This window comes from Rhodococcus sp. ARC_M12, assembly GCF_022810385.1.
Lineage (GTDB): Bacteria > Actinomycetota > Actinomycetes > Mycobacteriales > Mycobacteriaceae > Rhodococcoides > Rhodococcoides navarretei.
The window spans coordinates 115,344-172,563 of record NZ_JALGQI010000014.1 but is presented as its reverse complement, the minus strand read 5'-3'; the positions used below and the strand labels follow the sequence as shown (position 1 = coordinate 172,563).

The window sequence follows — 57,220 nt, the reverse complement described above, 5'->3', positions numbered from 1 at the left end:
TGCCGGCACTGTCCATCTCGGTGCGGACGACAACGGTCTCGTGCACTGGGCGGCAGATCTCACCACTGGCGTACTCCCCGAGAGCCCGTTCATGCTGTTCGGCCAGATGACCACCGCCGATCGCAGCAGGTCGCCGGAGGGCACCGAAAGCGCCTGGGCCTACACGCATCTCCCGCGGGGCGTCGTCGACGATGCCTCGGCAGACATCGTGGCGGGCCGAGTGGACGACGTCCTCGATGCGCACGCACCGGGCTTTCTCGATTCGGTCGTGGGCCGGGTCGTGCAACGCCCGAGCGATCTGCACGGTGCAGATGCCAATCTGCACGGTGGTGCGGTGAACGGCGGGACCGCGCAATTGCAGCAGCAGTTGATATTTCGCCCGACGCCTGGCCTGGGCCGGTCGGAAACCCCGGTGGAAGGGCTGTTTCTGGGATCGGCATCGGCGCACCCGGGTGGCGGAGTGCACGGTGCAGCCGGCCTCAATGCTGCCCGGGCCGCGCTCGGCCAACGAGGTGCGCGCGGCTGGGTGAAGAAAAAGATCACCGGTTCCCTCATCGATGTGCTGACCCGGTAGCGCCGTTACCGAACCGTGACCTTGTGTTACCAGTTCGAGATTCAACGACGGAGCCTTCCGCAATGACGCACTGGCATCGTTGACTGCACAACAACTCAGCGTCTCGCAGCCGGCGGTCACCGACCGGAACGAGCGCTTCGGGAAGAGGTAGACAGATGTTGACGAGCACCGCAACCATGGAACGCTCCATTCGCGACGACGAGGGCGTGTTCCGACTCGAGACGACAACTCGACCGAACGGCCACAACACACTGCGTGCCTTCGGCGAACTGGACATGTCCACTCGCGCCGAATTCGTGCACAGTCTCGACCTTCTGGCCTCCGTATCGACTCGGGTCTCGGTCGATCTGTCGGAGGTGTCGTTCATCTACTCCGGCGTCGCCAATGCAATCATCGACGCCACGTACGTGCATCCGGACAAGATCCGAGTACTTGCCCCCGCACGATCGGTGCGCATGGTGTTGGACGTGCTGGGCGCGGGCGAGCTGTTCGTCGATTCCTCTCGGTCGTGAATCCGACTCGATAACAGGTAACGTCGAACGCATGTCAGAGGAGCCGACCGGAGGACCGTTCGAGATCGTGTCGGCCGAGCACGAGGCCACCACCGTGCTGACCGTTCGAGGCGAACTCGATCTCGACACCATCCCGGAGCTGTCGGCCACTGCCTTCCCTGCGGCCGACACGGCCAGGGGCGGACTCGTGGTCGATCTGACCGACGTGAGCTTTCTGTCGTCGAGCGCGATCACGGTGCTGGTGCGGGTATGCGACCGCATGCCGGACGCGTCGCGCATGGCGCTGGTGGCAGTCAACGGCGTCGTCACTCGACCCGTTCAGCTGAGTGGAATCGACCGGGTGATGGCCACGTTCACAACGGTGCCGGATGCGGTTGCTCACGTGCAGTCGGCGACCGTCGACGACGAGGCCGCTCGATGAACGGCCGATACCCGTCCGGGCTGTGCTCATGAGCGGGGTCACTCCCACGCCGTCGAATCGGCGTTGGACGCACACCGCTCCCGCTGAGTCGACCGTAGCGACGGTTGTTCGCCGACGGTTGCACAGTTGGGCTCTCGAACTGGGGGTGAGCGACTCCTTGGTCGACGACATCGTGCTCGGAGTCTACGAGGCACTCGCCAACGTCGTCGAGCACGCCTACCGCTCGGCACCGGAGCCCGGAACGATGACCATCACCGCCGCGTACGAACACGAGACACTGACCGTCACGGTCTCCGACACCGGAACATGGCGGCCACCGACACCGACGACCAACCGCAGCCACGGTCTGCAACTCGCTGCTGCGGTGGCCGACGATCTCGTCGTCGACCACCGGCCGGGGTTCGGCACCATCGTGACTGCAACGTGGATGAACCCGGTCTCCGCCGGCCGTTCGAGATCTGCCACCCGCTCGTCATGACCGAAGGGAGTGCCCATGTCTGCCACCGCCGCTGAACTACTCGACACGGCACCGTGTGGCGTGTTCTCGGTCGACGTCGCCACCGCACGGATCCTGTACGCCAATGCGGCCGCCGCGCGGATCACTGCACGCAGTCGTGACGCTCTCGTCGGAACAGCGGTCACCGATTTGTTCACGATCGAGTTCGAGCCGGTACTGACGGCGCTGATGGACGTTGCGTCGGGCTCACCGGACGACTCTCCGATCGGGGCCTCCGCGAAGTTGACCATCTCCGCCGAACGCAACTCCGCAATTGCCGTGTCGATACTCGCCAACAGTGTCCGCACGTCCGCGGGGGCCATGACGGTGACGATGACGCTGCACAACGAGACCGAGCGTCACGTGCGCGAAAAGGATCTGATCGACGCCCGCGACAATGCCGAGGCCGCGCAGGACACCGCCGAGGCCGCACTGGACAGATCACAGGACGCACTCGGCGCCTCGGAACAAGCACGCAAGCAGGCAGAGGCGGAGAAAACGCAGGTGCAGATTCTTGCGTCGACCCTGCAACGCACCCTGCTGCCCCCGATCCTGTCCGCTCCGACAGGCATGAACGTCGCGGCCCACTATCACCCCGCATCGATCGACGAGGTCGGTGGCGACTTCTACGACGTGTTCCCACTCGACAAGGACACATGGGGATTCTTCCTCGGCGACGTCAGCGGCAAGGGCGCGGGAGCCGCCGCCGTCACCTCGCTGACCCGATACACCCTGCGCGCAGCCGCAGTGTTCGACCGCAATCCGATCTCCGTGCTGGAAAACCTCAACACCGTTCTGCACCACGAGTTTCACGGCGACGACCCGCGATTCTGCACGGTGGTGTTCGGCACCATCTCGCCCGGACCCGACGGCGCAGAGGTTCACCTCGCCAGCGGCGGGCACCCGCCTGCGCTGCGCGTCACTCGCGACGCGGTCGTGGACTTCGTCGACACCACCGGTGGCCAGTTGGTCGGAGCATTGGCCGAACCGCATTTCGCGTCTGCATCGGTGACGCTGCGACCCGGTGACGTCATGGCCTTCTACACCGACGGGTTGACCGAGGCGATCGTCGGACCCGGGCGGACGCGCTTCGACGACGACGGTGGCCTCGAATCTTTCGCTGCCGGAAAGGGTCCGACGACGGCACCGAAGATCGTCGACGACCTCACGTCGCTCTTGGCCTCCTTCGGGGACGGCCTGCAGGACGACGTCGCACTGCTCGCCTTCGAGGTCCCTCTTCCTGACTGAAGCTCGGCCGAGGCGTGATTATCGCACCAGGCCTCGATCATCGAGAGAGTATTCCGGACAGGAAGACCCTCAGAACAACGTCGGCGACCTCCTCCGGGGGCTCGGCAGACCGCGTCACAGATCTGATCACCACGTTGTTGGCGAGTATCGTTGCCAATTCGAGTGCAGACGCATCGGTGGCGAAATCACCTCGGCGCTGCCCGCTTTCGATGACCGGAATGAGCGCTGACGGCACCGGAAGATGTTCCCTGATGGTGGTGACGGTACCGGGCTCGTGAAACTGCTCGAAGCTCAGCGCCAGCAACATTCCCGAGCTCATCGCCCGATTACTCGCCACGAACTCCGCCAGCCGGTTCACCGTACGGGTAAGGGCGACAACCGGTTCCACTTCGAGACGAGCATCTGCGCGACCCAGTCGGAGGACCCGCTCGAACTCGGGTGTCAGCGCGGCAACGATGATGTCGACTTTGCTGGGAAACAATCGTTTGAGATCGGTGACGCTCAGAGAGGAGGCCGACGCGATGTCGGCAAGAGTGACCGAGAAATAGCCGTGTTCCGAGAACAGCGCCTCGGTGGCCGCGATGACATCGGATTCGATATCGACCCTGGAAAGATCGAGGGATTCGAGTGATGGCGGAGCATCGACCTGCTGCGCGGTGCCCTGCCATCGATCCGAGTGCACCGGGTCCACCGCCCAGTCCAGCAACGAGTCGACTACCTCGGACACCCGTGCCGCGGAGATCGTTCCCGGGCTGAGCGTCTCCCGGAAGGCAAGCCCGTCGAGCAGAGCGACGAAAACCGTGGACAGGTCGGCCACCGTCAAAGGCCTTTTCACCGAACCGCCGCGAGCACGAAGTCGGTTGCGGATTGTGCTCTCGGCGGCGCGATCCATGGCATCGAATTCCGGTGCCAGCGACGATCGGGCCCCGGCATGATCGGAGGCGATCATGCCGCCGATCATCCTTCTCCGCATCAAGCCCGACGTCAGGTGCTCGAAATAGACCGCGAGTTCGACGGAAGGCTGCTCGCCGGATTCATCGGGCGGTGAGTACTGCAACGACACGTGTGTGAGTAGATCCTCCACGAACGCTTCCTTGCCGCCGCGCTCCTCGGCGCGGGAGGAGCCGGGATACACGTTGTGGAAAGTCTGATGCGACAGTCCCGCCTCGTCCACGATCGCGGCAATGGACAACGATTTGGCCAGCACCGACATATCGAGGTCGGCCAGCAAACGCAGCCCCGCCCCGAGCAGTTGTTCACGTGGTGTGGATTTCGTGCTCAACGACAGCCGCCTACGAATGTGTGACCTTGTGGACATCGAACCATAGCAACCGGATTTGCCCGGCCATGAGTTTTACAACTCTATAAAAAACGACCGATAACCCGCTACAAAACCGTGCTCGAGCTCGAACTCGGTGGTGTTGTTTCATGTTTTCCGCCGTGGTCGGATGATCGAAACACCCAACACGGACAGCGGGGGCGAATGTGATGCGAACGATGGATTCGGGTGTTACCACCACACCGATCCAGCCCATACCCGTTCCGACGGCTCAGTCCTCGCAGCGCTTTGCACCACGCCGCAGCGCATCGACCATGAGGTCTCGGACCGTCTCGACTCCCAGCACCGACAGATCCCGGTCACACGGCGAGACGTCCGACTTCGCCGATCCGGGCCTCACCGCGCGCGAGATCGCAGTCCTGGGTGCGTGGTTGCGCTGCGACTCCAAGCAGGAAGTGTGTGCGGTTCTGCACATTGCGCTCGGCACAGTCAACACCCACCTGACTCGAATTCGCGCGAAGTATTCCACTGTCGGGCGAGCGGCACCCACCAAAGCGTCTCTCGTGGCCCGCGCACTGCAAGACGGCTTGGTCACCCTCGACGATCTCTGACCGATAGCCGTCTCCAACCTCCTGGTCAGGCTCGTTTCACCCACGGGTCCGCACGACGCCACAGGGTCGGCAATTCGAGGTCGATCCCGTCTCGTCGCGCGCAGACGTTCAGCACATCGATGGAAGCAGACATGTCGTCGAAGGCGTATGGAAGTGCCTGCAATGGTTCGTCCAGGGGTCGAAAGAAGTTGTCCCAGTGCGTCAATACCACGCTTCGGGCGTGGACCGCCCGGACCGTCTCCTGCCAGTACTGCTCGACGAACACGCGCGGTCGGCGGCCGAGTTGGCCGATCGACAGGTAAACCACGTCGGCAGGGCGACCGCGGAGCATGCCGACCCGAAAACCGGCGCTGCTGTGCACGAGTGCGGTTCGGCCGCTGGGCAGGTGTTCGATGTGCATCGACCAGGCCTCGCCGCATCGGTACTCCCGCACACGTGCGGGCTGGCTCAGCGGTCGGTCGATCGTTCCGTGCGCTCGATCCGGATACGAATGAACCGATTCCACGAACGTGACGGCGAAGTTTCCCTGGACCGCTGTCGCACCGTTCTCGACCACGACGATGCGGTCGTCGGGTAGATCCGAACCCCGCCCGATGAAGCCGGTCGAGGTCCCGCCGACCAGATCTGCACCGGTGCGCAGCGCTACCGCCGCAGAGTCCAGTGCGTGATCGTAGTGCGAGTGGGCACACAGAACGGCGTCGAGCGTGGTGATTCCGGCTCGATGGAGGGCAGCGTCGATCCGGTGCATGTCCGACCGCAGCGGTAGTGCAAGGGTTTTCGGGAGCGACGGTCGCGAGAAGAAGCCGTCGGTGAGGATCGCCGATTCGCCGTCGTCGAACAGTAGTGTGCTGACACCGAGGAACGACACCGTCACCGGCGACCGGGGACTCGCCGACGCAGTGGTGGCAATCTCCGTCGCACCCGGCAGCCCGGGACGACCGAGGCGGAGGACCACCGTCACGCTTGCGCTGCGAGCGCGCGTCCGGCCTGTCGGCCACCGAAGATGCACCCACCCAGGAACGTTCCTTCCAGTGAGCGGTATCCGTGCACTCCACCACCGCCGAATCCGGCGATCTCACCGGCCGCCCACAGTCCCTCGATCGCCTGTCCGTCGCCGTCGAGGACGCGCCCCTGCAGGTCGGTTTGAATGCCGCCCAGGGTCTTTCGCGTGATGATATTCAGGCGCACGGCAATCAACGGACCCGACTTGGGGTCGAGGATCTTGTGGGGTGACGCGGTACGCGCGATCCGCTCTCCGCGCGAACGACGCGAGTTGTGGATAGCAGAGATCTGTAGATCCTTGGTGAAGGGGTTGTCGACCTCACGGTCGCGGGCCTCGATCTGTCGCCGCAGATCGGCGAGGTCGATCAGGTCCTCACCGGCAATCTTGTTCATTCCCTGGACGAGGTCGCCGAGGGAGTCGGCGACGACGAAATCCTCGCCGTTCTTCTTGAACGCCTCGACCGGTTCGCTGGCACCGGGCAACACCCGGCTGAGAACGAGCTTGAGGTTCTTGCCGGTGATGTCCGGATTCTGTTCCGATCCCGAGAGCGCGAACTCCTTTTCGATGATCTTCTGGGTGAGGACGAACCAGGAGTACTCGAATCCGCTGTCCTGGATGGCTTTCAACGTTCCGAGAGTGTCGAATCCCGGGAAATTGGGAACCGGGAAGCGTCGACCACGCGCGTCGAACCACATGGACGAGGGACCGGGAATGATTCGGATTCCGTGGTTCTTCCAGATCGGATCCCAGTTCTTGATGCCCTCGGTGTAGTGCCACATGCGGTCCTTGTTGACCAGACGGCCCCCGACTTTCTCGGTGATGCCGAGCATCCGGCCGTCGACGTGTTCGGGAACTCCCGAGATCAGCGACTTCGGAGCTGATCCCAACCGGGCCGGCCAGTTCTCCCGCACCAGATCGTGATTGGCACCGATGCCTCCAGCGGTGACGAGCACGGCCCCGGCGCGCAGCTCGAACTCCCCCACCTCGACGCGAGTACTACCTGTACCGCGCTCTGCTGCACTGGCTTCGAGGACAGCGCCGCGGACGCCTTCGACCGCACCTGCACTGACGACGAACTCGTCCACCCGGTGCCGAAAACCGAAGCGTACCAATCCCTTGTCGGCCGCCTCGCGCACGCGCCGCTCGAACGGTGCGACAACGCCGGGGCCGGTCCCCCAGGTGAGGTGGAAACGCGGCACAGAATTGCCGTGGCCCTCGGCGAGGTATCCACCGCGTTCGGCCCATCCGACGATGGGAACCCAGCGCATCCCCTGTGCATGCAGCCACGAGCGCTTCTCCCCCGCTGCGAAGTCGAGGTACGCGCGCGCCCACTGGTGACCCCAGTAGTCCTCGCCTGCGGGATCGTCGATGCCGCGGTCGAATGTCGCGGTGCCGAGCCAGTCTTGCCAGGCCAGTTCTGCAGAGTCCTTGATACCCATGCGTCGCTGCTCCGGGGTATCGACCATGAACAAACCGCCGAGCGACCAGAACGCCTGACCACCCAGGTTCTGTTCGGGCTCCTGGTCGAGGAGGAGGACCCGTTTTCCGGCGTCGGCCAATTCGGCGGTTGCCACCAGACCTGCCAGGCCGGCACCCACCACGATCACGTCTGCGTCCATTGGCCCCACTCTTCTGTTCGACTCGGCTGTCTCCCTCGACTGTGCTGTCGTGAGCACCGTAACTCAAGGAAATCTGCACCAATGATGAATCGGTCTATCAGCAACTGACAAACTGTGACACGATGCCGCGATGTACCCAGCCCGAGCCGCGGTGGTCGCCGAGATCGAAGGGGAGCTGGTCGCCGTCGTGGCGTCGGCAGTGCAGGCCGTTCGCGACGCAATCCCGGTGTACCGCAACCTGCACGGGCCTCAACTGGCCGATGTGGAGGCAATCGCGTATTGGTCGTTGCGACGCCTGATGACGTTGTGGGCGGGCGGCGACTCGACCATCGACGAGCGAGATCACAGTAGATTCCGCGCAATCGGTGCCGCGCGCGCCGCCGACGGGCGGCCGTTGGCCGACGTGCTCCGAGCGTACCGAGTCGCGTCGAGCGTGTTCGTTCGGCACGTGACCACCGAGTATCTCGACGCACTCGAACCGCCGGACATCGCTGAACTCAGCCTGGGAGTGCTCGACGCCATCGATGCGATATCCGAGGAGATCATCGGCGCGTATATCGTTGCCCGCGAACAGCTCACATCCAATCGTGCACAGGCGCATGCGCTCTTGCTCGACGACCTCGTGGCAGGCAGGCAGAATTCGCCCGGCGCGCTGGCCGATCGCGTCCGCGAACTGGACCTCGAGCTGCCTACTCACCCGAATGTGCTGGTGGTCGAGCCGATGGACGCAGGCAGGTCACTGACCGACGACACCGTCGAATCTCTGGTTCTCGCACTGGGACTCACCCCACCCGACCGCACTGCGCAGTCGACTCGACGAAGTCATCTGTGCACTCGGCGTGATCAGCGCGCAATCCTGTTGTTGCCCAATGCCATCGAGCGCACCGAGGTCGAGGCCGCCTGCAACGAGATGATGCTGCGCGGGTGCCTGGTAGTGCGATCGACCATTGTCGGTGTAGGACGTGCGTGGAGACTTGCTTCGGAGGCGCTGGACACGGCACCGGACCACGCGTTCGACGACCGTGCCGTGCTCGACAGTGGCGACGGCCAGTTGCTGGCACTGTTGACCGCACGGTCCACCGCGGACACGAGCGAGGTGGTGCGCACCGTTCTCGGCTCGCTCACCGAGTCGGCGAACAAGCATATCCTCGACGGGCTTTCGGCCTTCATCGCCACCGGCACCGCCACGGCCGCCGCGGCACAGTTGCATGTGCATCCGCAGACTCTGCGCTACCGACTGCGCCGAGCCCAGGAACTGACCGGCCGAGATCCGCGATCTGCGTGGCATCGACTCGCATTGGACACCGCGATTCAACTGCGGCAACTCGGTTGATCCGGTTCGGCGGCCATCGCTGCGGCGCACGAATGTCCGACGATCCAAGCGGTGGCATGCTGGAGACACCGACAACGAGACCGTCGAACAATGGGCACCCATGCATGAATCTTTGCGCGGTCTCGTCCACCTGAATGGGACAGTGATCGAGCGATTCAGTTGATGTTCCACGACTCGACAGCATCGAGACGCTTGCCGTCGGAATCGTACGTGTAGAAGCCCTCACCGTCCCCGAGGCCGGTCTTTCCCGCGTCGATACCCTTCTGCAGTAGATCGGCGAACTTGACCTGATCCTCGCCGCCGTGTGCGCGCGCGATGTGTGCTGCGACGTTGAAGCCGACCGTGTCGTATATCTGGAACGGACCGGCGGGCGCCCCGGTGGCTATGCGCCACACGTTGTCGATGTCCGCCGGATTGGCAACCCCGCCGACGTAGAGGTTGGCTCCTGCTTGCAGCAGCGGAATCAAAAGACTGTTCAACACGTATCCCGGAACTTCCTTTCGGACCGGAACGGGAACGAGACCGATCTCCGAAGCGAAGCTCAATACGGTATCGAAATAAACGGGATCTGTTGCAGCAGTTGCCATCACCTCACCTGTGTTATACCGCCACACGAGATTGGCGAAGTGCAATGCAAGAAACTTTTCCGGCCGCCCGGTAGCCTCCGCAAAACTGCTGGGCAGTAGCGACGACGAGTTGGTCACGAAGATGGTTTTCGGCGGGGCGGACGCGCCGATATCCGACCAGACACTTTTCTTCAGCTCGAGATCCTCCGGAACTGCTTCGATCACCAGGTCGGCGTCCGAAACGGCCTCCGCGACGCTGGTGGTGGTCGTGATGGATTCGATGGCCTCGTCGAAGCGCGCCTCGTCGAAGGTCTTCAGGTCACGCTTGTAGTATCCGCGCATCCATTCCCAGCGATCCGGCAGTTTGGCCAGCAATTCGTCGGAAATGTCGTATCCCACAACGGTTTTTCCGTGGTACGCAGCCTGCATCATGATCTGTGAACCGAGCACTCCAGTTCCGAATACGGTCACTTTCTCAACATCGGTCATGGACAACACACTTCCCATTCATCGAGTCACCGGTTTTCCTGCTCTTCAAGTTCTACCGTTGACCATGGAACCACCGTCTCGGGGGTCCGACAGCGGCTCGATTCGCTGAACGACTGGTCGAGTTTCCCCGAGGAGCTGTCACGCAGCGGTGTCACCGATACTGTCGGTTGTATCTGCATCCGGTGGCGCTTGGCCGCCGTCCGTGCTGGGTTTTCGGTACCACCGGGGAACCGATGCAGTGAACAGACAGCACCGCACCGACGACGAAAGCCGAACACCGTGGCCTTGTGGTCCGACCGCCTACTCCCCCGACTGATCGACGTCGTGCTCGACGGGTCCTACGTGCACCGCCTGCGGACCCGCGCCCTCTCCGGGCTCAGCGGCGACGTCGTGGAGATCGGGTTCGGCTCCGGCACCAACGTTCCGGTGTACCCGAGTGCGGTGACGTCCGTCGCCGCCGTCGAGCCGTCTCTCGGCGCGCGGCATCTGGCAGCCGACCGCATTGCTGCGTCATCGATTCCGATCCATTTCGTGGGACTCGACGGACAGTCGCTTCCGCTGCCCGACAACAGCTGCGACGCCGCGGTCAGCACGTTCACGCTGTGTACTGTGCCAGACCCCGCTCGTGCACTGCGTGAGATCGGACGCGTGCTTCGTCCTGGCGGCAAGTTGTTCTTCCTCGAGCACGGTCTGTCCCCGGACCCACGCGTTGCCGCGTGGCAGCGTCGCCTCGACGGCATCGAGCAACGCGTCGCCGGCGGATGCCACCTCGTTCGCAACGTCCCCGAATTGGTGACGGACGCCGGCTTCACGATGGAGATATTGGACACCGACCGGCTACCCGGGCCACGACTGCTGCGCCCGTGGGGACATCTGTCGCTCGGGGTCGCCGCCGCAGACCGGTAAGTCGCTGCGAGAGTGGTTTCTGCTCCATCGGATCGTCGGCTGACGCATACTCGATCGATGGCTGTAGATCCCCGTGGAAGAGACCTCAAGCGCTATCTGGAAGAAGACCCCGGTGGTCCTGTGGTGATGCTCAACCTGCTGCGGTTCGCCGACGGTGGCCGCGATTCATACGCAGAATATGCGAAAGCACTGGACGAGACGTTCCTTCCGCGCTATGGCGCGACGGTGCTGTATGCGGGCGACGGTTCGACGGCGTTGGTAGCCGACGACGGTCAGGCCTGGGATGCGGTCCTGCTGGTGCAGTACCCCTCGCGCACGGCATTCAGCGAGATGGTGGCCGATCCGGAATATCAGACGGTGACGGCACTGCGGACCGGCGCGTTGACGGAGGCGGTTCTACAGGCCACCGTTCCGTGGGCATGAATCTCGGTCCACCGGCCGGACGTTCGCTTGCTCATTCTGTCGTGAGCAACCGCTTACGGAACAGATCGAGTACCTGATCCAGCGCCTGCCGTGTCGGCTCCCCCGGCTCGTCGATCAGTCCTTCGGTGACGACCGAATGCGGTGGTCCGAATGCTTCCGGGTTGAAGGAGGAATCGGGTAGTTCCACCGAGACGAATGCGTCGCCGAGCTGCTCGCGCAGCCATTGGAATCGTGCAGGCGGACACATCTTGTCGCCTTCGAAACGCATCCCCAGGACCGTGAGCTCGCCTGCCGCACAACGACTTTTCACCTTGTCCAGGTCGCCCTGGGTGATGTCGATCGATCGACTGCGGGACTTCGATGCCGCGAACGGAAGTGACGGCTGCGAGAGAACCGGTGCGATCAGTCGATCGTCCGCCGCCATGGCGAGCGCGAACCCGCCGGTGAAGCACATTCCGATGGCTCCGACGCCTGGTCCGCCGCAGCGCTCATGCTCCTGCGCTGCCAGTGCGCGCAGCCACACCACGACCCGTGACGATTTCCCGGTGGCCAGGATGGTGAACTCGCGACTGATGCACGCCGGCACCATGGCGCGGGACATGGTGGCAACGGTGCCGAGCGCTCCCAGTGGCGCGGCCAGCGGATCCTTGCCGTCGACTCCGAACAGGTGCGGAACGACGGCCGTACAACCGATTCCGGCGACGGTTCTCGCGAAGTCCGCGACCCTCGGAGTGATGCCCGGCATTTCCGACATCACGATCACAGCCGGTCCGGTTCCGATGCGATACACGGGCGCTGTCCGCCCGTCCGCGGTGAACTCGGTTCGCTCGAAGTCGGCCAGCGTGTCATCGGTCATGGGAGTGCGTCCTTCTGCCGGAGGTCCACCGCGCCGAGCCGACGCATACCGTCAAAGCTAGATCATCGGATGTACTACGGCGAGAACACCGCAGTACCGCCCCTCACCGCGCACCAGAGGGTACAGCGGCCCGAACGAGACGCCGGTGATGCGGATGATCACGAAGCGGCCGAGTCCGCGATGATCGTCACGCCCAGTACGACGAACAGCGTTGCGCCGGCCGCCACTCCGGCCAGACTCGCAGCCGGCGCACCTGCCCGACGACCGATCACACTTGCCGCGACGTCGAGGACATCGATCGCGATGCCGGCCTCCACGGCTGCTTTGCGAACGTCCGCGGATGGGTGGTGCAGCGCCATTCCCAGCGCGAGATCGCGGACTCCGAACAGGCGCGTCGCCACCCCCGCACTTCCGACTTGATGCATGGGTCCGAGGCCGAAGGCACGCCACGAATGTGCGGGACTCGCCCACGAGATCAGTCCGGCGGTCGATCGCAGAACCGACAGTGCGAGCAAGGGAGTCGAACGTGTACGCATGACGTCTCCTTCGAGTTGTAGTGGTCACTACAAGAGAAGGTACCTGTAGTGACCACTACGATCAAGATGTGGTCAAGAAACATTCACGCGAAGAGATACTGTCCGTGGCACTGGAGGCCGCCCTGGAAGACGGCCTGAGCCGCTTGACCTTCGGCAGACTCGCATCGCGTTTGAAGATCAGCGATCGCATGGTCGTCTACTACTTCCCGACGAAGGACGAGCTCGTCACGTCCGTTCTGTCGGTAGTCGGAGATCGACTGCAACACGTGTTGGCCGCGGCGTTCTCGGTGCCGATGAACGACCACCGCTCACTCGTCGCGACGGCGTGGCCGGTGGTGGCGCAGCCTGAGTGCGATCCGCTGTTCGGGCTCTACTTCGAGGCCATCGGACAAGCAACAGCAGGAATCGAGCCCTACAAATCCGTGGCCTCGCACTTGGTGGAGGGCTGGATCGAATGGCTCGGCGGCTTCGTCGTCGGGGACCAGGACAACCGACGCAGAGAGGCTGCCGCTGCCGTGGCTGTGCTCGACGGCCTTCTGCTCATGCGTCTGCTGGGAGGCAGTGACCTCGCCGACACGGCATCGACGTCACTGCTCGATCACCGATAGATCCACTGGGGCAGAGCGGGTTCAGGACGCCACCGGTTCTTCGATCGGCGTCTGGAACGACCACAGGTGCCCCTCCGGATCACGAACGCCGTACTCCCTGACGCCGTAGGGCATGTCGGCGGGCGCATAGTCGATCGCTGCCCCGGTTGCGGCCACTCGAGCGTGATGGGCGTCGACGTCGTCGATCAGGACCGCGAGCGAGGCGGTGACCATGCCGTTGGTCAGGGGAGAAACCATTCGATGTTCAGGAGCCTCGCGGTGCAACCAGACAACACCGTCACCGGCGTGAACCTCTCCGTGGACTGCTCGGTCACCGTCGTATTCGATCGGTCCCGGAGCCAGCCCCAGCACGTCGACGAGGTAGGAGTGGGCCGCTGCGATGTCGCGGTAGACCAACAACGTGGTCCGACCGGTCACCGCCGGCTCTTCGGTCGACAGGCACGAGAGTAGATCCAACAGCGCGTCGTCGCCGAGAAGAGCACCGTGCAGTAGTCGGTCCTCGACCGCACGAACCCGTTCGCGCACCCGAGCAAGGTCCGCCATCCGACGGTCCAGGTCTGCCAGATGTTGCCGAGTCAGGTGCTGGAAATCCGCCGCGTCCGGATCGACATCGGCAAGCGGAGTTCCCAATTCGCGAAGCAGTCGAATACGGTACAGCCGATCGATATCTCCTCCGTCGTACCTACGCCTACCCCCTCCGTCTCGGTCCGGGGCGAGCAAACCCAGTTCTTCGTAGTACCGCAACGTGCGTTCGGTGACGCCGGTTCGACGCGCGACGTCACCGATTCCCCAGGTGATCGGACCTTTGCTGTTCATGAACCAGACGGTAGAACCTCACGTCGCGTCAGGAGCAAGATCGGCCGAGGTCGAATCAGACGTCCTCGAGTCGAATTCCCTTGGTTTCCTTCATGAAGAAGCAGGCGACACCGGTCAAGGCGGCCAGGAACATGATGTACACGCCGAACACCCAGCCCAGATCGAGGCCGAGGAAGAGTTGGTTGAGATAGGGCGCTGTTCCACCGAACACCGCTACCGAGAACGAGTACGCGAATCCGATTGCCTGCGTGCGGAGTCGGGTGGGAAAACTCTCCGACAACGTCGACGACAGAATCGAAGCCGGGACGGCGATGACGAGCAGGGCAACTGTCGACGGGAGCAGCAACGTCCACCACTGCGTCGAGATCATCATCGTCAGAGGGATCTGCAGAACGAACATCAACACGGCGAAGGCAGCCAGCATCGGCCGGCGACCGATCGAGTCCGAGAGACGACCGAAGAACGGCAGCGACACCAACGCAATCAGCTGCGCGATGACGAGCATCCAGTACGCGGTATCGGGATTCATCCCGCGCTGCGTGATGGCGAATGTCGACACGTACGAGGTCCAGGTGTAATGCGCCGCTGTGATTCCCGACGTCATGCCGATCATCAACACGATTGCCTTCACAACCGTCTTTCGTGCGATCGGTGCCTGTTTCACCTTGTTCTGCTCCGAATCGAAGACGTCGCTCTCGTCCATGTTCTTGCGCAGGTACAACGCGAACAGTGCCAGAACTGCACCGAGCAGGAACGGGATACGCCAACCCCATTGACCGACAGCCGATTCGGACAGTGTCGAGGTGATGACGCCACCGACGGTGTATGCCAGTGCCGAGCCGCCGAAGATCGCAACGAATGCGACGCTTCCCCACATCCCACGTCGGTTCGGTGGCGCGATCTCGCCGACGTACGAGTAGGCCGTCGCCGACTCGCCGCCGTGGGCGAAACCTTGCATGACGCGTGCGAGCAGCAGCAGCACCGACGCCCAGGCCCCGATCGCACCGTAGGTGGGCATGATGCCGATCAGCAGGCTTCCGGCGGCCATCATCAACATGGTGGTGACGAGGACGAACTTGCGCCCCTTCTTGTCTGCGATCCGTCCGAACACGATGCCGCCGAGCGGCCGCATCAGGAATCCGACGGCGAACACCGCCAACGTGGACAGTAGGGCCGAGACCGGATCGGTCTGGCTGAACATCGCCGCGGCGATGAACGGTGCGAACACCGCGTAGGCGCTCCACTCGTACCACTCGAGTACGTTGCCGATCGTGCTGGCGAACAACGACTTCTTCCGCGAGGAGATGTCCGGTGTCGAGCGTGTGTCGCGGGGTGATCCGACGGTCATGAGGTACCACTTTCGCTCGAGTGAGTCAGTGCTGAAACAGGTTTGAGTGCTGCGCGACGAATTTTCCCGGTCTGTGTCTTGGGCAGCTCGTCGATGATGTGTATTTCTTTCGGACGCTTGTAGGCAGCGAGCCGATCGCGCGCGAAGGCCATCAGCTCGTCGGTGGTCACGGCCGAACCACTGCGGACCGACACGTACGCGACCACCGACTCCCCTTGATAGGTGTCGGGACGACCGACCACGGCGGCTTCGAATACCGTCGGGTGTTCGTAGAGGGCGTCCTCGACCTCTCGGGGCCAGACCTTGTATCCGGAGACGTTGATCTGGTCCTTCAGCCGGTCGACGAGATAGACCCATCCCTGTTCGTCGATGACCGCTACGTCCCCGGTGTGCAGGCGACCTTCGGGCATCGTCGACGCCGACGCCTCCGGGTTCTTCCAGTATCCCGAGACCACCTGTGGCCCGGACACTTCCAACTCGCCGGCAACTCCCGGATCGGTGGGTCGCCCGGTGGGGTCGAGTGTGCGCAGCCGCACGCGAGGAAGCGGCAGTCCGACGGACAGCGATCCGCTCGACGTGTCCACGGGTGCCCGGAGTCCGGGCGGCACCGCGATCACACCGGCGGTGGTCTCGGTCATTCCGTACGCATTGTGGATGTAGCACCCGAACTTCGCCTCGAACGCGGAGACGGTGGCCGGAGGAATGGGCGCGCCGCCCGAGTACAGCGCCTTCACCGAGGCAAAATGCGCGCGGTCAGCGCCCGGGCTCTCGGAGATCGCGTTGAACACGGTGATGGACCCGATGGTGTACGTGACCCGATGCTCGACGAAAGCGTCCAACGTGACGCCCGCATGGAAGCGGTGAGCGAACACGAGCACGCAGTCTCGCACCATAGCCACAGCGGCATCGAGCATGGCCCCGGTGATGTGGAACAGCGGCGCGACGGCGAACACAACGTCCCCGTCCTCCGTACCCGCACGCTCACCGAAGTCCGAGGCCGTCGCGAACGCGTTGGCGTGCGAGATCCGAGCCCCCTTGGGCGGCCCCGTGGTTCCGGAGGTGTAGGCCAACAGCGCCAGATCGTCCGGCTGCGGTGCGAATTCGTCCATCACGCGACCTCGGTAGGCCTCGACGAGACCGAGCAGGTCGTTCTCGGGCGTCGGCGTGATGCGCGTCGTCGCGGTGAACACACGCGGATCGTCGCGAGTCTGCAGATCCAGTCCGCTGGTGCTCACGAAGAACCGAATCGTACTGCCCTGCAACGAGGTTTCGAGCGCCTCGAGATCAGCCTCGTCGCACACGAGGGCGACGGGCTCCGCGTCGTCGAGCAGGTGCCGTAGTTCTCTGTTGCGGTACATCGGATTCAGGATCAGAGCCACAGCGCCGATCTTCCACAGCGCCAAGAACGTCAGGGCGTAATGGGGAACGTTCTGTAGATAGATCCCGACGCGGTCGCCACGAGTGACTCCGCGGTCCGCGAACGCGGCGGCGAGAGCGTCCGAGGCCTCGTCGACCTCGCGGGCAGAGAGAACGGCGTCGAAGTACGCCAACGCGGGCCGATCGGGCGACCGGCGCACCCGGGCGCGCCAGGCATCGAGGATGGTGAGGGGCATCGAGGACTCTTTCGATCGAACATTGACCTGACCGAGATCGACCGACCGAGCACTCGCTCGGTCAACGCTTCGAGTGTTACGGATCACAACGAAAGTGTCAACCGGGTGCTTCCGGGACCACACCCGTCGCCCGGCCATCTACGGTAAGCGCATGACCGCGACCGGCACCTGGCGAACGTACGAGGGCTCGAACCTCTCCCCTGCCTTGGCGTCGGCGTTGAACAAGTTTGTCGAGCAGGGCTATCACGGAACGTCGGTACGGCAGATCGCGGCCGGAGCCGGCCTGTCCGTTCCCGGTCTCTACCACCACTTTCCGTCGAAGCAGGCTCTGCTGGTCGGCATCATGGACGCGTCGATGGACGAGCTGTTGGAACGAACCCGATCGGCAGAGGCCGGTGCCGGCTCGTCGCCGAGTGACCGTTTCGACGCCGTCGTCGAAGCCTTGCTGCTGTTCCACATTCACAGGCGCGACGCTGCCTTCGTGTGCTCGACGGAAATCCGCAGCCTCGATCCTGCGAATCGCGCCGCCTACATCTCCAAACGCGACGAGGAACAGCGACTGCTCGACGCGATCGTCGCCGCCGGTGTCGATGCAGGCCTGTTCGACACTCCACACCCGAGAGACGCCAGTCGAGCCGTCACGACGATGTGCATCGGCGTCGCCACGTGGTATCGCCCCGAGGGGCCGCTGCCTCCGAGCGAGCTGGTGGCGGTCTACCTCGACATTGCCCGCCGTACGGTCGGTGCTGCGACCGGCGGGCAGGAGTAGCTGCTCCGGAATCCTTGACCCGATCGAGCGATTGTGTCAACCTTCCAGAGACCGAGCGAGTGTTCGGTCGGTACCGGACAGGGAGCATATCGTGGCCATCGATCTGACGTACGACCCCGACATCGAGAAGCTGATCGATCGGACGCGCACGTTCACTCGCGAGTACGTACTCCCCATCGAAGACCGGTTCCTGGGCAACATCGCCGACGCCGGCGGCGACGAGCTGCGCATCGAGATGCAGGCAGCCGCTCGAGATGCCGGCGTGTTCGCGCCGCATGCGCCGGTCCAGTACGGAGGCCACGGGCTCTCGATGAGCGACCGCGCGCCTGTGTTCGAGGAAGCCGGCTACTCACTGTTCGGTCCGATCGCCCTCAACCTCGGCGCGCCGGACGAGGGCAACGTCCACATGCTCGCTCACATCGCGTCTGCAGCGCAGAAGGAGCAGTTTCTCGCTCCCCTCGCTCGCGGTGACCAACGATCGGCCTTCGCGATGACCGAGCCGGCACCGGGTGCGGGCTCGGATCCCGCTGCCCTCACCACTGCCGCCGTCCGGGTCGACGGTGGCTGGAAGATCAACGGGCACAAGTGGTTCATCACCGGTGCCGACGGTGCGGGGTTCTTCATCATCATGGCTCGGACATCCGGCAAGCCCGGCGACCGAGGCGGTGCCACGATGTTCCTGGCACCCGCCGACACCGCGGGCATCGCCGTCGGCCGCCACATCGGCACTCTCGACAAAGCGATGATCGGTGGACATTGCGAGGTGTTCTTCGAGAACGTGTTCGTCCCCGACGAGAACGTCCTGGGCGCCGTCGACGAGGGCTTCGCCTACGCACAGGTGCGCCTGGGGCCCGCTCGCATGACACATGTGATGCGCTGGCTCGGAGCCTCCAGACGGGCCCACGACATCGCCGTCGCTCAGGTGGCTCAGCGTGAAGGGTTCGGCGGAAAGCTCGGAGATCTCGGCATGGTGCAGAAGATGGTCGCGGACAACGAGATCGACATCGCAGCAACGCGGGCACTGCTGACCGTTGCCTGCTTCGAGTTGGATCGAGGCGGGCACGCGAGCAACGAGACGTCCATCGCCAAGACGTTCGCCGCCGAGGCCATCTTCCGAATCGTCGACCGCAGCATCCAGATGTGCGGGGGTCTCGGGGTTTCCGACGATCTTCCGTTGGCCAGGCTTTCGCGTGAGGTACGTCCGTTCCGCGTCTACGACGGCCCGTCCGAGGTGCACCGGTGGGCCATCGCCAAGCGAACGATCGGTGCAGCCAAGCGCGCAGCGCGGGAGGCACAGTCGTGAGCGAATTGCCGGGCATGAATCGTGATGCGCTGGAACGGTTCCTGCGAGAGAACGGGATCGAGGTCGACGGCACGTTGCTCGTCGAAATGATCAGCGGCGGGCGATCGAACCTCACCTACAAGGCGTACGACGACACCTCCACCTGGGTCGTCCGTCGACCTCCCACCAGTGGGCTCACGCCCTCCGCACACGACATGGCCCGCGAGTGGGCCGTCACCGACGCACTCGCATCCACCGATGTACCGGTCGCGCGGACCGTCGCATTCGACCGTGACGGTTCCGCACTGGGCGCGCCCATGACCGTCGTGGAGTTCGTTCCGGGGCGAGTCGTCCGCACGCGCGAGGACCTCGACGATCTGACGGATACGCAGGTCGCGGGCAACGCCGCCGAGTTGGTCCGCGTACTCGCCGCACTTCATGCCGTCGATCCCGCGTCGGTGGGTCTCGAGAAGTTCGGCCGCCCCGACGGTTTCGTCACCCGTCAGGTCGCCACGTGGGCTCGGCAGTGGCAGACGGTGAAGACTCGTGAGCTACCCGACGTCGACCGACTGCACCGTGCGCTCGAAGCTGCGGTGCCCACCCGCTCGGCCGCGTCCATCGTGCACGGCGACTATCGCGTCGACAACACCATCCTCGACGCAGAGGATCCCAGTTCTGTTGCAGCGGTGGTGGACTGGGAGATGTCCACGCTCGGCGATCCGTTGACCGATGTGGCACTGATGTGTGTGTACCGGCAACCCGTGTTCGACGCCGTTCTCGGTGCCGATGCCGCGTGGACGAGCGACCGGTATCCCTCGGCAGCGGATCTGGTGCAGCAGTACGCCGTTCGATCGGGACGCGACGTGGACAACTGGGGCTTCTACCTGGCGTTGGCCAATTTCAAGCTCGGGGTGATCGGCGAGGGCATCACCCATCGAGCACTGTCGGGCTCCGATACCGGTGCCGGAGCCCGCAATGCCGCCGACGCGACGCAGGAGTTCATCGCAGCCGGGCTCAGAGCGCTCTCGGGATCGGACGGGTGATGTTGCGTCAGGCAGGCTCCCGCATCACGCCGATGTGGCGCACGGTTCCGGAAAGCCCCGGGAGCTCCTTCGGTTCGGACCATCCGAGCAGGTCCGTGCTGTCGGAGTAGAAGTACTTCTGGTTGGTGTAGTCGTCGTAGTACAGCCGCCAGGTGCCGTCGGGCAACTGAACGACTGCAGGTCCTTCCTTCAAGGGGCCGAAGTCACGGAAGGTGGGGTCCAGAACGTACGGACCACCCAAAGACGGTGCGATCCAATGCTCGATGACCTTCTCGCTCTCGCCCTTAGTGAACGCATGGTAGAGCGCCCCTGCCTTCACCACCGTGGTATCGATGTGGTCGTTGATGATCCCCGTCAGCGGAACCGGCGGGCTCCATTGCGTCAGACCGGGATCGGTGGCCGTCATGAGGTACGGCACGAACCCTCCGCCGGTGGACAACGACACGATGATGCTCACGCGGTCGCCCTCGATGAACCACTCGGGTGCCCACGCCTTGGTGGTGAACGGCGACAGTGACGGAAGTTCCGAGGAGCCTGCCGAGCCGGTTCCTGGTCCAGTACCGGGCAGGAGTAGGCAGCAATACGGGATCGGAAGGTTCTGCACGAATGTCCAATTGACGCGATCGGCGCTCCGCGCAAACCCGATCTCGGCCCCGCCGCCGTTCGTGTAGGTCACGTAGTACATACCGTCCGCAGCTCTGAAGATACTCGCGTCACGGACCACCCCGGTTGGCGGTCGATAGGCCCCGCTCTGCACGGCGGTGAAGTCCGTGCCGTCGGTGGATTCGTAGACATCCATGTCACGGTCACTGTCGTTGCTGAACGCCACCATCGTGTACTGCCACGCGGAGGGTGCTGCGGCACCGGTTCCTGCAGCGGAGAACAACAGTCCGGCGACAGCGACGATCACCATGGGTACGGCGAGGAACTTACGACCGGTCGGTATCACCGAGACAGTATGTACGACCCATCAGCATCATGCGTCACTTCGACATCGGGACGAACCAATCGTTATTCGAGTCGTCACGGGTTCACGAGGTACTGACCCAGTGGCTTGGCCTGGTACATCTCGTGATCGGCATCGTCGAGTATGTCCAGCGCACTACGGGTGTCACCGCAGTCGACGGTGACACCGCCGATGCTCGCGGTCACCGTCAACACTCGTCCTGCGGTCTCGATGGGTGTCGTCAGTTCGGCGCGCAGGTCGTCGGCCTCGGTACCGACGCAACGGGAGACGACCGCCACGAACTCGTCACCGCCTATCCGGCCCACGAAGGCTTCGGCCGGGAGGGCTCGCGTCAGACGGTCTGCGACCACACCGAGAACTGCGTCGCCGACGGTATGTCCGTGCAGGTCGTTGATGGTCTTGAAGTTGTCGAGGTCGATGAACAACACGGCGATGGAGTCCTCGCGCGCGGGCCTTGCCAGTTCTTCGTCCAGGCGCGCCAGGATCAGCGGCCTGTTCGGCAGACCGGTCAGGTCGTCGTGCGTCGCCGCGTGTTCGAGCTGCATGCTCATCCGGTATGTCTCGGTGACGTCGACGAACGTCGCGACGATCGAGGGTTCCGGATCGCCCCCGTTCAACATGGTCGCCGTCAACGACAGCCAGAAGTTGCGGCCGTCCCGGCGGCGTTCGATTCCGATCACCGCTTGGCAGGGCTGTCCGGTTTTCCTGGTGATGGCAACAGGATGCTCGAGCGGGTGAATCGGCCCTTCGTCGGTGCCGTACACCCGGAACGGAAGCACCGACGCCTGACCCGCCGTCGCCACCCCGACCCGGATGTCGAGAATCGTCTTCGCTGCGAGGTTCGCCGACTCGATGCGTCCGGCGTGATCGAGCACGACCACGCCCGCCTCCAGCGATTCCACGACCGCTGTGAAGTGTTCCTCGGCTCTGCGTACCGCACTCTGGTCGGCGCAGACCAACACGTAGCCGTCGGGCATCTGGGCCGCCGACACCATCACCGCCAGCGTCGATCCGTCCGCGTGCCGATGCGACTCGTACTGCCGACCGCCGACAGCGAGGATCGCCGCCGGATCGCAGGGCACTCCCACCGCATACGAGACGTGGCGACCGAGTACATCCGCGGCCGGTCGTCCGTAGACCGACTCGGCAGCAGGATTCCAGGTCGACACCAAACCGTCGGGGGAAACCCCGACGATGGCATCGCTGACGTGCTGGACCAGTGCGGCTTGCTTCTGCAGCGCCTTCTGCGCCGCTTTGTGTTCGGTGAGGTCTCGCAGTATGACCTGGTACGCCGGCTCGCCGTTCCACACCGTGCGCACCGAGACCGCTTCCATCGTCAGCGTCGTCCCGTCCAGGGCCAGCACCGTCGCCTCCGATGCGGCGCTGGCGCTGCCGTGTGCGTCGAGGGCGGCGATCCGTTCGAGCATCGGGCCCACCGACTCGGCGGCGATGAACTCGGTGATCGGATGTCCGATGACGTCGGCGGCATCCTCGGCGCGCAGATACTGCATCCCGGCGGGGTTGAGATACACCAGAACGCCTCGTCGATGGACACCGATCGCGTCCGGTGAATGCTCGATCAGAACCCGGTAGCGGTCGGCAAGTCCTGGCGACGCGGAACGTGATTCAGGGTCGCCGACGCCTTCGCGCTCCCCTGGGGCCATGATCGGTCCTCACGTTCGTAGACAGACGGTCGACACTCGATTGAACCACTTACGACCGTGCCGTTGGCGAGCTGTGTCCGTTTCAGTCCGTATGTCCGTTTGTCGACTGGACCTGATGACGGTTTGCGGGGCTAAATCGAGGCGCGAGCCGAATCCGGTTCGTATACCTCGACAAGAAACGGATTTCGACGATGAGCTCTCACGGCACCGACATCACCGGGATCGGCGCACTGTCCGGCTACGGCTGGGGTGCGTCCGCCCTGTGGGACGGCCTCGCAACGGGCAAGGCAGCGGCCAGCCTGCACCACGACCACACCCGACCGGGACAGAATCCGGTGTGGCTCGCGAAGGTCCCCGACGGCGGGGACCGGAGCGACGGCACCAGCCGCTTCGGCCGGGCACTTCGCGCGGCAGCACGCGAGGCCGTCGACGACGCGATGGCGCGGGGCTGGCAGCCGGGTCGGCGGGTGGGTCTGATCCATGCCGTCGTCCTGGGTGAAGTGGACGAGTGGCGCAACTTCTATCTGCGCGACGGCGGAGAACGCCGTGTACGCGACTACCTGACACTGATGCCGTCCACTCCGGTGTCTCTGCTGATGCAGGAATACGGCTTTCACGGCCCGGCCATGAACGTCTCGGCGATGTGCGCGTCGGGCAATGCAGGTCTGCTCACCGCCAAGATGTGGCTCGATACCGGATTCGTCGACGACGTCGTGTTCGTGGCCACGGACCTGTCTCTCACTCCGGAGAACATCGACCACTTCGTGAAGCTCGGAGTCGGTGTGGTGGACGTGGAACCTCAGGAGGGCTGCCGACCGTTCCAGGAAGGCAGTCGTGGATTCGGAATGGGCGAAGCAGCAACTGCTTTCGTACTCACCAACCGTAGCGATGCTGCATACGCGCGGGTATTGGGCGGATCGATGACGCACGACGCGTTTCATGCGACCTCGATCGACCCTTCACTCACTCGAGTACGGGCCTGTTTCGAGGAGGCGTTGGCCGACGCCGACGTCGTTCCCGAGCAGGTGCGCTACCTCAACGCTCACGGCCCCGGCACCGCGCAGTGTGATGCAGCGGAGACGGCGATGTTGGAGACGGTACTTCGGTCCAACGCGCAGGTGTACTCGGTGAAGCCGTTGACGGGACATTGCCAGGGGGCCGCGTCGGCAATCGAAACCGCGTCGGCGGTCATGGGATTCGAACGTGGACTCGTGCCTGCGGCCCCGCAGGTCTCGGATGGTCATCACCTACTGCTCGACGGATTCACCAGAGCGGAGCCAGGATTGACGGTGAAGTCGTCATTGGGAATGGGAGGACACAACTCGGTGGTGGTGTTGGCTCCTGCGTGACGTGCGTTTCTCACACCTCGGTGGCAGCACCGCAAATTCCGCATTCTTCGAATTCGACGCGCTTCCAGCGGGCGACGGGCAGGAAGAACAGCGTGAATTGCTGGTACTGCTTCATCCGCACCCACTGAGTGGTGTTGTGGCACCGCGGGCAGTTTCGCGTAGCGCCCGAGCCGACGTGTTTGCGCTTGCTGCCGAAACCGAAGAGTAGGAACATCACTCCAGCATAGGTGGCCCGACCTTCGCTGGGCTCGGTGCAGCACGGCCGCCCCCGCACACTTCGCAGCGAGGGCGGCCGTGGTCGCGGTGGTGTCAGCTCGCGATCATGCCGTGTGGATCGATGACGAATTTCTGCGCGACACCGCTGTCGAACTCACGGTAGCCCCGTGGCGCGTCGTCGAGCGAGATCACGGTTGCGTTGACCGCCTTCGCGATCGAAACCCGATCCGAGAGAATGGCATTCATCAGTTCACGGTGGTAGCTCATCACCGGGCACTGACCGGTGGCGAACGAGAGCGACTTCGCCCAACCGGTGCCCAGGCTGAGCGACAGAGCACCACGCTGGGCAGCTTCGTCGACACCGCCGGGATCTCCGGTGACATACAACCCGGGAATGCCGATGCCACCGCCCGCAGTGGTGATGTCCATCAGCGAGTTGAGCACCGTGGCCGGTGCCTCGCGGGACGAGTCTCCGCCGTGGCCGCGGGCCTCGAACCCCACGGCATCCACCGCGGCGTCGACCTCGGGAACACCGAGAATCTGTTCGATCTGATCCTGCGGCGCACCCTTGCCCACGTCGACGGTCTCGCAACCGAACGTGCGCGCCTGGGCCAACCTGTCGGCGTTCATGTCACCGACGATCACCACCGACGCTCCCAGCAATTGCGCGCCGACGGCGGCGGCGAGGCCGACCGGTCCCGCACCCGCGATGTACACCGTCGCACCAGGTTTGACACCAGCGGTCACCGCTCCGTGGAAACCGGTGGGAAAGATGTCGGACAGCATGGTCAGATCAAGAATCTTCTCCAGTGCCTGGTCACGATCGGGAAATCTCAGCAGATTGAAGTCCGCGTAGGGAGCCATGACGTACTCGGCCTGGCCTCCGACCCAACCGCCCATGTCCACGTAGCCGAACGCCGAGCCCGGTCGATCGGGGTTGACGTTGAGACAGATGCCGGTCTTGCGTTCCTTGCAGTTTCGACACCGCCCGCATGCGATGTTGAACGGAACGGAGCAGATGTCTCCGACCTTCAGAAACTCGACATCCCGTCCGACCTCGACGATCTCGCCGGTGATCTCGTGGCCGAGCACCAGACCCTCGGGAGCGGTCGTACGCCCACGAACCATGTGCTGATCGCTACCGCAGATGTTGGTCGAGACGACCTTCAGAATCACACCGTGCTCGCACTTACGACCGACGTTCGCCGGGTTCACTCCGGGACCGTCGGTCAATTCGAGGCCCGGAAAGGCGATGTCCTGAACCTCCACCTTGCCCGGTCCGGCGTACGTCACTGCGCGGTTGTCTGCCATGAGTTCTCCTCTTCGTCGAGTGAGCTGGGTGACCAGCGGGCCGGGATCATCGATCCGATCTGCGCCTGTGGCCCGCATCACACCAGTATGCACAGTTTTGCATATGCGCGTCTGCGCAGAACCAGGAATAAGCGCTACTTGACTCACCCGATGTTAGCGCTCACACTGTGTTGCACACGTCACAGTGGGTGACAACACGAAGGAGTTCTGCATGCCGGTTGACCGCTACACGGTAGGAGTCGACTTCGGCACCCTCTCCGGCCGGGCCGTCGTGGTCCGCGTGTCCGACGGTGCCGAAATAGCCTCTGCCGTACACGAATACCGACACGCCGTGCTCGAGGAGACGCTGCCCGACGGCACGGTGCGTTTGCCCGACGCGTGGGCTCTGCAGGTGCCCGACGACTATCGCGACGTCCTGCGTCGTGCGGTTCCGGCCGCACTGGCCGCCGCAGGCATCGCACCCGAGCAGGTGGTCGGAATCGGTACCGACTTCACCGCATGCACCATGGTGCCCACATACGCGGACGGCACCCCGTTGAGCGAGGACCCTCGGTTCGTCGATCGACCACATGCGTACGTCAAACTGTGGAAACACCATGCGGCGCAGGGCCAGGCAGATCGCATCAACGAACTGGCCGCCAGTCGCGGCGAGAGTTGGCTCCCCCGCTACGGCGGCTTGATCTCGTCGGAATGGGAATTTGCCAAGGCCTTGCAGATTCACGAGGAAGACGCCGAGATATACCAGGCCATGGACAGATGGGTCGAGGCGGCCGACTGGATCGTCTGGCAGCTGTGTGGACGCTACGTGCGCAACGCCTGCACCGCCGGCTACAAGGGCATCTACCAGGACGGTCACTATCCCTCGGTGGACTTTCTCACCGAACTGGCACCGGGCTTCGGCTCGTTCGTCGCAGACAAGCTCGATCAGCCGATGGGCGAGTTGGGTTCACGGGCAGGCTCCTTGACCGCCGAGGCCGCGCAATGGACCGGGCTACCCGAGGGCATCGCCGTGGCGGTCGGCAACGTCGACGCGCATGTGACTGCACCCGCCGCGGGCGCTGTGGAACCAGGCCGGATGGTCGCCATCATGGGGACCTCGACGTGCCACGTCATGAGTTCGACGGTCCTGAAGGACGTTCCAGGTATGTGCGGGGTCGTCGACGGCGGCATCATCGCCGGATCCTTCGGCTACGAAGCGGGACAGAGCGGCGTCGGCGACATCTTCGGTTGGTTCACCCGCACCGGAGTTCCTGCGTCCTACAGCGAGGCGGCATCCGCGGCAGGTGAGTCGATACACGAGTATCTGACGCGACTGGCGGAGACGCAGTACGTGGGCGAACACGGCCTCGTCGCGCTCGACTGGCACAGCGGCAACAGGTCGATCCTGGTCGATCACGAGCTGTCCGGTCTGGTCATCGGCTCGACGCTCGCGACGCGGCCCGAGGACACCTACCGCGCTCTGCTGGAGGCGACGGCATTCGGCACCCGCGTCATCGTCGAGACGTTCCGCAACAGCGGCGTTCCCGTCGAGGAGTTCGTCGTGGCGGGAGGTCTGGCCCGCAACCCGTTGCTCATGCAGATCTACGCGGACGTCCTGCGAATGCCGTTGTCCGTCATCGCATCTGCACAGGGCCCGGCGCTGGGATCTGCCATCCATGCCGCGGTGGCCGCCGGCTGCTATCCCGACGTGCCGGTCGCGTCGAAATCGATGGGCAAGGTCCGGCGCAATGCCTTCGTACCGGACGAGCACCGATCGAAGACCTACGACTCGCTCTACGAGATCTACCTGGAACTGCACGACCGCTTCGGTCGGGACGTACCGACGATGCGCCGGCTGCGATCACTCCGGCGCGCTGCCCTGACCAGGAAGGTGGATGCGAAATGACGGTTGTCGAGGAAGTCCGCGAGGTCGTCGAAGAGATACGCAAGGATGTGTGCGCCTTGCACTCCGAGCTGGTGCGGTACGGCCTGGTGGTGTGGACGGCCGGCAACGTCTCGGCGCGGGTTCCCGGGCGGGACCTGCTGGTCATCAAGCCCAGTGGCGTCTCCTACGACGACCTCACGCCCGGCAACATGGTGGTGTGCGATCTGTACGGCAAGGTGGTCGACGGTGACCATGCACCGTCCTCCGACACCGAGGCGCAAGCCTATGTCTACCGGCACCTCGAGCACGTCGGCGGTGTGGTGCACACACATTCGCCGTACGCCGTTGCGTGGGCGGCCCGCGGCGAACCCATTCCCGTGGTCACCACGATGTGCGCGGACGAGTTCGGCGGGGACATTCCGGTCGGTCCCTTCGCGACGATCGGCGACGACTCGATCGGCCGGGGGATAGTCGACACCCTCGCGGACAGTCGATCTCCGGCAGTGTTGATGCAGAACCACGGAGTGTTCGCAGTAGGACCCACCGCTCGATCGGCGGTGAAGGCGGCGGTCATGTGCGAGGACGTCGCGCGATCGGTACATCTGTCCTACCAACTGGGACAACCACTTCGCATTCCGAACTCGAAGGTCGACGCACTGTACGACCGCTACCAGAACGTCTACGGCCAGCGCTGACCGGCGCACCACGTTGTTTCACGGAAGGTACATTCTCCATGTCCGAAGTATGGTTTCTCACCGGCAGCCAAAGCCTGTACGGCCCCGAAACCCTCGAGCAGGTAGCCATCCAGTCTCGCGAGATCGCCGACAAACTCGATGCGGCACTTCCGGTCTCGGTGGTCTGGAAGCCGGTTCTGCTCGACGCGTCGTCCATCCTGCGCTGCATGCGCGAGGCGAACGCCGCCGACGAATGCGTGGGTGTGGTGACGTGGATGCACACCTTCTCCCCCGCCAAGATGTGGATTGCCGGGCTCGACGCGTTGGACGTCCCGCTGCTGCATCTGCACACGCAGGCCGGAATGTCGTTGCCGTGGTCGACGATCGACATGGAGTTCATGAATCTCAACCAGGCCGCCCACGGCGACCGCGAGTTCGGACACGTCGAATCTAGGGTGGGTGTTCTGCGCACGATCGTGGCGGGCCACGTCGACAATCCTGCGGTCCTGCAGCGTGCGGAGCAGTGGGTGCGAGCGGCTCTCGGTCGCGCGGAGCTCAGGTCGCTGTGCCTGGCACGTTTCGGCGACAACATGCGTGATGTCGCGGTGACCGAGGGCGACAAGGTCGAAGCGCAGTTGCGATTCGGAGTGTCCGTCAACACCTACGGGGTCAACGATCTCGTCGCGGTAGTGGACAGCGTGAGCGATTCGGCGGTGTCGGACCTCATCGACGAGTATCGGTCGTCGTACGACATCGCACCGAGTCTCGACAAGGGCGGTGACCGTCATGAATCCCTCCGCTACGGTGCCCGCGTCGAGGCCGGCCTACGGCAGTTCCTGACCGACGGTGGCTTCAATGCCTTCACCACGAACTTCGAGGATCTCGGTGGGCTTCGCCAGTTACCGGGGCTCGCAGTGCAACGGCTGATGGCCGACGGGTACGGCTTCGGCGGCGAGGGCGACTGGAAGACCTCGATGTTGTTGCGCGCCATAAAGGTGATGGCCGAGGGTCTCGACGGTGGAACGTCGTTCATGGAGGACTACACCTACCACCTGGTCCCCGGGGAGGAGAAGATCCTCGGAGCACACATGCTGGAGGTGTGCCCGTCCATCACCACCTCGCGGCCCACCCTGGAGATCCATCCGCTGTCCATCGGCGGCCGCGAGGACCCGGTGCGACTGCGCTTCACGGCGGATCCCGGCCACGGCGTAGTCGTCGGACTGTCCGACGTAGGTGAGCGGTTCCGGTTGACGGCCAACGTGATCGACGTGGTCGAGCCCGACCAGGCATTGCCGAAGCTGCCGGTGGCGTGTGCAGTGTGGGAGCCGCAGCCGTCACTCGCGGTGTCGGCCGAATCCTGGCTCACGGCCGGGGCACCCCACCACACGGTTCTGAGTACGGCCATCGGTCTGCCTGTGCTGGAAGCATTCTCGGACATGATCGGGGTCGAGTTGCTCGCTATCGATTCCGGCACCACGACACGAGGGTTCCAGCAGACACTGCGCTGGAACGCGGCGTACCACCGACTCGCGGCCAAGTTGTGACGTCTTTTCTCTGAACGCCGATCGGAACGCCCTCGACGTTCGCGACCGTCGGGTACGTTTCGACCCATGGCTCCGACGTGGGAACAGATCCGAGGTTCGAACTACGGCACTATGGGCCGATCCGTCAGCGGCATCGTCCACCGACCGGAGGGGACCTGGCAACGGGTGATTCATCTCCCCGAGGCGACGTGGCGCTACGAGGACGAATCCGGGCAACCGACATTCCTCGAGAACCCGTCGGCAAGCTGGTCGCGCGACTCCGACGGCACGATGATCCACACCGACAAGTCCGACGGCACGATGTTCGTAGCGGTCGGCGGCGGATCGCCTGCAGCGTTGTTGCGCGCATACGACGCCTTTCCTCCCCGGCCGGGCCGTGGGTTCGACGAGCAGCGCTTCGTCGAACCCAGCGAGCCCCGACCGGTCTCGGTTCGTGGCCGTGACGGTTGGGAAGTCACGGGGACAGATCAGTTCTCGAACGAGCCGGTGACCTATGTGTTCGACGCCGAACTCGGGGTCGCGTTGCGCTGGCAGCAGGGCCAGGAATCGCTGGAACTCGAAAAGCCGGTCCTGGACGGAGAATTCGAGTCCGCGCTGTTCGAGTGGGACGGGCCTGCGCGATCGATCGAGGACGAGATCGCAAGGATGCAGCGCGAGGAGAAAGAAAAAGAGCGCGCAATCGCGGACATACCTCAGGCCGTGCCGACGTGGCTACCGACGACGATCAACGCTCGGTCGACGTCGGGCAATCCTCGCACCGGCGAGCTCACGTTGTCGATCCACGGCCAGTCGCCACAATTCAACCTGCGCCGCTGGGTGACCGCGATCGGGGAGACCTCTCTCGAATGGCCGAACGACAGCACTCCCGAACGGTTCCGGCGGTCGATCGGCGTCTGGACTTACGAGATCCGTAGCTACCAGGAGATGGGTCCGGACGACTGTGCCCGGATTGTGGAATCGATCGTTGCGGTGGACCCACCTGCACGAGACGCCGAGGAGATCGCAGCCGAGCTCGCTGCCGAGGAGAGTGACCGGCAGGAAGCGGAGGTCCTCGCAACCCTGGGTACCGGACGTTCGCTCAGGGATCATCTGATGAGCGAATCACTCTCGATACGAACCGATTTCAGTGATGATGTCGCATGGCGCGATACAGCAGTCGCTGCCATGGCACCGGTGCCGCAGGGCGACGATACGGAATTCGCGGCCTACCTGACCTGCATCGACAATCGCGAGAACGACGGCATGACCGTCGACGGCCTCCTCGACGCAATCGGTGAACCGCCGCCCTACTACGCCTTTCTGGTCGACGCCGAAACCATGAGCAACCCCGAGAAGCCGATCATCTGCGTCCATACCGGCCCCGACGAGCCGGAACGACCACGCGGCAGGACCTTTCGTGTCGTTCCTTCGGAAATGTCCAGCGTCGAAAACAATCTATCGATCGCGAACATGGACTTCGAGGATTTCGCGAACAGTGCAGACGACGATGGAGTATTCCGGGGCTTCCGATAGCAGCGTGTGCGCGAATCATGGGCGCGCCGCCAACCGGCTGTGTAGATCACCCGTGCCGTTTTCGATATTCCTGCTCGGCTCCGGGGTGAAGGGGGATGCTGCCGGTCATGACGAGCGACCGCGCGTCGAGAAACTGGCTGCCGATCGCCTGTCCGGGAACCAGCCCGGACGACTGATCGAGAAGCACGCTCACCAGCGCAGCGACAACGCGGTCCGGCACCTGAGGATGCGCCAGCAGAATGTTCGGAATACCGACTGTGGTGACCTCCGGATGCTCGCCGTACACGTTTGCAGGAACCAGCACCGCCTCGTACGCGGTACCGAACTCGCGTCTGAGATCAGCAACGACGGTACCCAGATCGAGTAGCCGGATCCCGGTTCGAGGCTCGGCAAACGCCGGAGTCGGCAGCCCGCCCGCCCACATCACGGCGTCGATTTCGTTGGTTGTCAGGGCATCTGCCGCCGAGCTCATCGACAGCTGAACCTGTTCGACAGCACCTGCTTCCGCCACACCCGCTGCGCGGAGGACTCGCTGCGATACTTCGGTGGCACCGGATCCCGGGGCACCGATGCTCACGTTTCGCCCTCGCAGATCCTCCATGGACTCGATAACCGAGTCCGCACGCACTGCCACTTGAAAGTAGTTCTCGTAGACGCACCCGACCGCCGTGAGCTCTCTGCTCGGATGGCTGTAGGCGGCGTCCATGAGCGTCAGGGCCAGCTCGGCCTCCCGAGAACCCAACGCCTCGAGGTTGTCGACGGAGCCGGCCGTCGAGAGTGGAACGATCTCCGCTGCATCGGTTTCAGCGGCAGCGTCGGAGAGTAGTCCGGCGAACTCCCAGAAGAATCCGCCGACCTCGCCCGCCGCGAGTCGCAGCTGCATCGGCGGGTCCGAGGAGCAGGCACCCACGACGGCAGCGCTCAGGGCGAACAGACCGGCCTGCAGCGCCGTTCTACGTGAGAACGACGCTGCAGGCTCGGCCATGTCAGTCACTGTAAATCACTGGAACGCTCGACCCTGCTCTCTGTCGAGCACGGTCTCGGACTTGTTGCGCAGCACGAAGATGTACACCAGCAGCGAGATGGCGATCACGACCGTCACGTAGAGGATGAACCAACCCACGTGTCCGCCGTTCTTCGCGGCTTGATAGATCAGTGGTGCTGTGCCGCCGAAGGCCGAGTTGGCAAGTGCGTATCCCAAGCCGACGCCGAGTGCGCGGACGTGCGAGGGGAACAGCTCCGCTTTGACGATCGCATTGATCGAGGTGTAGCCGGTGAGGATGACGTAACCGACGCACACCAGAGCAAGCGACTGCACCACCGAAGTCGCCGTCGGCAGGTACGTGATGAGTACGTAGGTGTACAGCACGCCACCGATGCCGAAGAACACGAGCAGCGGCTTGCGGCCCACCTTGTCACTGATCATTCCGCCGATGGGCTGCAGCAGCATGAGGAAGACCAGGCCGGCGAGGTTGATCCAGGTACCGGTCATTCCCCGGTCCTCGTACGCGGTCTTGACCATCGAGGGTGCGTTGACGCTGTAGGTGTAGAACGCAATGGTGCCGCCGGCCGTCACCATGAAGCAGATCAGCAACGCCCGCCAGTGGTTGGCGACCAACTCCTTCAAGGAACCGGAGGCTTTGTCCGCACCGCTGCGAACGGCGTCGAGTTGATCCTTGGTCAAGGATTCATCCATGCTGCGACGCAGCCAGAAGACCACCACTGCCGCGACTCCGCCGATGAAGAAGGCTATGCGCCAACCGAAGTCCTCGATCTGTTCGCGCTCGAGGAACACCTGCATCAGCAGCAGAGTCACCTGTGCGAGCACATGCCCACCGACGAGGGTGACGTATTGGAACGACGAGAAAAATCCCCGACGCTCACGGGTGGCGGCCTCGGACATGTAGGTAGCCGACGCTCCGTACTCACCACCGGTGGCGAAGCCCTGCACCAGACGGCACAGGATGAGGATCACGGCGGCCCACACGCCGATGCTCTCCCGCCCTGGGGTGAACGCGATGACCATCGAGCAGGCCGCCATCATCGAGACGCTGAACGTCAGCGCAGCCCTGCGCCCGTTACGGTCCGCATAGCGGCCGAAGAACCACGACCCGACCGGTCGCATCAAGAACGTGACGGCAAAGATCCCGTACACGTAGATGGTGGAGTTCTTGTCGGCAGAGTCGAAGAATTGATTCTCGAAGTACGTCGCGAAGACGGTGTAGACGTACACGTCGTACCACTCGACCAGATTTCCGGACGACCCCCGCAACGTGTTGAAGACGGCACGGCGGGTGGCAGCGCGAGAGGAGACGGGTGGACTCGGGAGCGTCGAACCGGTGATCGAGGTGGCCTCGTTGGCCATGGTTTGGTCCTTCCACATTCAGCGGGCAATTGGGCTGCCGGTCAACGATCGACAACCGAAGCCTCCCTACTGTGACCGCAAGCACAGCCCGAGACCAAGCCGTTTCGGATTTCCTAACACTCCCTTAGGAAACGACTTGCGGAAGCCGCAGTTCGATCCGCAGTCCCACCGGTCGACTCGCCATGACTCGAAGGGATCCGCCGGCTCGCTCGGTCAGGGCGTGGACGATCGACAGCCCCAGACCGGTGCCGTCGCCGTGCGCACTCGACGCTCGATAGAACCGATCGACGACCTTGTCGAGTTCGATTGCTGGCACACCGGGCCCGTTGTCGGACAGCCACATCGTGACGTCCGCGTCACTGGTTCGGTAGCCGATCTCGATGGCGGACCCGGAGCCGGCGTACTTGGTTGCATTGCTCAGCAGAGCGTCGAGAATTCGAGTCAGGTCGTCCTCGGACATCGCAACTCGACTATCCGTCTCGGCATTCGGCTCCGAGACATGAACGGTCATTCCGGCCACGACTATCGTGCTCGACCAGAATTCGACTCGATCTGCAACGACGGCACCGAGGTCACAACCCGGAGATCGAGTGCTCGCCGGTGTTTCGGCAGCTGCGAGAACGAGCAGGCCTTCCACCACCGAGCTCAGGCGATCCACCTCGAGTGTGGTCCGCAGGTGCGCATCGGTGGCCGAATCCGGCACCCGCATGCCCAGAACGTCCATCCGAATTCGCAACGCTGCCAGCGGGTTCCGAAGAGCATGGGCAGTGTCGGCCACCAATCGACGTTGCGCAGCGGTGGCGGCCTCGACGTCGTCGGCCATGGCCTCGAAGGCACTGGACAGCTCACGCACCTCCGGTGGCCCGACGTAGGGCACCGGCTCGAGTCGGTGCGATTCTTCGATCGATACCTGATCGTGGAACTTGTCGCCGAACGAGTGGACTCGGGAGGACAATGCGCTCAGCGGACGAACGACCCAGCGTGACAACGCAACAGCAATCGCCGCCACCGTCGCGAGAATCAGCATGGCACCGACAGCGATGATCACCCAGGCAATTACGACGTCCCTGCGCGCAGAATCGGTGGATGCCGCGAGGACCACCGCGCCGTCCACTTGCGATCCCCCACCGACCGGGGCGGCGATCAACACCGAGGAATCCGACCACGGCGTCAGGCTCGACGGTAGGTCGCCGCGTTGATTGCGCAACGCTCCTGCCACCGCCTGCTGGACGTCCGCACGCTGCACGTCCAGGCCGGCTGTCGCCCGCACCCCTCCGGTGCGATCGACGACGGCGACTCCCTCGTCGTAGAGACTGTTGTAGCGCTGCAACGATTCTCGGATACGAGCTACACCGGATTCGTCTTCTCGCGAGCTGAGTTCTGCAAAGAACGATGCTGCAGCGGCTCGATTCTCGCCGAATCGTTGGGCCCGTTCGCGGCCGACCAACAGCGCGAGAGGAACCGACAGAGCAATCACGACGACGGTGGAGTAGATCATCAACACCAACAGGACTCGCCGCCGCACGTCAGGTATCCCAGCGGTAGCCGAAGCCGCGGATGGTGACGATCGCACCCGGGCGAGCGAGCTTGGAACGCAACGCCGTCATGTGCACGTCGAGCGTTCGTGAAATCGCGACATAGGCGTCACCCCAGATCGCGTCCATCAACTGTTCCCGGCTCACTGCTTCGCCGCGTCGCGTCACGAGATGCGCCAACAGGTCGAACTCTTTGGTGGTCAGTGTAACAGCGCGTCCGTCGACTTCGACGGCACGGCCGGAGAGATCGACGACGACGTCACCGAGTGTCAGCCTGTCTGCCATGGGTTCGCTCGCCGCGCTTCGACGATGCGCGGCCACCTCGAGTCTCGCGTGCAGTTCACCCAATCGAGCCGGCTTGACGACGTAGTCGTCGGCACCGCCGCGCAGGGCCCGTACCACCGAGCGCTCGTCGTCCCGTGCTGTCAATACCACCACCGGAACCGAACTGAGGGTTCGTAGTTTGCGAAGAACATCGAGGCCGTCCATGTCCGGTAGTCCGAGATCCAGTAATACAACGTCCATCTCGTGATAGCCGAGCAACACGTCGGCACCGCGGCGCATGCGGACAGGCGTGTGGCCCACCTCGGTCAACGCGTCCACCAACGCCTCGCCGAGCCCATCGTCGTCTTCCACCACAGCTATTCGCATCGAACTCAAGATAGGGCACCGGACGCACGCGGACGTCAGAGTTCGCGATCGGGTGTCATGCGCGGGATGCCACCGGTGGGCGACGGTAGTGAACGCTCAGGTGCAGCCCGGGTGAGCACCCGGTTCGTCAGGCCGGCGCGCTCGCGCGAAGGCCGGGTGCCAGTGCGATATCGATGAGTTGCTCGAGCGTCAGTACGCCGTTGGCGTTCAAGTCGATTCGGGTGCCGTCGGTTGCGAGCGCAATGACGCGCTTCGTGTCCCTGCGGTTGACAATGTCGAGCACCGTTCCGTCTGTTTGCGTCGAGCGCTCCTCGACGACGCCCGCGAAGCACGGACCGGCCGGCTGGTCGGACAGCCGGACGGTGACTGACAATATGCCGGTCCGATCGGCGGCGGTGATGGTTCCGAGCGCTTGGGCCTCGCCGTCGAACGACTGCCGTACTGCGAGGGCGTCGAAGCCGAAGGCAGGTGCGAACGGCTCGGGTTCGACTACTGACCCGTCGGGTAGCGCCGCGATCAAGGCATCGGTCATTGCCTGCGATTTGGCCTCGAATCTCCACGGCACCTCGGAAACGTCGGCGTCGCCCTCGATGGCGAATGCGTAGTTCACTCGCACCGAGTCCTCTGGCTGAATGACCTCCGCGCAACCTGGAATCGCGATCGGTTCAGGCTGCGGTTCGTGGAGCAGGCCGGCCACGACCGTGCCGGCAGCAACAATGCCCACGATCACCGCAACCGTCGACCACACCGAGCCCCGCGTACCTGTCGATTTCATACAGTCCTTGCCGTCTCGGGATGGGGTGTGTCGTCATTCTGGCATCTCGGGGGTGTAGTTCTGTGCCCAGCGGGGCACACCAAGATTGTCCAACCTACGGCGACCCCTCGCCCCGACCTTGTGGAGACTTCATGACGATGCCGACCGACGCAAGCGATGCAGTTCCGTCCGACGGCAGCAACGACGGCCCCCGAGAGCACACTGCCGAGACCGACGCGGTCGAGGGCGCGCACGTGGACGAGGAGAACGTGCCACACCCTCCGGAGAACGGAGACGTGCAGAACTGAAGCGCTGCTCGACGCCATGGTCGGTAGATGATCACGAACGTCGAGCACATTCGCCGGTTGGCCCAGTCGTCGCTTCGACGCTGGGCAACCGTCGGGTTCGAAGTCTTACTTCCTTGCCCGGATCGAGGGCCTCGCCCTTCGATCGCATGGATTCACAGATCCAAGCCCGGAGCCGTCGCGAGCTCGACGAGTGAATCAGCCTCGATTCCGTCTCCAAAACTGAACTGCACGAGCGTGTTCGACGGCCGGAGCACGCTCAACCACTCGCTCGACTGCCCACCCATCGGAGTGTCGTCGGAACGACGGGTCACGACGGTGCCGTCGGGCAGAGTCAATCGGCTCACACCGGGGCTGTCCTGCGCGCCGGTATTGCGCCGCCCACTGGTGTCCCTGATCGATATCTCGATACTCAACTCCGTGGAACCGGTCGGTGTCGATACGTTCACGGTGGTGCACGCACTTCCGGTTCCGGACGACCCGAGAACCAGATCGCCGATGGGACGATCCGATTGCGTATCAGGAAATACGACTGCCCACTGGTCCGCCAGTGACGCACCGATGCGTTCGACCATATTTTTGGACAAAGGGAGCGTCGGATTCTCTCGGTACGAGCCACAGTCACGAGGCGGTGGCGGCGTCCCCTCGGGAACCTCTGCTGTGACGCGCAATTCGGGGTTCGAGACGATGCTTCGAACCTCGTCCACCTCCAGCGGGAGCAGCGAGTCGCTCCCTTCGTTCGACGTCCTCGCGTGTACGAGAGTGTCCGTGAAATACGCAACCGCAGTGCGGCGATGCGTCGCCCTTCCGTTGGAGTCCGACACCGCATCCAACGTGTCGACAACAGTGCCGTCGGGCAGGGTCGTTCGTTCGTCGACCCGCTCTTCGACGCACGGCGGAATCTCCCCGTCCCACTCTTCGACCGAAACTACGAGGGGCGCCAGCACATCTCCGCGACCGACGACGCCGGAGGCCGTACTGTCACCGCTGATGTCCTCGACCGTGACACCCTCCGCAATCTCGACGCCCTCGGGATAGATCTGCATCGGTTGGAACACCAAAGAATTCGACGGCGGAGCGAACTCCAATTCCACATCGGCGGGCAAGGATTCGATCAACGCAGTCGACAGTGCCGACGCCTTCGTTGCCGTAAGCCACGGGTAGTCAGGGTTATCGTACCGACCCCCGTAAGAACCGATCGAGAAAGAAAAGCCTTCCTCGGCAGGAAGAACGACGTCGCAGCCGGGTATGGGCCCGACGGTGGGCCGCTGACCTTCGAGGACTCCGGCAACCACGGTTCCGACGGACACGATAGCAACGACCACCGCGACGTCCATCCACACCCCACCGCGTCGCATATCGGTTCGCACACGTGGAGCTTAGCCTTCGGACAGGGACGTATCGGTCATCTGCGGCGTCAGCACTGCAGACACACTCGTGTGCGACGGGCCTCGTGAAGCATCCGGGAGAATCCCTTCGCTTGCGCACCCGCACGCGTTGGTGCAGGGTGGCTGGCGTGAGCAATGTATCCGGCTCGACCCCAGCACCAGTCCGCTTTCAGGGCGTACCGGTCAACGAGATTCCGGCCGTGGTGCCCTTGCGACTCGTACTCGCGCACACCGACACCATCGCGGTATGGCTCACCGGTGCATACGTTTACAGCCGTTGCGTGACGTTGTCGGTCGAAGCCGCGGTCCCGACCACCGATCGCTTCCTCGGTATGTACGGCTTCGGAAAGCCCGAATCCGGCAATACCCCGCCCATGCTGATCGGCTTCGAGGATGCGCAGGGCACTGTCTCCACCAATCTTCCCGGCCGACCCACAGGCCTGCAGGCGAACGGTGGCAACGGAAGTGGCATTCACGGGCGGATCGGTCTCGTGCTCACCGCTTTGCCTGCCCCGGGCCCGATGAGCGTCTACTTCGCGTGGCCGTACTTCGGAATAGGCGAAACGAAGTACACCATCGATGCCGGCGTATTCGCCGCTGCTGCAGCAGATGTGACCACTTTGTGGGACGATCCCGATCCCGAAACTGCAGCGCAGATCGACATGGACAACCGCGAGATTCCCGAGATCGACATTCCAGAAGGCGGTTGGTTCGCCGCTGCGGCCGAACGGCAGAAGAGACCACCGCGCGACCCCAACGCACCGAGGCGCATCAACTTCGCCCATGTCGACGATCGACCACTCTGACACAGAGCCCTGAACAGTCGAGTAGCGGCGCGGCCTTATCGAACGCCGATTTCTATGTTCGACGCAACGGAATGATGGTGCGAACCCGCTCGTCCCGAAGGTACAGCGCTCCCCACGCTGCGATACCCACATAGATCGCAAAGAACACGGTGCTCAGCAACGGCTTCTCGACGCGCCAGTTGGTCAATACCGCGCCGCCGAGATAGCCGGTGAGCACGATGGCACCCAGGATCGACGTCGCGGGAACGGCGTACAGAACCAAGATGACCAGCATGACGATCCCGGTGATCGGTGCCATCTCGTCGCGAAGGCCGAGGTCGACCGATGCATCCTTCACCACCTGCAGATTCAGAATATGGCTGATCGCGTCGAACAGGAGGAAGGCGATCACGAGGACCTGTAGAACGAGGCCGATCCGCTGGGCGGTCCTTCCCGGTGCGGCAGTGCGAGTGGTGGTCATGGCTGTCTCCTCGGTAGCGGTCGATGTCACGTCTTGGACCCGCGCCAACCGCAAAAGTCACCGCACGCGCCCAGTCAGTAAGGTCGAAGGATGACTGTGCGAGCGGGTGTGGTGGTCACGGGGACCGAGGTTCTGGCCGGTCGGGTCACCGACCGGAACGGCCCGTGGGTGGCTCAGCGACTTCTCGAGATGGGGGTCGACGTTGCCCACATCACCGTGTGCGGTGATCGGCCGGACGATCTGACTGCGCAGGTTCGGTTTCTGGCCGACCAACGCGTCGACTTGATCGTCACCACCGGGGGGTTGGGTCCGACCGCCGACGATCTCACCGTTCCGACCGTCGCCGCGCTGTACGGACGCGAATTGACGCTGGACGCCGAGCTCGAAGATCGGATCCACGCGATCGTGAAACGGTGGAGAAGCCGGATGAGTTCTACAGTCGACTCCGAACCCCTACGGGCCGGTATCCGAAAGCAGGCGATGGTTCCCCTAGGTGCGCAGTCTATTTCACCGACCGGAACCGCACCCGGGGTCGCGATACCGGCCGACGACTCCAGGTCACTGCCCGCCGTCCTCATCCTCCCCGGCCCGCCTCGCGAACTGCAGGCGATGTGGTCGGAGGCCCTCGACAGCGGGCCCGTCGCCGCAGTTCTCGCCCGCCGCACGCAGATGCGTCAGGACACCATTCGCGGCTATCGACTGTCCGAGGCCGACCTCGCCGCAACCCTGCGCACGGCCGAAAGCGAGATCGCGGGATTCGGCGACCTCGAGATCACCACCTGTCTGAGTCGCGGCGAGCTCGAGATGGTGACCCGCTACGCCGAATCGGCGCGAACGGCATACACGGATCTCGAACGTCTCATCGACAAAGAACATGGCACACAGGTCTTCTCGACCGACGGTTCCACCATCGACGATATCGTCGCGAACCGCCTCTCCGGGCATCGCATCGCCACGGCGGAATCGTGCACTGGAGGCATGATCGCCGCACGTCTCACCGACCGTGCAGGATCGTCGGCGTACGTCATCGGCGCGGTGGTGTCCTACGCCAACGAGGCGAAGACCGGCCTGCTCGACGTCCCAGCCGACGTCATCGATCGACACGGAGCCGTCAGCGAGCCGGTGGCCGCACTGATGGCCGAAGGCGCACTGAAGCGGCTGAACGTCGACATCGCGGTATCGACCAGCGGCGTCGCCGGACCGGGCGGCGGCACCGAGACCAAGCCGGTCGGGACCGTCTGCTTCGGTATCGCCGTCGCCGGCCACCCGACCGTCACGCGCACCCTTCATCTCCCCGGTGACCGGGCAAGTATGCGTGCACTGTCCACCACCGCGGCAATGCATATGCTCGCCGACGCGTTGGGGTCCGCACCCGGCGCAGTCGACGGATCCGACGCCTGAGGAAGCATTCAGCGCAATGCCGTCTAGTTAGGTTCGGCATTCCTTATATAGACTCCGTCGGTGCTCAGCGAGATGACCCACGTCGACCGCCCCGGTGTGCGCTTCGCGCGCGAACTCGGTCGCTTCGGCGACGAACAAGCTCTGATCACGGCCGACGAAACGCTCACCTACCGTGACCTCGACGAACGCGTCGAGCGTCGGGCTTCGGAACGACGCGTCGTCTCGTGATGATCGCCGGTTCCAACGACGTCGACGTGATCGTCACGTATCTGGCGGCGTTGCGGGCCGGGCATCCGGTGCTGATGGCTCCGGGCGACAGTTCCGGTCACGTCGACGGCCTGATCGACGCCTACCGGCCCGATGTGGTGGTGCGCACCGTCGCCGGTCGCACTCTCGTCGAGAAGGACAACCGACGACCCGAGCATCACCTGCACCCCGACCTCGCGTTGCTTCTCAGCACATCCGGCTCGACCGGTTCACCCAAGCTCGTCCGACTCTCGCACCGAAACGTGCAGTCCAACGCCGAGTCGATCGCGGAGTATCTCGGCATCCGCGCCACCGACCGAGCAGTGACGACGCTGCCCGTGCACTACTGCTACGGACTGTCGGTCGTGCACAGCCACCTCTTACGCGGTGCCGCGTTGATTCTGACCGATTCGTCCGTCACCGATCCCGAATTCTGGAACCTCGTGCGGACCCAGCGCGGAACCACGTTCGCCGGCGTGCCGTACACCTTCGATCTGCTCGACCGGATAGGTTTCGACGAGCTCGATCTGCCGGAGCTGCGCTACATCACGCAGGCCGGTGGCAAGATGCCGCCGGATCGCGTCCGGAAATACGCCGAGCTCGGTCGACGTCGGGGATGGGATCTGTTCGTCATGTACGGGCAGACCGAGGCAACCGCCCGAATGGCTTATCTGCCATCCGATCTGGCCACCACTCACCCGCACACCATCGGTCGTGCGATTCCAGGAGGATCCTTCCGACTGGAAAGTGTCGACGACTCCCCAGGTGGGACAGGCGAACTCGTCTACTCTGGGCCGAACGTCATGCTCGGTTACGCCGAGGGTCCCGACGACCTTCGCCTCGGTGACACCCTCGGCGGCGAACTGCACACCGGCGATCTCGCGCGGCTCACGGACGACGGATTCTACGAGGTGGTGGGCCGCCGAAGTCGATTCGCGAAGGTGTTCGGCCTGCGTATCGATCTGCAGCGCGTCGAGTCCGCGCTCGCTCAGCACGGGCTGACGGCGTGCTGCGCCGGGGGAACCGACGAGCTTGTCGTCGTCATGGAGAGCGGAGACATCGACGCAGTCCGCCGCACAGCCGCGCAGACCAGTGGCCTTCCCGTTGCAGCGGTACGGGTGTGTCTCGTCGACCAAGTGCCGCGAACACCCACCGGTAAACCCGATCTGCGAGCGGTTGCGGACATCGCCGCCCGGCACGATCTCGACCCGTCGGACACGGTCCCGACCACCGCCGATGTGAAGGCGATGTTCGCCGAGATCCTGCGCTGCTCACGGGTGGAGGATGACAGTACGTTCGTGAGCCTGGGCGGTGACTCGCTGTCGTACGTCCGTATGTCCCTGCGGCTGGAGGCCGTGCTCGGCCATCTGCCCGAGAACTGGCACACCACACCGGTGCAAGAATTCGATCGAGGTCCGCGCTCACGCCGCGGTTGGCACCGAGTGGAGACCAACGTTCTGCTGCGCGCCCTCGCGATCGTTGCGATCGTCGGCTCGCACATTCACCTGTTCGCGGTGCTCGGCGGCGCTCACGTTCTTCTCGGGATAGCCGGCTACAACTTCGCCCGCTTTCACCTCGGGGCAGCAGATCGCACCGAACGGACGCGACGTGTGCTCCGAAGCGTTGCCCGGATAGCCGTCCCCAGCATGGTGTGGATCGGGTTGGTCATCGCCCTCACCGGGGACTATCGAATCACCAGTGCATTTCTGCTCAACGGGATCCTCGGCCCCGACGGGTGGTCCGCGGAATGGCGGTACTGGTTTGTCGAGGCGATCGTGTACATCGTTCTCGCCGCTGCTGCTCTGCTTTTCGTGCCGTTTCTCGACCGTGTCGAGCGCTGTCACCCGTTCTGGTTCCCGATGGGACTCGTGGGCCTCGGACTCGTCACCCGCTACGGGCTGATAGACATCGACGACAGTCCCAACCGCATCCTGACCGCGTCGGTCGTCTTCTGGTTGTTCGCAGTGGGTTGGGCTGCGGCGCAGGCGAACACGGTCCGGCAGCGGCTGTGTGTGACGGCGGCCATCGTGGGTACGGTTCCCGGGTTCTTCTTCGGCGACACGCAACGAGAAGTCATCGTCACCATCGGTCTGTGCATGCTGGTATGGCTGTCGTCTATTGCGTTCCCCGCGTTGCTGAGCCGGGTGGCAGGAACGTTGGCGAGCGCCTCCCTCTTCATCTACCTGACCCACTTCCAGGTCTACCTGCCGCTGCGCGACGACCACCCGTGGTTGGCATTCGTCCTGTCGATCGTCGTCGGGATTCTGTACTGGCAGGCCGTCGAATTCGCACTTTCTCTCCGCAGTCGAATCATGACGCGATCGATGACAATCCGTTCCGCCCCCGGCGTGCCGTCCGACTTGTCAGACTCCCGACCACGAGAGCACAATTTGCCACCATGGCATTGATCTCGAAGGGCTTCGTGGGCCGCCGTCGCGGCGACGACGGGCGCACTCCCCCCGGTCAGTATCTGACCAAGGATTTTCCCGTCCTCGCAATCGGACCCGCGCCCGTGGTCGCGACCGACACGTGGTCGTTCTCGGTCACCACCGAACGGGGCGAGACTCGCAGCTGGACCTGGGACGAATTCGCGGCGCTGCCGCACGAAACCCCGACCGTCGACATCCACTGCGTCACCAAGTGGTCGAAGCTCGACACCACCTGGAAGGGCGTGAGCCTGGACGTTCTGCTCGACGGACTCGACACCGATGCCGGGTACGTCGTGGTGCACGGCTTCGACGGCTACACCACCAACCTTCCCCTCGAGGATCTCAGGGACGGGAAGTCCTGGCTGGTCACCGAGTTCGACGGCGCTCCCCTGACTCGCGAACACGGTGGCCCCGCACGGCTTCTCGTTCCGCATCTGTATTTCTGGAAATCGGCGAAGTGGATCTCACGCATCGAACTCACGCTGGAGAACGAACAGGGCTTCTGGGAGCGCGGCGGATACCACGATTACGGAGATCCGTGGCGCGAGCAGCGGTACCAGGGCGACTGACGTGTCCGTAACGGCCAGGGCGAAACCCTGGCTCGTGGCCACGGTGCAGACGGTGCGGCGAGAGACTCCCACCGCGTCCACCCTCGTTCTCGACGTCGACGGATGGCCCGGCCATCTTGCCGGGCAGCACGTGGACGTCAAGCTCACCGCCGAGGACGGCTACAGCGCGCAGCGAAGCTACTCTCTGGCGTCGGCACCCGACGGCACCTCGCGCATCGAGATCGCGGTCCAGAACGTCGCGGACGGCGAGGTGTCGCCGTACCTGGTCGAGTACGTCGAAGTCGGCGACCGCATCGAACTCCGCGGGCCGGTGGGTCGATGGTTCGTCTGGCGGCCGTCGCAGCCCTCCGAGACCCCGTCTCCCCCGATTCTGCTGGTGGGTGGCGGTTCCGGCATCGTGCCGCTCCGCGCGATGGTTCGGGCGCAGGCGTCCGCGACGGGCGGACGAGTGCCCTTCCGAGTCCTGTACTCCGTGCGCGAACCCGCCGAGGTCTACTTCGCGGACGAGTGGGCTCGCCCTCCGGCCGGCGTGGACGTCACCATGATTCACACGCGGCGTGCACCTGCCGGCAACGCGCGACCACTCGGCCGGATCACGTTGGACGACATCGATGCTCACGGATGGCCGGCGGAGTTCGAGCCGCGATGCTACATCTGCGGCCCCACGAGCTTCGTCGACACCGTGGCCGACATGTTGGTGAAGCGTGGCCACTCGGCAGCGAACATCCGAACGGAGCGTTTCGGACCGAGCTGAGGGTGCACTGGATCAGACGATGCCGCCGAGGAATTCGATCTTGAGGCGGCTGTAGTCGTCGGTCCACTCCGAATCCACCGAGATGAACGAATGGTCGAGTCTCGCCTCGTTCTTGCTGTACAGGTTGAGGTGATTGGCGACGCCTACTCTGTCCAGTCCGGCGCTCAGTTCCGCTGCCTGGTCGGGGAAGGTACCGGTGTTGCCATCGGAGATGAAGCTCGGTGGAAAGTCGGCTGTGACATTGTCGATGACGTTCGCCTGCGCCAGCAATGCTGTGTCGGTGGTGTCGAGGTAGCTTCGGGCGGCGACGTCGAAGAAGAAACCGTTCGACGGGCTCGGTGATTGCGGTGCGCCCGCTCTACCGACATCGAGGGCAGCACTCTCGAACACGATCGCCTTCAGGGCACTTCGGTCCATGGTGGGTTCGATGCCCAGTGCTCGTGCGTAATCGGAGTTGGTCTGCACAGTGGCGTAGTTGCCGACGATGTGGCCTCCCGCACTGGTTCCGGCGAGCACGACGCGACTCATGTCGAGTCCGTAGCGGTCGGCGTTCGTTTCCAGGAACTGCATGGCCTGGCCCAGTTGGATTGTCTGGGTGGGAAACCGGTACTGCGGCGCGAACGCATAGTTCACCGACACCACGTTGTAGCCGGCGTCGAGCATGGGGCCGGCCCATGATGCGCCGTCGGAATCTGCGCTGGGAGCACCATCCGTTTTGTCCCCGACGATCCAGCCACCGCCGTGCACCGTGACGTACGTGGGCCGACCGACAGATGGATCGTCGTCGGCGATGTAGATGTCGAGAAACGAATTCGGAAGCGTCGAGCCGTATTCGACGTCGTTGGTGAGTCGTGCACCGTCGACTACCGTCGTCGTGGTCTGCGTGTCGGGCTCGAAGGAATTGCTCTGCCCCAACGCATGCAGCGATCGAACCAGCGGTGCCGGATCTGCCGCCATGCCGACGACCGCGGCGGAGCCCACCAACGCAATCGCCGCAGCGAGGCCGGCGGGGATGGCGGTGGCCGCCCGACGAGTGGAGGCCGCCGAACGGCCCGTCCACGCCGATGCAAGCAGAAAGAAGCCGAGCGCTATCGACGCAACCAAGGCCGTGACCCACAGTGCGTGCATACCCGTCACCAGCCAGGCCACCTGAGTGACGACGGCAACGGCCCCGAGCGAAGTCCCCACGGCTACATGCTTACCGGCATTCGACGAGACAAGGTACATCGCCACCACCGCAACGGCGATGAGCCACAGTCCCACCACGAGCTGCTGACGGATGAGAAGAAACTCGAGCCATGCGAGTCCGACGCTGACGCCGCCGGTCAGTGCGAGCGCAGTCGTCGTCACTCTCGTGCGCTGAACGCCGCCGATCTCGACGCCTTCCTTTACGATCACTCCCCCACTACTCCGCAGACGTGTGACGTCGTCTGTGCAGTTCGCGAACAGCGTCGCTGAACTCGGCCACCGGCCCTTCCACGACGATCCCCGGAACGATCTGCTGAATCGGTGACGGCGTGATCGCAAGAGGTGCTGCGCCGAATTCTTCGAGCCACGTGAGCAATTGAGCCGTCGACGTGGCATAGACGATGCGGCCGAGTCCGACTATGCCGTGGCTTGCAGAGCACATCACGCAGTGTTCACCGGAGGTGTAGACCGTCGCCGATCGACGCTGATCGGGGTTCAGGTTGGTCGCGGCCCACCGAGACAGTGCGATCTCGGGGTGCTGTGTGGGATCGTTCAGGTCGCCGACCCTGTTCCTGTCCTCGGCCAGCAGCTCGCCGCTGTCCGACACCAGAACCGAGCCGAACGGATCGTTGCCCGTGCGCGCCGCCTCTGCCGCCAACTCCACAGCACGGGCCAGGAATGAACGGTCACTCGAAGAGATACTCACTAGGCACCGGTGCCGACGATCGAAGTTTTCACGCTTCGACCGTACCGTCTCGAAACACACCGCACGCCGGCCCAGCAGTACGGCACCGCGGCTGGGGGTCGGCTGGGCTGCGGTCGCACCACGCGCGGAGTTGCCAGCCGCGCGGTCCAACAAGATTCCGCACGTCGGCGATCTGCCGGTCTGGGCGGCCTGGTGCTTCCGCGTGAAAGCCGGCCATCGCAAACGCGCTATCGGGCGGTATCCCACGGGTCATAATGCGAAAAGATCAGCGCCGCTGAGGTAGTGCGGCGTCGCCCCTTCCTGGCCTACCTCCGCAGTGTCACCCGTCCCCGAACGTCCGTCAGTGTCTGTGCACCCATCAGCTGCATCGTCCGAGTCGCCTCCGACCGAAAGATTTCCAGGGCGGTGGTGACGCCACGCTGCCCGCCGGCCATGAGTCCGTACAGATACGCACGCCCCACCATCCCGGCTGTGGCCCCTAACCCCACTGCGGCGATCAGATCGGCACCGGTCGTGATGCCGGTGTCGACGTACACCTCGGTATCTGATCCGACGGCATCGACGACCTGCGGTAGCAGTTCGAGAGGGGTCGGGGCGCGGTCGAGCTGACGACCTCCGTGATTGGACACCACCAGCGCATCCGCACCGGCATCGACGACGATCCGGGCGTCGTCGATGTCCTGAATCCCTTTGACCACAAGCTTTCCCGGCCCTTCGGAGCGCAGCCATTCGAGATCGGCCACACTCAGAGAGGGATCGAACATACTTTTCACCAGTTCGCCGACGGTGCCTTCGAAGGACGTCAGATTCGCGAACTCCAGCGGTTCGGTGGTCAGCAGATTCATCCACCAACTCGGGTGCCGCGTCATGTCGGCCAGGGTGCGCAGGTTGAGGGTCGGCGGGATCGTCATTCCATTGCGGACATCGCGCAGGCGGTTACCGGGAACGGGTGTGTCCACGGTCAGAACCAAGACGTCGACCCCGGCCTGGACTGCTCGTTCGACGAGGTCCTTACTGGCCGACCTGTCCTTCCACAGATACAGCTGAAACCACGTGGCACCGGTCGGTGCCGTTCTCGTCACGTCCTCGATCGTCGCGGTACCCATGGTCGACAGCGCGTACGGCACACCCGCTGTTGCCGCTGCTCTCGCCACCGCTGTTTCACCTTCGTGTTGCATCATTCTGGTGAATCCGGTGGGGGCGAGGATCAACGGGAGGGACGCTGTCCTGCCGAGAATCGAGGTCGACGTGTCGACGGAGCTCACGTCTCGCAGCACATGTGGTCTGAACTCGACTCTGTCGTACCCCTCGCGCGCACGTTCGATGCCGATCTCCCCCTCGGCACCACCGGAGACGTACTCGAACACCGACTTCGGGGTACGCCGACGAGCAATCTCGGCGAGATCACCGATGGTGTGTGCGCGCGAAAGACGTCGTTCGACAGGATCGTGCTCCATCGCGCGCACTTTGAGGAACGGCGCCACCTCGCGCCAACGAGGCAGCCTCCGATGCGTCCGCGATCCGTTCGGGTCGACGGGGTCGGACATCGACTCGCCTCTCGCTTTCATTCTTGTCAGGCCACCGACACGGCGGGGTCGGCGAGATCCGGGCGAATACGCCGGAGTACGTCCATCCGGAGTGAGCCGAACAGGCCCGAACTCTTGGTACTCAACTGATCTCGTGCATCCGGCAGTGGCACCGGAACGGTAGCCGTCACCGATGCCGGTGATCCACCGAGAACGATGACCTTGTTGGACATGTACACCGCTTCGTCGACGTCGTGGGTGACGATGATGACCGTCATTCCGAACTCGCGTTGCACCTTCATCGTCAGGTCTTCGAGATCGGCGCGGGTCTGGGCGTCGACGGATGCGAACGGCTCGTCCATCAACAGCACACGTGGCTCGAACGCGAGCGCCCGTGCGATGGCGGCCCGTTGCTGCATTCCGCCGGACATCTCCCAGGGATAGTAGTCACCGCGACCTGCCAGTCCGACCGATTCGAGGGCGGATTCGGCGCGTCGACGCCGCTCTGCCTTCCCTGTCGTGCGGCGCAACGGAAGTTCCACGTTTTCCCTGACGCGCATCCACGGCAGCAACGAGCGGCCGTAGTCCTGGAACACAACGGCCAGATCCGCCGGTGGCCCGTCGACCGTTCTTCCGTTGATCGACACCTCACCGCTCGCCGACGTAAGCCCGGCAACAGCACGAAGCAGGGTGGATTTGCCGGTCCCGGAATGGCCTACGATGCAGACCAATTCACGTTCGTCGATGGTGAAGTCGACATTTTCGAGCACGGGCCCGGGTGCACCGGAGTAGGTCTTGCAAAGTCCACGAACGGCCACTGCGGGCGTGGGTAGGTTGTTCATTGTGCTGCCGTCGTTTCCAGTCGTAGACGATGCCACCGAAGGGTCCTTCTCTCCACTAGAGCGAACAATAGGTTGAGTCCATAGCCCAGCAGGCCGAGCATGATGAGTCCTGCCCACATGTCCGTCATCGCATATGTGCGCTGCGATTGCAGGACGAAGTAGCCGATGCCTTCGGACGACGCGAACAGCTCGCTGCCCACCATTGCCACGACTGCAACGGCGACGCTGGTTCGCATTCCCGCGATGATCTGCGGTGTGGCGGAACGAAGGAACACGCGCATGCTCGAATCCCAGACGCCGACGCGATAACTCCGTGTGACGTCGCGTACCAGAGGGTCGACGGCGCGCACCCCGTCGACGGTGTTGAGCAACGTAGGCCACATGCAGGCGAAGGCGATGATGGCCACCTTCTGCACGACGTCCGTGCCGAGCAGCACGATCGTCAGCGGTATGAGGGCGATAACCGGTGTGGCCCGGATGAACTCGAGTGTCGGAGACAGCGCACGATGTGTCTGCGGCATCGAGCCCAAGGCAAGTCCGAACAGAATCCCGATCGTGACGCCCAGGACGAACCCGAGCCCGAAGTTTCGGAGGCTGGGCACCACGTGCACGACGAAGGCATCGGAGAACCACAGGTCAGCGAAACGCGTCATGATCTCGTCGAGCGACGGGAAGTAGAACGACGAACTGTTGCTCGACGCGAACCACCACACCCCGACGAGAAGAATCGGCAGCCAGGCCTCGACGGCAAGGGAACGAATGCGGGTCACGACGGGATCCTCTGCGACGGGTGCCAGCGGCACAGCCTGCGTTCGACCGCCGCGAACAGATACAGCACGGCGACACCCATCAGGGCGGTCACCAGAGTCAACGCGAACACATCGACCATCTGCGCGTTCATCTGAGCCTGCGCAAGCGTCTTGCCGATACCGGGTACCGAGGCCAGTAGCTCGATGCCGATCGCCAGGAGCATCGCCATGACCGCGGCGATACGAAAGCCGGTGGCCACGAACGGAGTAGCGGACGGCACGATCACGAAGCGGATGACCTGGAACTTGGTCAGGCGATAGGACCGAGCCGCTTCGAGCGCGGCACCGTCGACGTCACGGACCCCGTACATCGTCTGGAGCAGGATCGGCCAGACGCAGGCAGCCACCACCACCGTCAGTTCCGTCTGACGGGTGGTTCCGTAGATGAGCGCGACGAGGGGAATGATTCCCAACGTCGGAATGGACCGAAGAAATTCGATGATGAATCGGCAACTGCGGTAGGCGAAGTCGCTCGTGCCGAGCAGAATTCCCACCGGTACGGCGATGATCGTCGAGTACAGCAGGCCCAGTGCCCACCCGGTCATGGTCGACGCGATATCGGTCCAGAACGACGACGTCGTCGCCATCTCGAGTACTCGGCCGACCACCGGAACGGGCCCGGGGATCGTGTCGGCGGCGAACAGGCCCGACGACGACAGGGCGGTCCAGCCGAGTATCAGCACGATGGGTGCGATTGCCTTCGTCGCTGCGGCGGGCATCGCCGTTCGCACGCGGAACGTCGGCACGGTGCGCAGCGCCGCGACGGTCATCGGGTGAGCCCACTGACGTCGGCCGAGGAATCGAGAGCGCCGTTCTCGCGGAGAATGTTGGTAATCTCGTCGATTCCCGTTGCGTCGACGCGGCTTTCGAGTGCCGGGTACCCGGTGTCACCGACGGTGTCGGCAGGGGTGCCGAAATGTTGGACCATGGCGGCGCGCATGTCGTCGGGGTGCGAGTCCGCGTACTCCACTGCCTCGTCGAGCGCTGTCCGAAACTTGTCGACCACCTCGGGGTTGGTCTCGACATAGTCGCGGGTCCCGGTGACCACGACTCGTGGCGCGGGGCCGAAGACCTGCTCGATGGGGTCGCCAAGGGGTGCCTCGAATTGTCCCGTCTTCAACAGGAGACTGGCGAAGGGATCACCGATCAGAGCGGCGTCGATTCGATCCGCGGTGATCGATTCGCCCATGGCGGAGAACGGAACCTCGATGATCGACACCCCGCTGCCATCACCGCCTGCTTGGTCGACGACGCCTCGGACCCCGTACTCGGATGCCGATGCCAGCAGGTTCACCCCTACCGTCTTGCCTTCCAGATCGGCAGCGGTGCGAATAGGACTCCCGGCCTCGACGAGCAGGGTGGAGCCGGTGCGTCCGTCCGGGCCGGCCTGGAACGTGGAGACGCCGCCGACCACGGCGAGGGGGATTCCCTTGCCCGCCGCCATCACGACGCCGGGTCCGGTGTTGGGGTTCATGTCGACCTGACCGCTGAGGAGACCACCGACCAGGTCCGCCGGCGTGATGTCGACGAGTTCGATGTTCAGTCCGTTGCGTTCGAAGATCCCCTGGTCGACACCCAGCAAAACTGCTGCGTAGTCCGACAGTTGAACGTTGCCCAGACGGACGGTGGTCAGTCCGTTCTCCGACGCCGCCGGAGCGCTCTGCGTTCCGCCGCATGCGGTCGTGGTCAGCGCCAGCAGAATTCCCGCCGTCGCAGCAATCGATCGCGTTCGGACATGTCGGCGCTGAGGAATCATCTTCGATCACCTTCGGTTGGTCGGACCAGCACTGCCTGCTGCAGCGTCGAAAACTGACGATAGTGACGGAGACCACACCGCGATACAGAGGAACCATCCATATTTCTACGTGCGCAGTGGGTGTCCAATCCATGCCCTCCGGAGCCGGCTTCCCATACTGTCGGCATCATGACCATCGATCGAGTAGCGGTATCCGGCGGAGACGTCGTCGTCGAAACACACACCGGCAGCAGTGAGCCCGTCCTCGTGGTGCACGGAGTGTCCAGCCAACGCATGTTGTGGGGTTGGCTGCGGGCGGAGTCGCCGCACCTGACACTCCTCGCACCGGATCTGCGCGGTAGAGGTGACAGCGTGGGCGTCGCGGGAGCGTCCTCGTTGGGTCGACACGCGGACGACCTGGCCACTGTCTTGGATGCCCTCGGTCTCGACTCCGTGCACGTGTGCGGAATGTCCATGGGCGGGTTCGTGGCAGTCGAGTTCGCAGCCCGGTATCCATCTCGAGTGAAGAGTCTCGTTCTCGTCGACGGGGGCGTGCCGGTGGCACCGCCGGCCGGCCTCACCCGGGAGTCGGTCGGGGCCGTGTTCGCAGACAGGATCGCTCGAACTCAGCAGCACTTCGAGACCGTCGTCGAATACGTCGACTTCTTGGTATCGACGTCGCTGCCGCTACTCGACCCAGCCGATCCACTCCTCCGGGCGTACGCCGAACACGATCTGGTCGACGGCTCGGTGCGGCTGTCGACCGATGCGGTCGTCTCCGACGCCGAGGATGTGTTCTTCGGCGAGTCGCGGTTCCGAGAACTGACGATGCCGATTCGATTCCTGCACGCGCAGTGGAGCGTTGGGGAGAACTCGGCACCGATGTACTCGTCCGAGGACATCGATGCGCTCGACCTGACGTCCATCACCCCGATGATGGGACTCGATCATGCCGGCACGATCATGACGTCGTCCGGTGCCGCTGCGGTGGGAGCAACAATCGACGAGGCGCTGCGGGTCGGTTGATCCAGCCCTGTCGCAGTCGCAAAGCGATACACGACCACCTCGCCGACGTGCTCGAGGCGATCGCGCCCCTCGAGCACTGATTTCCCACCCCGTGGAGGCCTGAATGTTCGAAACGGAGTGCAGGATTGCGCTTTAGTAGCCACTTCGTCGTATGCGCCTCGAGTGGATTCCGGACACAATCGAGGTGCTATCGGCCGAAACCGATGTACCGCAATCAAAGGAGCTCGACAGTGCCCACCCTCGAACGCGACGTCGCTATCGTCGGGGCCGGCCCTTCCGGCCTGGCCGCAGCAACCGAACTACGCAAGGCGGGGCTGACCGTCGCGGTTCTCGAGGCACGCGACCGCGTCGGTGGGCGCACGTGGACGAACACCATCGACGGCGCGAGCCTCGAAATCGGCGGTCAGTGGGTCTCGCCCGATCAGGAGTCACTGATCGCGTTGATAGACGAACTCGGCCTCGAAACGTTCGACCGGTACCGCGAGGGCCAGTCCGTCTACATCTCCGCCGCGGGCGAGCGGACCCGCTACTCGGGTGACTCGTTCCCCGTCGACGAGACCACAGAGAAGGAAATGGACCGACTCGTCGCGCTGCTCGACGACTTGGCCGCCCAGGTCGGCCCCGAAGAGCCGTGGGCGCACCCACTCGCGCGTGAACTGGACACGATCTCGTTCGAGCAGTGGCTGATTCGTGAGTCCGACGATCCCGAAGCACGAGGCAACATCGGCATGTTCATCGCCGGTGGCATGTTGACCAAACCCGCGCACGCGTTCTCGGCTCTGCAAGCAGTGCTGATGGCCGCATCGGCAGGTTCGTTCTCCCACCTGGTGGACGAGAACTTCATCCTCGACAAGCGCGTCGTCGGTGGCATGCAGCAGGTGTCGATCCGCATGGCGGCCGCCCTCGGAGAAGACATCTTCCTCGACGCACCGGTGCGTACGGTGCGGTGGAACCCCGACGGCGCAACGGTATTCGCCGACGGCGACATCGAGGTACAGGCCAAACGCGTCGTTCTCGCCGTTCCGCCGAACCTGTACTCGCGCATCTCCTACGACCCGCCGCTTCCGCGTCGCCAGCATCAGATGCACCAGCATCAGTCGCTGGGACTGGTGATCAAGGTTCACGCCGTCTACGACACCCCGTTCTGGCGCGAGGACGGGCTGTCGGGAACCGGCTTCGGTGCCTCCGAGATCGTGCAGGAGGTGTACGACAACACCAATCATCAGGACAGCCGCGGAACACTGGTCGGCTTCGTGTCCGACGCCAAGGCCGACGCGATGTTCGAACTCGACGAGCAGGATCGCCGTACGAAAATTCTCGAATCCATCGCGCACTACCTGGGGCCCAAGGCGACCGAGCCGGTCGTCTACTACGAGTCGGACTGGGGTTCGGAAGAATGGACCCGCGGGGCGTACGCGGCCAGCTTCGACCTCGGCGGACTGCACCGGTACGGCAAGGACAGCCGCACTCCTGTCGGCCCGATTCACTTCTCCTGCTCCGACATTGCCGCGGAGGGCTACCAACACGTCGACGGCGCAGTTCGTATGGGCCATCGCACCGCGGCGGACATCGTGTCGAGAATCGGCGGATAGCGCCGAACACCAGGTCGCTCGCCTCCCGACAGAGACTGCAACGAGCACACCCTCCACCTACAACCGAGGACACACATGCGCATTGTCACAGAACACAATTCGCCCGCCTCTGCGGCCACGACGTTCGGGAGGCAGTGATGCAGTGGACGATGCCGGCGGAAGATATCCGACACGAACGGACCTGGATGGCCTATCCGCGCGAGGGGTATTCGCTCGGTGAGACGCCCGAGGAGCAGCACGAGGCTCGCACCACGTGGGCCGAGGTCGCGCAGGCGGTCGCACGATTCGAACCGGTCACCGTCGTCGTCGACCCCGCCGAAAGTGCGGTCGCACGCTCATACCTCTCGTCCGAGACCGCGTACCCGATCGACATCCTCGAGGCTCCGTTGAACGACGCCTGGATGCGCGACATCGGGCCCACGTTCGTGCTGTCCGAGGACGGCCGTCTCGGCGGCGTCGACTGGGTGTTCAACGGCTGGGGTGCGCAGGATTGGGCGCGTTGGGACAAGGACTCGAAGATCGGCGCGCTCGTCGTCGAGAAGTCCGGTGCCGAGATGATCGATTCACCGATCGTCAACGAGGGCGGCGGTATTCAGGTGGACGGGCTGGGAACAGTTCTCGTCACCGAGACGGTACAACTCGATCCCGGTCGCAATCCCACGCTGTCCAAGGCCGATATCGAGGCCGAACTGGCCCGCACGATCGGTGCCACCACGGTGATCTGGCTTCCCCGAGGCCTCACCCGTGACGCGGAGGAGTTCGGAACCCGAGGCCACGTCGACATCGTCGCTGCCATCCCCTCGCCCGGCGTCGTTCTGGTGCACGACCAACGCAACCCCGAACACCCCGATCACGAGGTCAGCAAGACCGTGTTCGAGATCTTCGAGAACAGCACCGACGCACGCGGCGAGAGGTGGACCATCGTCAAAGTTCCCGCACCGGAGATTCTCCGCGACGCGGAGGGCTTCGTCGACTACAGCTACATCAATCACTACGTCGTCAACGACGGTGTGATCGCCTGTAGCTACGGCGATCCCGCGGACGACGAGGCTGCTGCAATTCTCTCTGCGGCATACCCGGGTCGCAGCGTCGTCACCGTCGACGCTCGGCCGCTCTTCGCCCGCGGAGGCGGAATTCACTGCATCACACAGAATCAGCCACAGGCTCGGACGGACTGAGCGGACGCGGGAGCAGGTATCGAATACTGCTCCCGCAACTCGTTCTTGCGAATCTTGGCCCGTCGGATTGCGCGGGATCTCGTCGACGTCGCCGGAAAGAGCTACGGCGATCTCACTGCCGCGGGCGTGCGGATGCCACGAGCATCGCCAGACCCATCTCGAAGGCGCGGGTGGCAATGGGGTCGTCGACATCCTCGTTCTGAACGGTCTCGTAGGCCGCAGCCAAGCGCGGGAAAGCCTCCTCCTGGCCTGCCGGATCGAACACGACACTCGGGCCGGACATGTCGAGCACACTGCCGAGGATGAACGATTCGAACGCGGTCAGCAAAGGCAATACGTCTCTACTGGCCCAGCCCACAGCCTCGGCAGCAACAGAGAAATCCTCGTACTCCGCCAACAACACCGGTGTCGATGCGCGCGTGGTCACGAGGAGGGGAACGGCGCGGTGATGCTCCGCGAAGGCCAATCGATAGGACCTCGCCCATGCGACAAGACCGTCTTCCCAGGGCAATTCGCGTAGAGGTGCCGAGTCGATTCGGGCCGAGACCAGAGCTCGGACGTCTTCGATCATCGCCGCGCGGTCGGCGACGTGGTTGTAGAGGGAAGTAGGGTTCACACCCAATTTCAGGGCCACGCCCCGCATGCTCGCGCCCTCGGCTCCGTGCCGATCGACCAGCGCCAATGCGGTGCGGGCAATCAGGTCACGGCTGAGAATGGCGCGAGGTGGTCGTGCCATGGTCGTCTCCTCCTTGACGGTCGTCGAGTACGGACAGCCTTGCATGTCGAGGATTTTTTCGATTCACCCGTTCCCAAAACCGACAGTGTGTGTTTTAGTTTTGTCATGACTTCTTCTTCCTTCACCGTGGTCGAGGCCGATGTCGCCGGAGTTTCCGCTGCGCTCGCCGAGGGCACCGTGACGAGCGTCGAACTGGTGGCGCGCTACCTCAATCGAATCGGCCACTACGACCGCACCGGAATCGCACTGAACGCCGTACCGGTACTCAACCCCGACGCGTTCGAGGAAGCCCGCGCAGCCGACCGACGTCGGAGCGCTGGACAGGCTCTAGGCCCGATGGACGGAATTCCCTACACCGCCAAGGCCAGCTACAAGGTGCGCGGCCTTCCTGCGACGGCCGGATCGCCCGCATTCGAGGGTCTCGTCGCGACCGACGACGCGTTCGCGGTGGCCCAACTCCGAGCGGCCGGTGCGATCTGCCTGGGCTTGACCAACATGCCTCCGATGGCCGCGGGCGGGATGCAGCGCGGGCTCTACGGTCGCGCCGAAAGCCCCTACGCCGCAGAGTTTCTCACCTCGGCATTCGGCTCGGGATCGTCCAACGGCTCGGGTACGGCGACAGCTGCCAGCTTCGCTGCCTTCGGGCTCGCCGAGGAGACCTGGTCCTCCGGGCGCGCGCCCGCGTCGAACAACGCTCTCGTCGCTTACACGCCCTCTCGCGGGGTGATTTCGGTGCGGGGTAATTGGCCGTTGGTGCCTACGATGGA

General features: G+C 64.0%; 55 protein-coding genes and 1 pseudogene (2 of these 56 only partly in view). 28 read left to right on the top strand and 28 right to left on the bottom strand.

Translation table 11 applies throughout. From position 1 onward, the window contains the following. The 5 genes from MTX35_RS18435 to MTX35_RS18415 all read left to right on the top strand — a co-directional run. Nucleotides 1-574, top strand: partial view of an NAD(P)/FAD-dependent oxidoreductase gene (locus MTX35_RS18435; RefSeq protein ID WP_243596359.1) — the final stretch only. It extends 1,019 nt beyond the left edge of the window; the window shows 574 of its 1,593 coding nt (coding positions 1,020-1,593); its start codon lies beyond the left edge, outside the window; the stop codon is at nt 572-574. A 155-nt stretch (nt 575-729) separates the two neighbouring features. After that, complete coding sequence (locus MTX35_RS18430) at nt 730-1,086, top strand: anti-sigma factor antagonist (protein WP_243596358.1); 357 nt, start codon at nt 730-732, stop codon at nt 1,084-1,086. Nucleotides 1,087-1,117: 31 nt separating this feature from the next. Beyond that, a complete protein-coding gene (locus tag MTX35_RS18425; protein ID WP_243596357.1) occupies nt 1,118-1,507 on the top strand; it encodes an STAS domain-containing protein in 390 nt (129 codons plus the stop codon). Further along, nucleotides 1,455-1,985: an ATP-binding protein gene (locus MTX35_RS18420; protein WP_308198142.1), complete on the top strand. Its 531-nt coding sequence runs from the start codon at nt 1,455-1,457 to the stop codon at nt 1,983-1,985. The genes MTX35_RS18425 and MTX35_RS18420 overlap by 53 nt, the downstream gene beginning before the upstream one ends. A gap of 15 nt (nt 1,986-2,000) precedes the next feature. Then, nucleotides 2,001-3,251, top strand: a complete 1,251-nt coding sequence (locus MTX35_RS18415) for a PP2C family protein-serine/threonine phosphatase (RefSeq protein WP_243596355.1) — start codon at nt 2,001-2,003, stop codon at nt 3,249-3,251. A gap of 37 nt (nt 3,252-3,288) precedes the next feature. Here MTX35_RS18415 and MTX35_RS18410 read toward each other — a convergent pair whose 3' ends face one another. Continuing rightward, a complete protein-coding gene (locus MTX35_RS18410) occupies nt 3,289-4,533 on the bottom strand; it encodes a TetR family transcriptional regulator (RefSeq protein WP_243596354.1) in 1,245 nt (414 codons plus the stop codon). Between the two features lie 311 nt (nt 4,534-4,844). On the opposite strand from MTX35_RS18410, the gene MTX35_RS18405 reads away from it, so the two are divergent. Then, nucleotides 4,845-5,141 carry a LuxR C-terminal-related transcriptional regulator gene (locus MTX35_RS18405; RefSeq protein ID WP_374230329.1) on the top strand — a complete coding sequence of 99 codons (297 nt, stop codon included), beginning with the start codon at nt 4,845-4,847 and terminating at the stop codon, nt 5,139-5,141. Between the two features lie 25 nt (nt 5,142-5,166). Here the strand turns inward: MTX35_RS18405 and MTX35_RS18400 are convergent, their stop codons facing one another. Next, nucleotides 5,167-6,096 (bottom strand): MBL fold metallo-hydrolase, encoded by a 930-nt coding sequence (locus MTX35_RS18400; protein WP_374230330.1) that lies wholly within the window; start codon nt 6,094-6,096, stop codon nt 5,167-5,169. Between the two features lie 2 nt (nt 6,097-6,098). After that, entirely contained in the window at nt 6,099-7,763 is a 1,665-nt protein-coding gene (locus MTX35_RS18395) for an FAD-binding dehydrogenase (protein ID WP_243596352.1), read from the bottom strand. Between the two features lie 130 nt (nt 7,764-7,893). Between MTX35_RS18395 and MTX35_RS18390 the strand changes: the two genes are divergently transcribed. Then, nucleotides 7,894-9,096, top strand: coding sequence for a CdaR family transcriptional regulator (locus MTX35_RS18390; protein ID WP_243596351.1), 1,203 nt, complete (start codon nt 7,894-7,896; stop codon nt 9,094-9,096). Nucleotides 9,097-9,251: 155 nt separating this feature from the next. Here the strand turns inward: MTX35_RS18390 and MTX35_RS18385 are convergent, their stop codons facing one another. Further along, entirely contained in the window at nt 9,252-10,151 is a 900-nt protein-coding gene (locus MTX35_RS18385) for a 3-hydroxyacyl-CoA dehydrogenase (protein ID WP_243596350.1), read from the bottom strand. A gap of 279 nt (nt 10,152-10,430) precedes the next feature. Between MTX35_RS18385 and MTX35_RS18380 the strand changes: the two genes are divergently transcribed. Together MTX35_RS18380 and MTX35_RS18375 are read left to right on the top strand one after the other, a co-directional pair. Further along, complete coding sequence (locus MTX35_RS18380; RefSeq protein ID WP_243596349.1) at nt 10,431-11,057, top strand: class I SAM-dependent methyltransferase; 627 nt, start codon at nt 10,431-10,433, stop codon at nt 11,055-11,057. A 57-nt stretch (nt 11,058-11,114) separates the two neighbouring features. Beyond that, nucleotides 11,115-11,480, top strand: a complete 366-nt coding sequence (locus MTX35_RS18375; RefSeq protein WP_243596348.1) for a DUF1330 domain-containing protein — start codon at nt 11,115-11,117, stop codon at nt 11,478-11,480. Nucleotides 11,481-11,511: 31 nt separating this feature from the next. On the opposite strand, the gene MTX35_RS18370 is transcribed toward MTX35_RS18375, so the two are convergent. Then, nucleotides 11,512-12,336: a dienelactone hydrolase family protein gene (locus MTX35_RS18370; RefSeq protein ID WP_243596347.1), complete on the bottom strand. Its 825-nt coding sequence runs from the start codon at nt 12,334-12,336 to the stop codon at nt 11,512-11,514. Between the two features lie 158 nt (nt 12,337-12,494). Next, entirely contained in the window at nt 12,495-12,872 is a 378-nt protein-coding gene (locus MTX35_RS18365) for a hypothetical protein (protein WP_094739627.1), read from the bottom strand. A gap of 68 nt (nt 12,873-12,940) precedes the next feature. Here MTX35_RS18365 and MTX35_RS18360 point away from each other — a divergent pair, with 68 nt between their 5' ends. Further along, a complete protein-coding gene (locus MTX35_RS18360) occupies nt 12,941-13,480 on the top strand; it encodes a TetR/AcrR family transcriptional regulator (protein ID WP_243596346.1) in 540 nt (179 codons plus the stop codon). Nucleotides 13,481-13,501: 21 nt separating this feature from the next. Here the strand turns inward: MTX35_RS18360 and MTX35_RS18355 are convergent, their stop codons facing one another. The 3 genes from MTX35_RS18355 to MTX35_RS18345 are packed head-to-tail and all read right to left on the bottom strand — an operon-like array spanning nt 13,502 to nt 17,257. Then, nucleotides 13,502-14,296, bottom strand: a complete 795-nt coding sequence (locus tag MTX35_RS18355; protein WP_243596345.1) for a MerR family transcriptional regulator — start codon at nt 14,294-14,296, stop codon at nt 13,502-13,504. A 55-nt stretch (nt 14,297-14,351) separates the two neighbouring features. Beyond that, on the bottom strand, nt 14,352-15,644 hold the full coding sequence (locus MTX35_RS18350) for an MFS transporter (RefSeq protein ID WP_243596344.1): 1,293 nt from the start codon (nt 15,642-15,644) through the stop codon (nt 14,352-14,354). Beyond that, the gene (locus MTX35_RS18345) at nt 15,641-17,257 is read right to left on the bottom strand and encodes a class I adenylate-forming enzyme family protein (protein ID WP_243596343.1); all 1,617 of its coding nucleotides are present in this window, start codon (nt 17,255-17,257) and stop codon (nt 15,641-15,643) included. Before MTX35_RS18345 ends, MTX35_RS18350 begins: the two co-directional genes overlap by 4 nt. A 151-nt stretch (nt 17,258-17,408) precedes the next feature. Between MTX35_RS18345 and MTX35_RS18340 the strand changes: the two genes are divergently transcribed. From MTX35_RS18340 to MTX35_RS18330, 3 genes are all read left to right on the top strand, one after another. Then, on the top strand, nt 17,409-18,026 hold the full coding sequence (locus MTX35_RS18340; RefSeq protein WP_243596342.1) for a TetR/AcrR family transcriptional regulator: 618 nt from the start codon (nt 17,409-17,411) through the stop codon (nt 18,024-18,026). A gap of 91 nt (nt 18,027-18,117) precedes the next feature. After that, a complete protein-coding gene (locus tag MTX35_RS18335) occupies nt 18,118-19,329 on the top strand; it encodes an acyl-CoA dehydrogenase family protein (RefSeq protein WP_243596341.1) in 1,212 nt (403 codons plus the stop codon). Beyond that, complete coding sequence (locus MTX35_RS18330) at nt 19,326-20,351, top strand: phosphotransferase family protein (protein ID WP_243596340.1); 1,026 nt, start codon at nt 19,326-19,328, stop codon at nt 20,349-20,351. Before MTX35_RS18335 ends, MTX35_RS18330 begins: the two co-directional genes overlap by 4 nt. Nucleotides 20,352-20,358: 7 nt before the next feature. Here the strand turns inward: MTX35_RS18330 and MTX35_RS18325 are convergent, their stop codons facing one another. Further along, complete coding sequence (locus MTX35_RS18325) at nt 20,359-21,264, bottom strand: arabinofuranosidase (RefSeq protein WP_243596380.1); 906 nt, start codon at nt 21,262-21,264, stop codon at nt 20,359-20,361. A gap of 110 nt (nt 21,265-21,374) precedes the next feature. After that, nucleotides 21,375-22,982, bottom strand: coding sequence for a bifunctional diguanylate cyclase/phosphodiesterase (locus MTX35_RS18320; protein WP_243596339.1), 1,608 nt, complete (start codon nt 22,980-22,982; stop codon nt 21,375-21,377). Nucleotides 22,983-23,173: 191 nt separating this feature from the next. On the opposite strand from MTX35_RS18320, the gene MTX35_RS18315 reads away from it, so the two are divergent. Continuing rightward, nucleotides 23,174-24,331, top strand: a complete 1,158-nt coding sequence (locus tag MTX35_RS18315) for a beta-ketoacyl synthase N-terminal-like domain-containing protein (RefSeq protein WP_243596338.1) — start codon at nt 23,174-23,176, stop codon at nt 24,329-24,331. 10 nt (nt 24,332-24,341) lie between these two features. On the opposite strand, the gene MTX35_RS18310 is transcribed toward MTX35_RS18315, so the two are convergent. Both MTX35_RS18310 and fdhA read right to left on the bottom strand, forming a co-directional pair. Then, complete coding sequence (locus tag MTX35_RS18310; RefSeq protein ID WP_243596337.1) at nt 24,342-24,545, bottom strand: zinc-ribbon domain-containing protein; 204 nt, start codon at nt 24,543-24,545, stop codon at nt 24,342-24,344. Nucleotides 24,546-24,640: 95 nt separating this feature from the next. Continuing rightward, the gene (fdhA, locus tag MTX35_RS18305; RefSeq protein ID WP_243596336.1) at nt 24,641-25,858 is read right to left on the bottom strand and encodes a formaldehyde dehydrogenase, glutathione-independent; all 1,218 of its coding nucleotides are present in this window, start codon (nt 25,856-25,858) and stop codon (nt 24,641-24,643) included. A 211-nt stretch (nt 25,859-26,069) separates the two neighbouring features. On the opposite strand from fdhA, the gene araB reads away from it, so the two are divergent. The 4 genes from araB (at nt 26,070) to MTX35_RS18285 (ending at nt 31,452) form a co-directional block, all read left to right on the top strand. After that, complete coding sequence (gene araB, locus MTX35_RS18300) at nt 26,070-27,743, top strand: ribulokinase (RefSeq protein ID WP_243596335.1); 1,674 nt, start codon at nt 26,070-26,072, stop codon at nt 27,741-27,743. Continuing rightward, on the top strand, nt 27,740-28,417 hold the full coding sequence (locus tag MTX35_RS18295) for an L-ribulose-5-phosphate 4-epimerase (RefSeq protein ID WP_243596334.1): 678 nt from the start codon (nt 27,740-27,742) through the stop codon (nt 28,415-28,417). Before araB ends, MTX35_RS18295 begins: the two co-directional genes overlap by 4 nt. A gap of 38 nt (nt 28,418-28,455) precedes the next feature. After that, on the top strand, nt 28,456-29,940 hold the full coding sequence (gene araA, locus MTX35_RS18290; RefSeq protein ID WP_243596333.1) for an L-arabinose isomerase: 1,485 nt from the start codon (nt 28,456-28,458) through the stop codon (nt 29,938-29,940). A gap of 66 nt (nt 29,941-30,006) precedes the next feature. Next, the gene (locus MTX35_RS18285) at nt 30,007-31,452 is read left to right on the top strand and encodes a hypothetical protein (RefSeq protein WP_243596332.1); all 1,446 of its coding nucleotides are present in this window, start codon (nt 30,007-30,009) and stop codon (nt 31,450-31,452) included. Between the two features lie 46 nt (nt 31,453-31,498). On the opposite strand, the gene MTX35_RS18280 is transcribed toward MTX35_RS18285, so the two are convergent. From MTX35_RS18280 to MTX35_RS18260, 5 genes are all read right to left on the bottom strand, one after another. Further along, on the bottom strand, nt 31,499-32,437 hold the full coding sequence (locus MTX35_RS18280; RefSeq protein ID WP_243596331.1) for a TAXI family TRAP transporter solute-binding subunit: 939 nt from the start codon (nt 32,435-32,437) through the stop codon (nt 31,499-31,501). A 15-nt stretch (nt 32,438-32,452) separates the two neighbouring features. Further along, entirely contained in the window at nt 32,453-33,817 is a 1,365-nt protein-coding gene (locus MTX35_RS18275; RefSeq protein WP_243596330.1) for an MFS transporter, read from the bottom strand. Between the two features lie 124 nt (nt 33,818-33,941). Then, entirely contained in the window at nt 33,942-35,342 is a 1,401-nt protein-coding gene (locus tag MTX35_RS18270) for a HAMP domain-containing sensor histidine kinase (RefSeq protein WP_243596329.1), read from the bottom strand. 1 nt (nt 35,343) lies between these two features. Continuing rightward, nucleotides 35,344-36,003, bottom strand: coding sequence for a response regulator transcription factor (locus MTX35_RS18265; RefSeq protein WP_243596328.1), 660 nt, complete (start codon nt 36,001-36,003; stop codon nt 35,344-35,346). 127 nt (nt 36,004-36,130) lie between these two features. Next, the gene (locus tag MTX35_RS18260; RefSeq protein ID WP_243596327.1) at nt 36,131-36,778 is read right to left on the bottom strand and encodes a hypothetical protein; all 648 of its coding nucleotides are present in this window, start codon (nt 36,776-36,778) and stop codon (nt 36,131-36,133) included. A 131-nt stretch (nt 36,779-36,909) separates the two neighbouring features. Between MTX35_RS18260 and MTX35_RS18255 the strand changes: the two genes are divergently transcribed. Next, nucleotides 36,910-37,065: a hypothetical protein gene (locus MTX35_RS18255; RefSeq protein WP_243596326.1), complete on the top strand. Its 156-nt coding sequence runs from the start codon at nt 36,910-36,912 to the stop codon at nt 37,063-37,065. A gap of 152 nt (nt 37,066-37,217) precedes the next feature. Here the strand turns inward: MTX35_RS18255 and MTX35_RS18250 are convergent, their stop codons facing one another. Beyond that, entirely contained in the window at nt 37,218-38,432 is a 1,215-nt protein-coding gene (locus MTX35_RS18250) for a hypothetical protein (RefSeq protein ID WP_243596325.1), read from the bottom strand. A gap of 146 nt (nt 38,433-38,578) precedes the next feature. Between MTX35_RS18250 and MTX35_RS18245 the strand changes: the two genes are divergently transcribed. Then, nucleotides 38,579-39,256 carry a hypothetical protein gene (locus tag MTX35_RS18245; protein WP_243596324.1) on the top strand — a complete coding sequence of 226 codons (678 nt, stop codon included), beginning with the start codon at nt 38,579-38,581 and terminating at the stop codon, nt 39,254-39,256. A gap of 52 nt (nt 39,257-39,308) precedes the next feature. Here MTX35_RS18245 and MTX35_RS18240 read toward each other — a convergent pair whose 3' ends face one another. Further along, the gene (locus MTX35_RS18240; protein WP_243596323.1) at nt 39,309-39,716 is read right to left on the bottom strand and encodes a DoxX family protein; all 408 of its coding nucleotides are present in this window, start codon (nt 39,714-39,716) and stop codon (nt 39,309-39,311) included. A gap of 90 nt (nt 39,717-39,806) precedes the next feature. Here MTX35_RS18240 and MTX35_RS18235 point away from each other — a divergent pair, with 90 nt between their 5' ends. The 4 genes and pseudogenes from MTX35_RS18235 (at nt 39,807) to MTX35_RS26065 (ending at nt 45,115) form a co-directional block, all read left to right on the top strand. Next, complete coding sequence (locus MTX35_RS18235) at nt 39,807-41,117, top strand: competence/damage-inducible protein A (protein WP_243596322.1); 1,311 nt, start codon at nt 39,807-39,809, stop codon at nt 41,115-41,117. A gap of 72 nt (nt 41,118-41,189) precedes the next feature. Continuing rightward, nucleotides 41,190-43,771, top strand: a pseudogene (locus MTX35_RS18230) (AMP-binding protein). Further along, nucleotides 43,762-44,361, top strand: coding sequence for a sulfite oxidase-like oxidoreductase (locus tag MTX35_RS18225; RefSeq protein WP_243596321.1), 600 nt, complete (start codon nt 43,762-43,764; stop codon nt 44,359-44,361). Before MTX35_RS18230 ends, MTX35_RS18225 begins: the two are co-directional and overlap by 10 nt. Before the next feature lies 1 nt (nt 44,362). Continuing rightward, entirely contained in the window at nt 44,363-45,115 is a 753-nt protein-coding gene (locus MTX35_RS26065; RefSeq protein ID WP_243596320.1) for a ferredoxin reductase, read from the top strand. A 12-nt stretch (nt 45,116-45,127) separates the two neighbouring features. Here the strand turns inward: MTX35_RS26065 and MTX35_RS18215 are convergent, their stop codons facing one another. The 7 genes from MTX35_RS18215 to MTX35_RS18180 all read right to left on the bottom strand — a co-directional run bounded on the left by MTX35_RS18215 (nt 45,128) and on the right by MTX35_RS18180 (nt 51,942). Further along, the gene (locus MTX35_RS18215; RefSeq protein WP_243596319.1) at nt 45,128-46,513 is read right to left on the bottom strand and encodes an alpha/beta hydrolase; all 1,386 of its coding nucleotides are present in this window, start codon (nt 46,511-46,513) and stop codon (nt 45,128-45,130) included. Nucleotides 46,514-46,520: 7 nt separating this feature from the next. After that, entirely contained in the window at nt 46,521-47,009 is a 489-nt protein-coding gene (locus tag MTX35_RS18210) for a nucleoside deaminase (protein WP_243596318.1), read from the bottom strand. A gap of 305 nt (nt 47,010-47,314) precedes the next feature. After that, entirely contained in the window at nt 47,315-48,466 is a 1,152-nt protein-coding gene (locus tag MTX35_RS18200) for an alpha-hydroxy acid oxidase (protein ID WP_243596317.1), read from the bottom strand. 116 nt (nt 48,467-48,582) lie between these two features. Continuing rightward, on the bottom strand, nt 48,583-49,377 hold the full coding sequence (locus MTX35_RS18195; RefSeq protein WP_243596316.1) for an ABC transporter ATP-binding protein: 795 nt from the start codon (nt 49,375-49,377) through the stop codon (nt 48,583-48,585). Continuing rightward, the gene (locus MTX35_RS18190) at nt 49,374-50,147 is read right to left on the bottom strand and encodes an ABC transporter permease (RefSeq protein ID WP_243596315.1); all 774 of its coding nucleotides are present in this window, start codon (nt 50,145-50,147) and stop codon (nt 49,374-49,376) included. The genes MTX35_RS18195 and MTX35_RS18190 overlap by 4 nt, the downstream gene beginning before the upstream one ends. Beyond that, nucleotides 50,144-50,956 carry an ABC transporter permease gene (locus MTX35_RS18185; RefSeq protein WP_243596314.1) on the bottom strand — a complete coding sequence of 271 codons (813 nt, stop codon included), beginning with the start codon at nt 50,954-50,956 and terminating at the stop codon, nt 50,144-50,146. The genes MTX35_RS18190 and MTX35_RS18185 overlap by 4 nt, the downstream gene beginning before the upstream one ends. Further along, on the bottom strand, nt 50,953-51,942 hold the full coding sequence (locus tag MTX35_RS18180) for an ABC transporter substrate-binding protein (protein WP_243596313.1): 990 nt from the start codon (nt 51,940-51,942) through the stop codon (nt 50,953-50,955). The genes MTX35_RS18185 and MTX35_RS18180 overlap by 4 nt, the downstream gene beginning before the upstream one ends. Nucleotides 51,943-52,110: 168 nt before the next feature. On the opposite strand from MTX35_RS18180, the gene MTX35_RS18175 reads away from it, so the two are divergent. From MTX35_RS18175 to MTX35_RS18165, 3 genes are all read left to right on the top strand, one after another. Further along, nucleotides 52,111-52,947, top strand: a complete 837-nt coding sequence (locus MTX35_RS18175) for an alpha/beta fold hydrolase (RefSeq protein WP_243596312.1) — start codon at nt 52,111-52,113, stop codon at nt 52,945-52,947. Between the two features lie 203 nt (nt 52,948-53,150). Continuing rightward, nucleotides 53,151-54,539, top strand: a complete 1,389-nt coding sequence (locus MTX35_RS18170; RefSeq protein WP_243596311.1) for an NAD(P)/FAD-dependent oxidoreductase — start codon at nt 53,151-53,153, stop codon at nt 54,537-54,539. A 137-nt stretch (nt 54,540-54,676) separates the two neighbouring features. Next, nucleotides 54,677-55,717 carry an agmatine/peptidylarginine deiminase gene (locus tag MTX35_RS18165; RefSeq protein ID WP_243596310.1) on the top strand — a complete coding sequence of 347 codons (1,041 nt, stop codon included), beginning with the start codon at nt 54,677-54,679 and terminating at the stop codon, nt 55,715-55,717. A 112-nt stretch (nt 55,718-55,829) separates the two neighbouring features. On the opposite strand, the gene MTX35_RS18160 is transcribed toward MTX35_RS18165, so the two are convergent. Continuing rightward, nucleotides 55,830-56,453 (bottom strand): TetR/AcrR family transcriptional regulator, encoded by a 624-nt coding sequence (locus MTX35_RS18160; RefSeq protein WP_243596309.1) that lies wholly within the window; start codon nt 56,451-56,453, stop codon nt 55,830-55,832. A 105-nt stretch (nt 56,454-56,558) separates the two neighbouring features. On the opposite strand from MTX35_RS18160, the gene MTX35_RS18155 reads away from it, so the two are divergent. Beyond that, nucleotides 56,559-57,220 carry the start of an amidase gene (locus MTX35_RS18155; RefSeq protein ID WP_243596308.1) on the top strand. It continues 1,363 nt past the right edge of the window, so the window shows 662 of its 2,025 coding nt (coding positions 1-662); its start codon is at nt 56,559-56,561; the stop codon falls past the right edge of the window.

What these genes read in the sequence shown, in the direction of transcription:
- araA (WP_243596333.1), top strand. Translation starts at nt 28,456, where the DNA reads ATGTCCGAAGTATGGTTTCTCACCGGCAGCCAAAGCCTGTACGGCCCC.
- MTX35_RS18195 (WP_243596316.1), bottom strand. Translation starts at nt 49,377, where the DNA reads ATGAACAACCTACCCACGCCCGCAGTGGCCGTTCGTGGACTTTGCAAG.
- MTX35_RS18385 (WP_243596350.1), bottom strand. Translation starts at nt 10,151, where the DNA reads ATGACCGATGTTGAGAAAGTGACCGTATTCGGAACTGGAGTGCTCGGT.
- MTX35_RS18235 (WP_243596322.1), top strand. Translation starts at nt 39,807, where the DNA reads ATGACTGTGCGAGCGGGTGTGGTGGTCACGGGGACCGAGGTTCTGGCC.
- MTX35_RS18395 (WP_243596352.1), bottom strand. Translation starts at nt 7,763, where the DNA reads ATGGACGCAGACGTGATCGTGGTGGGTGCCGGCCTGGCAGGTCTGGTG.
- MTX35_RS18200 (WP_243596317.1), bottom strand. Translation starts at nt 48,466, where the DNA reads ATGGAGCACGATCCTGTCGAACGACGTCTTTCGCGCGCACACACCATC.
- fdhA (WP_243596336.1), bottom strand. Translation starts at nt 25,858, where the DNA reads ATGGCAGACAACCGCGCAGTGACGTACGCCGGACCGGGCAAGGTGGAG.
- MTX35_RS18390 (WP_243596351.1), top strand. Translation starts at nt 7,894, where the DNA reads ATGTACCCAGCCCGAGCCGCGGTGGTCGCCGAGATCGAAGGGGAGCTG.
- MTX35_RS18240 (WP_243596323.1), bottom strand. Translation starts at nt 39,716, where the DNA reads ATGACCACCACTCGCACTGCCGCACCGGGAAGGACCGCCCAGCGGATC.
- araB (WP_243596335.1), top strand. Translation starts at nt 26,070, where the DNA reads ATGCCGGTTGACCGCTACACGGTAGGAGTCGACTTCGGCACCCTCTCC.
- MTX35_RS18285 (WP_243596332.1), top strand. Translation starts at nt 30,007, where the DNA reads ATGGCTCCGACGTGGGAACAGATCCGAGGTTCGAACTACGGCACTATG.
- MTX35_RS18405 (WP_374230329.1), top strand. Translation starts at nt 4,845, where the DNA reads ATGAGGTCTCGGACCGTCTCGACTCCCAGCACCGACAGATCCCGGTCA.
- MTX35_RS18185 (WP_243596314.1), bottom strand. Translation starts at nt 50,956, where the DNA reads ATGACCGTCGCGGCGCTGCGCACCGTGCCGACGTTCCGCGTGCGAACG.
- MTX35_RS18265 (WP_243596328.1), bottom strand. Translation starts at nt 36,003, where the DNA reads ATGCGAATAGCTGTGGTGGAAGACGACGATGGGCTCGGCGAGGCGTTG.
- MTX35_RS18180 (WP_243596313.1), bottom strand. Translation starts at nt 51,942, where the DNA reads ATGATTCCTCAGCGCCGACATGTCCGAACGCGATCGATTGCTGCGACG.
- MTX35_RS18315 (WP_243596338.1), top strand. Translation starts at nt 23,174, where the DNA reads ATGAGCTCTCACGGCACCGACATCACCGGGATCGGCGCACTGTCCGGC.
- MTX35_RS18225 (WP_243596321.1), top strand. Translation starts at nt 43,762, where the DNA reads ATGGCATTGATCTCGAAGGGCTTCGTGGGCCGCCGTCGCGGCGACGAC.
- MTX35_RS18310 (WP_243596337.1), bottom strand. Translation starts at nt 24,545, where the DNA reads ATGTTCCTACTCTTCGGTTTCGGCAGCAAGCGCAAACACGTCGGCTCG.
- MTX35_RS18415 (WP_243596355.1), top strand. Translation starts at nt 2,001, where the DNA reads ATGTCTGCCACCGCCGCTGAACTACTCGACACGGCACCGTGTGGCGTG.
- MTX35_RS18365 (WP_094739627.1), bottom strand. Translation starts at nt 12,872, where the DNA reads ATGCGTACACGTTCGACTCCCTTGCTCGCACTGTCGGTTCTGCGATCG.
- MTX35_RS18355 (WP_243596345.1), bottom strand. Translation starts at nt 14,296, where the DNA reads ATGAACAGCAAAGGTCCGATCACCTGGGGAATCGGTGACGTCGCGCGT.
- MTX35_RS18275 (WP_243596330.1), bottom strand. Translation starts at nt 33,817, where the DNA reads ATGGCCAACGAGGCCACCTCGATCACCGGTTCGACGCTCCCGAGTCCA.
- MTX35_RS18340 (WP_243596342.1), top strand. Translation starts at nt 17,409, where the DNA reads ATGACCGCGACCGGCACCTGGCGAACGTACGAGGGCTCGAACCTCTCC.
- MTX35_RS18320 (WP_243596339.1), bottom strand. Translation starts at nt 22,982, where the DNA reads ATGGCCCCAGGGGAGCGCGAAGGCGTCGGCGACCCTGAATCACGTTCC.
- MTX35_RS18170 (WP_243596311.1), top strand. Translation starts at nt 53,151, where the DNA reads ATGTACCGCAATCAAAGGAGCTCGACAGTGCCCACCCTCGAACGCGAC.
- MTX35_RS18350 (WP_243596344.1), bottom strand. Translation starts at nt 15,644, where the DNA reads ATGACCGTCGGATCACCCCGCGACACACGCTCGACACCGGACATCTCC.
- MTX35_RS18375 (WP_243596348.1), top strand. Translation starts at nt 11,115, where the DNA reads ATGGCTGTAGATCCCCGTGGAAGAGACCTCAAGCGCTATCTGGAAGAA.
- MTX35_RS18295 (WP_243596334.1), top strand. Translation starts at nt 27,740, where the DNA reads ATGACGGTTGTCGAGGAAGTCCGCGAGGTCGTCGAAGAGATACGCAAG.
- MTX35_RS18160 (WP_243596309.1), bottom strand. Translation starts at nt 56,453, where the DNA reads ATGGCACGACCACCTCGCGCCATTCTCAGCCGTGACCTGATTGCCCGC.
- MTX35_RS18175 (WP_243596312.1), top strand. Translation starts at nt 52,111, where the DNA reads ATGACCATCGATCGAGTAGCGGTATCCGGCGGAGACGTCGTCGTCGAA.
- MTX35_RS18255 (WP_243596326.1), top strand. Translation starts at nt 36,910, where the DNA reads ATGACGATGCCGACCGACGCAAGCGATGCAGTTCCGTCCGACGGCAGC.
- MTX35_RS18430 (WP_243596358.1), top strand. Translation starts at nt 730, where the DNA reads ATGTTGACGAGCACCGCAACCATGGAACGCTCCATTCGCGACGACGAG.
- MTX35_RS18165 (WP_243596310.1), top strand. Translation starts at nt 54,677, where the DNA reads ATGCAGTGGACGATGCCGGCGGAAGATATCCGACACGAACGGACCTGG.
- MTX35_RS18345 (WP_243596343.1), bottom strand. Translation starts at nt 17,257, where the DNA reads ATGCCCCTCACCATCCTCGATGCCTGGCGCGCCCGGGTGCGCCGGTCG.
- MTX35_RS18260 (WP_243596327.1), bottom strand. Translation starts at nt 36,778, where the DNA reads ATGAAATCGACAGGTACGCGGGGCTCGGTGTGGTCGACGGTTGCGGTG.
- MTX35_RS18280 (WP_243596331.1), bottom strand. Translation starts at nt 32,437, where the DNA reads ATGGCCGAGCCTGCAGCGTCGTTCTCACGTAGAACGGCGCTGCAGGCC.
- MTX35_RS18325 (WP_243596380.1), bottom strand. Translation starts at nt 21,264, where the DNA reads ATGGTGATCGTCGCTGTCGCCGGACTGTTGTTCTCCGCTGCAGGAACC.
- MTX35_RS18370 (WP_243596347.1), bottom strand. Translation starts at nt 12,336, where the DNA reads ATGACCGATGACACGCTGGCCGACTTCGAGCGAACCGAGTTCACCGCG.
- MTX35_RS18425 (WP_243596357.1), top strand. Translation starts at nt 1,118, where the DNA reads ATGTCAGAGGAGCCGACCGGAGGACCGTTCGAGATCGTGTCGGCCGAG.
- MTX35_RS18420 (WP_308198142.1), top strand. Translation starts at nt 1,455, where the DNA reads ATGCGGTTGCTCACGTGCAGTCGGCGACCGTCGACGACGAGGCCGCTC.